Source organism: Deinococcus cellulosilyticus NBRC 106333 = KACC 11606 (genome assembly GCF_007990775.1).
GTDB lineage: Bacteria > Deinococcota > Deinococci > Deinococcales > Deinococcaceae > Deinococcus_C > Deinococcus_C cellulosilyticus.
The window spans coordinates 1-42,294 of record NZ_BJXB01000038.1 but is presented as its reverse complement, the minus strand read 5'-3'; the positions used below and the strand labels follow the sequence as shown (position 1 = coordinate 42,294).

Sequence of the window (42,294 nt, the reverse complement as noted above, 5' to 3'; positions counted from 1 at the left end):
TCGTTCAACAGAACTCAAAACCAACCCCGGACTTCGGTCCGGGTTTCGTTTTTTTATGCGCTGGAGCATCAAGGGGAACCTGAGTGCTCCAGCGTTTTGCTTTTGGTCGGTTTTGCTGGTGGATTGCAGTACATTGAAACCATGAACCAGGACCTGAAGCTTTTTTATCAGATGGTGAAAAACACCCGTGCAGGTGTTTTGGACTGGCTGGAATCCCTGCCCCAGAGCACTTTCCTTCAGGAGCATCCAGATTTCGCCTTTGGAAGCCTCAGGAACATCTACCTGCATATTGCAGACACCTACCTTGGCTGGGTGGCAGAGGCTGGACTGGGCCATGCAGGTCGAGTTCTGCAGGCTGACAGTGCCAGAGACCTGCGCCAGATTTTCAACTGGGTGGATGACGCTGTGCACCAGGCCCTGGAGACCTTCACTGCCCCAGACGAACCCAGAACAAGAACCCTGCTGGGACCCCTGAACCACACCCAGCGCTGGCTGATTTTGCACCCCATCACCCATGAGTTTCACCACAAGGGGCAGGCACTGGCTCTGGCCCGCATCCTGGGGCATCCCCATCCTGGCAGTCCAGACACCGACCTGGTGCCTCCGGTCTGAAAATCAGTTCTGGGCAGGGCTGTTTTTAAGCAAACGCAAAGCAGCCGTCAATTGCTCTGTCAGGACCCATGAACTGAGTCCTGCGGGATATTCCAGATACACAATTCCTGCAGCATCCAGGGTGTCCTGCTCCTGCGGGTTCAGATGCCGCTGCAGGTCAGTGAAGTCTTCCAATAAGCTGAGATCTCGAACGAATACAGAGTGGGGCATTGTGTTCACCGTAGGGTGAGCTTAAATCTGGGGGGGATGTCGGGGGGTTGTCAAAAAAGGTAGGGGTTTTCACGTAGTGTTACAGCTTTTACAGCTGTTTTTGTCAAAAATGATTGATTCGCAGTATTTTGACAATTTGGGGGGTAAAAGCTGTAACGTCGACAGTGAGAAAAGAACCGAGCATTCATGCTCGGTTCTTTGTTGGTCGCTTAACACCAGCCACAATGTCCAGTGGTTCCACCGCCGTCAAGTTTTGTGATGTCTTGAGAAGGTACAGATGCACCACAGCTGCAGAACACCAAAGCAAGGATTCCGATCCAGAGAGAGAATTTCTTCATGCCTTCAGCATAAGTTTCCCTTGCGAAGGAAAGCAGATTTTTACGTTACAAGTTTCTCAATGATGGGTTGGTAGATGACTGGTGGGATGCCCAATGACTCAAGAGCATGTCGATGTCGGTGTGCTTGTGGACGCTGATCAATGGGGATCTGACCGCCTGCAAGAAGCTCAAGCACATGCTTGGTCATAAATTCTTTTGGGTAGGTTTTGACTTTGGTTCCTGCCCGTCGGGCTCCACTGGAAGTGACCACCACAAAATCTGCAGTCATCTCCTGCAACTGGGCAGAGTCTCTGGCCAACAGATACATTGGGACTGGGGTAAAGCTGCGCATCCACCAAATCAGCCAGTTTCTTTGCCCGGAGGGCAAAGCTCTGAACTGTTGACCCATGGTTTGGAGTGCACATTGCACCTCTTCGCCTTTGGGCAAATGAGGAAGATTCGCATGAATTTGTACAAAGTTGGCAAAGTACACCATAGCCATCAGCCCTACACCGGTTTGGGGGTATTTGAATCCGCCTCTGAGCGTTTCCAATGCTTTTGCATCATGGTTCATGCTCATTGCAAGGGCGAGAACAGATTGTCGTAAAAACCCCAAAATCTCCTTGTTGTCTGTGCCAGCCAGATCTCTGATTCGTCTGAGCATCCCCTGTCTCTTTTGTTGATTTTCGATGACGTGGAACAGAGGAAGCTTGATGTTGAATTCGCGGGTTAAAGCCTGCAGTTCAGAGAGAAGAGGAATCAGCAATGGAGTTCCTGCAGAAGGGAGCGAAACCCTTTCATGAACCACATCAGGGTTTCTCAGGACTTTTAAAGTCTCCTTGGACCACCTGGGCAACCAGACCGGACTGATCCCTTCAAACCAACAAATCAAAGTGGCGTAGTGGGCTGCCCCAGAATGCACCGGGGTGTTTTCAGGCGTGGTTCTGATGACCTCGCCGAATACACTTGCAGCAAGAGAGAGGTTGCCTGCGTACAATTGTCGCCAGCCTGACTCATAGTTCACGATGTCCTTGAAACGTTTGCACTCTAGAATTTCTGCGATCTGGGCTGCCTTCACAAACAGACCTGCAGCTTCCTCGCGTTTCAAGGTGCTTGCTGCAATTCCGAGATTCAAATAAGCGCGGAATTTTGCTTCCAGCTCCACAAGTCTGGAAGTCAGTGGCCAATCTGGTTTGAAATTTTCCAGCACACAACGTAATGTTTCATCATCCCCAAGACTGATCAAATAGCTGTAATAGAAGGCTTTGCAAAGTGGACAGTGGCTGTGCTGGTACACCAGAGCTGTGGACTCTTCAAGCTTTCCTTGCATTCGCACAATAACGGACATTCGTGCATCTCGCACACTGCTTTGAGGCAATTTTTTCAGTGCCTCCAAAAGCTCCTCGGTTTTTCTGGTGTGTTGAACTTGTGTAAAAAACGTATCCCACTGGACAGGGCAGAAGATCAATTCTTGAAGTTCTTCGCTGTTGGGGATCATTCCCTTATGGTACAGCGTTTTCCTGAAATCAGGAACTCCTGTACACGCGGGAAATCCCTGATGCCTTCATGTTTCCCCATCTGTGAGCTGGGGTTTTTTGCCCTGAATACCCTGTGTAGTACACTGGAAAAGTTGACCTTTCGGGGTCCCAGAGGAGCAAGCAGAGTATGGCAAGAGCGCACATCATCACTTATGGCTGCCAGATGAATGAGTACGACACCCATCTGGTGGAATCCCAATTGGTGGCCCTGGGCATGGACATGGTGGATTCACCGGACCATGCCGATCTGGTGCTGCTGAACACCTGCGCAGTGCGTGGGAAACCCGTGGACAAGGTTCGGACGGTTCTGGGCCTCCTCAGAAAAGAGAAGCAGAAACGCAACCTGGTGGTCGGCATGATGGGCTGTCTGGCCCAGCTTGAGGAAGGCCAGCAGATTGCCCGCAAATTCGAGGTGGATGTCCTGATCGGCCCGGGGGCCATTCTGGACATCTCCAAGGCCCTGGAGAACAACCAGAGGTTCTGGAGCCTGCAATTCAAGGATGAACTGCATGATTTCATTCCTCCGGCTCCGGTGGATAAACTGCAGGCCCACCTGACCATCATGCGGGGATGTGACCACCACTGCACCTATTGCATCGTGCCCACCACCCGTGGTCCCCAGGTGTCCCGCCATCCAGATCTGATCATGAAGGAACTGGACATGCTGCTCGCTGCTGGCGTGCAGGAAGTGACCCTGCTGGGTCAGAACGTGAACAGTTACGGCATCGATCAGGGCAAGCGGGTTCCTGGGGTTCCCAGCTTTGCTGAACTTCTGCGTATGGTGGGTTCGAGTGGCATCAGGCGGGTGAAATTCACCACCTCCCACCCCATGAACTTTACCGAGGATGTCGCTCAAGCCATGGCCGAGACCCCTGCCGTGTGCAATTACGTGCATCTGCCTGTGCAAAGCGGCTCGAATCGGGTGCTGCGCCGCATGGCCCGTGAGTACACCATCGAGAAGTACCTGGAGCACATCGCTGCCGTGAAGAAGTGGATGCCCGATGTGGTGCTGGCCACCGACATCATTGTGGGTTTCTCTGGAGAGACCGAGGAGGACTTCCAGCAGACCATGGACCTTTTTGATGAGGTGGGTTACGACCAGGCGTACATGTTCGCCTACAGTGCCCGTCCCGGGACACCGAGTTACAAGCACTTCGATGACATGCCCCGTGAGGTCAAGATTGAGCGCCTGAAGCGCCTGATCGACAAGCAGAAAGAGTGGGCGCTGAAGAAGAACGCTGCTTTCGTGGGCCAGGATGTGGAGGTGCTCCTGAGGGGCGACGCCACCGATCCCAGCCTGCTTGAGGGTCACACCAGAGGCAACCACCCCACTTTTGTGCCCAAAGTGCCCGGATACGACAAACCCGGCATTTACACGGTGCGGATCAGTCACTCCACCCCGCACAGCATGTTCGGGAATTTTGTCGACGCCCAGGGCCAGGTCCTCCTTCCCGTGAAGGCCTCTGCTGCCAACGCATAAGGACAGATGAACATGAACGTGCGCTCCTTTGTGGGGCGCACGGTTTTTTTACCTGACGATCCTCACTAGAATAAGAAGGATTGGGGGTGCTGTTTTGCCGGACAAAGGACGCATCTTGGTGATTGAAGACGAAACGGTGCTGCGCATGATGCTGCAACGCCTGCTGGTGTCGCAGGGGTATGAGGTGCTGATTGCAGACCGCTTCCAGACCGCTGAGCAGCAGATCCGGGAGCAGCAGAAGGCCGATCTGGTGCTGATGGACCTCAACCTTCCCGGAGGCACAGGTTTCGACCTGATCCGCCTGATTCGCGATTCCTGGGGGGTCCCGGTGATCGTGCTCTCGGGCATGAAGCAGGAGAGCAGTGTGGTGCGTGCCCTGGAGGAGGGGGCTGTGGACTTCATGCAGAAGCCCTTCAGTCCGCAGGAACTGATCACCCGCCTGAAGCGGTACATGCCATGTGGCGACGTTTCGGCCTAGCTAGCCTGAGTTTGCTTGCCACCGCCATTGTGGTGGTGATTCTGGGGACGCTGGGTGGGCTTTCCTATGTGCTCCTGACCCCTGAACTGAGCAAACAACCCGATCTGATTTACCAGGTGCTGATCTATTGCGTGGGAGGGGGCTTCATTGCCATCCTTTTCACTGCGCTGTACGAGACCTTCTATTTCGCTTATACCGAGACCTTGCAGCGTCGCGTGCAGGCCGAGCAGGAGCAGTGGTCTGAAGTCTGGTTTGCGGTCCTCTTTGAGGATGCCCCTTTGCCTGCAAAAGTGAATGAAATGGGGGCGGACACCCTGATGCTGCTCAAAGAGTCCCTGAAAGGGGAGGCGTCTGAACGCATCCGGGAAATTTATGCTGCGTGTGGCCTGCTGGAGCGGGACATGCAGGCCATGCAGGGCTGGAACCTGCTGGAAAGGCGGGTGAGGGTGCTGGAACGCTGGGCCGTCCTTGCCGATGCCCGCACCCATCCTGTGCTGGTCGAGTACTGCCTGAACGCCAATCCTGAATTGCGCCGTCTGGCCCTGCTGTCTCTGGCCCGTTCCATGAGTTTCTCGGAGGTGGGTCCAGCGCACGTGGCGGTGACCTTCGAGCGGCTTCTCAACCTCGACAGGTTCGGTTCGGGCTGGATTGAGCAGGTGCTGGTGCTGCTGGGTCAGGGCTCGGTCAAACTCATTCAGGACATCCTGGTCCGGTTCCCGGACATCATGAAGCTGCGTGCCCTCAACGCCCTGGTTCGTCTGCGGCTGTGGGAGTGCCTGCCAGAGTGTTTGCCCCTCTTGCGCTCTGAGAACCCCGACATGCGGGCTTCGGTCCTGAGGGTGTTCTCGGGATTGCAGTATGTGCCAGAGGAGGCCATAGAGGATGTGCTGGCCCTTCTGAAAGACCCGGTGTGGTTTGTGCGCTCCCAGGCGGCTCTGGCCTGTGCAGGAATCAGTGGGGAAGAGGCTGTCTCCAGACTGTACGAGGCCCTGGCCGATGAAGCCTGGTGGGTGCGCCACAACAGTGCAGAAGTGCTTTCCCAGAAAGGCCCTGAAGGCGTAACCACCCTGCAGAAAGCTGCAGAGGTCCATCCAGACCGCTATGCCAGAGACACTGCCTCCCAGCAACTGTTTGCATTGCAATTGAGCCACTGATCTTTTTCTGTTCTGATTTCCCAGCTGCTTTTGATTTCCCATCCAGAAGGTGAAAAATGACCCTGCTGAACATCCTCGAAGTTTTGATTCTGGTGTATTTCGCTGTGCTCAACAGCATCTATGCGGTGAGCGTGCTGGTGGCCTCACGGGTGATGGTGCTGCAGGCCCGCAGGGGCGAGCGGGTGATTTTGAAGACCTATCTGGAACGGGAGTATTACAAGCCCATCAGTGTGCTGGTTCCCGGCTACAACGAAGAGCCGACCATTGCCGCCTCGGTGCACTCCTTTTTAAATCTGCAGTACCCGGAGTTTGAGGTCATTGTGATCAATGACGGGTCCAAAGACAAAACCATGGAGGTCCTGATCGAGGAGTTCCAGCTGGAGCCCACCATTGAATACCCTTCCAGGGTCCTGCCCACCCAGGAGGTGCGGGGCCTGTACCGCTCTCCGAAGCACCCCAACCTGCTGGTGATCGACAAGGCCAACGGGGGCAAAGCCGATGCCCTCAATGCCGGGATCATCTACGCCACCAAGCCCCTTTTCTGTGCCGTAGATGCGGACAGTCTGCTGGAAGCCGAGGCCCTCCTCAGGGTGGCCCGCCAGTTTCTGGAGGACGATTCTCTGGTGGCGGTGGGAGGCACCATCCGCGTGCTGAACGGAGCCGATTTTCAGGGGGACGTGGTGGAAACCCTGCATGCCCCGAGAACCTGGATGGAGCGCATCCAGGTGGTGGAATACACCCGTGCTTTTCTGGCAGGACGCTCCACCTTCAGTGAACTGGGGGTCCTGCTGATCATTTCAGGGGCGTTCGGACTGTTTTCCCGCAGGGCCGTGCTGGATGTGGGCGGGTACCGCACCGACACCGTGGGAGAGGACATGGAACTGGTGGTCCGCCTGCACCGCCAGATGCGCGAAAAGAAAATGCCCTACAGCGTGCGCTACATGATGGACCCCATCGCCTGGACGCAGGTCCCCAACGACTGGGGCACCCTGAAAAGGCAGCGCAACAGATGGCACCGGGGCCTGATGGAAACGCTGTGGCGTCACCGGGTGATGTTCTTCAACCCCAGGTACGGACGCATCGGCTTTTTCAGCATGCCTTTCTACCTGTTCTTTGAGGCCATGGCCCCCCTGATTGAGGTTTTTGGTTACGTGTTCATGCTGTACCTGACCGTCACCGGACAGCTCAACATGGTCTTTGCCATTGGTTTTCTGGTGATGGCCCTGCTGTACGGGGTGCTGGTCAGTGTGGCTTCACTGGGCATTGAGGGCTTCATGGTGAAGCGTTACGCCAGCCAGAAAGATCGGGCCAGAATCATGATGGCCACCCTGGTCGAGCAGGTGGGCTACCGGCAGATTCTGGCCTGGGAACGGGTGAAGGCTTTCGTGGACCTGTACCGCAAGAAGGGCCAGTGGGGCTCCATGACCCGTCAGAAGATCACGCGCTAAACCTCTCCCCCAGGGAGAGGAAAGCAAGTGGAACGAGAGAGGAGAGGGTCACCCCAGCTCTGCACACAGCCCAAGCAGGCGGGTGTCCTCTCCGTGGGGCATCATGATCTGCACCCCGACGCTCAGGCCGCGCAGGGGAAGCGGAACACTCACCACTGGAATGCCGAGCAGGCTCCAGGGGCTGGTGATGCGCAAGAAGGCCTGACGGAGGGGCACCTTTCCTTCGGGGAGGTCCAGGCTGTCCTCTCCGAGGAGAGGGGCAATGCAGGGCACGGTGGGAGCAATCAGCACGTCATAGCGGTGAAAGAGACCCTTCAGGTCCTGCCTGACCATGTTGCGTTCTTTCATGGCTGCGAGGTACTGCACTGCTGTGATGGCCCGACCCTGTTGCAACAACGCCAGTGTGCCTTCACTGAAGCCTTTTTCCTCACGCTCCAGTGCTGCACGGTGGGTGAAGGCGGCTTCTGCAAGAACGATGGTGCCGTAGGTGCTGGTCGGGACCTGAAAATCAAAGAGCTCCACCTGCGCTCCCAGCCGTTGCAGCTTGTGGGAGTAATTCTCGGTGGTCTCCCACACTTCTGGAGACACCCAGTCCCTGATGTTCCAGAGGCCCACCTTGATGCCCTTCCAGGACAGGTGCAGGGGGCGTTCTCCCAGAATGGCCTGATGCACCAGTTGCAGCATGTGAATGTTGCGAGCGAAGGTGCCCAGGTGGTCGCAGGTGGTGCTGAGGGGCAGGACCCCCTGGGTGCTGTAGAGGTTGTAGGTGGGTTTGAACCCATACACGCCACACAGGGCTGCAGGAATGCGGATGCTGCCTCCGGTGTCGGTTCCCAGGGCAAAATCACATTCGCGGGTGGCCACTGTGATGGCGGCCCCACTGCTGCTGCCACCAGAGATGCGGTTGGGGGAGAGGGGATTGAGGGCCTGTCCGGCCACGGGATTCATGCCCATGATGCCCAGTGCAATTTCATGCATGTGGGTTTTGCCAATCAACGTGGCTCCGGCCAGCAGGAGCTTCTGGGTGACCGGGTTGTCCGGGACATGGGGCAGGGGGGCCTGGGTGCTGGCCCTGAGCGGCCAGGGGGACACACCAATGAGGTCTTTGACGCTGAAAGTGAGCCCTTTGAGCAAACCGGTGCTGCTTTTCTGCAGGGGTTCTGCGGGGCGGTGGGCCCAGGCGTGCAAGTCCATGTCCATATGGTTCCAGCATAACAAATCCACCGTTGCCGGGCGGTGATTTTGCGGTTTCAGGGAATGGACTTCGTCTGGAAACTTCCCTGAAAGAGCGTGTGGTCCTGAATGGCAGAAAGGCCACTTCCGGAGTGCAGGCGGTAGTGGGCATCAAAACGGAAGGTGTGGGTCCGCTCAGGCTTGAAGGAGGCTGGAAGGGGAGCCCGGGTCTGAAGGGTCGTGGAACTTGAACTGCTGGCTGGGATGCTCAGGTCCTGCACCTGCACCTCATGGCTGACCTGTCCATCCACAATCCATTTGCCTGCAATGTCCTGCAAGGCGATGGGGAATGGATTGGGATTGATGACCTGCACCTGCACATCAAAAAGGAGCCCTTCACCTGTGTGCTGGACACTGGATTTCAGCACTTCCATCGCTGGGATGCGAACCAGACCTGGAGCAGCAGGACTGCAGCAGGTCAGGAAGAGCAAGACCCCGGCAAGAAGGCCTTTCGAGAGCATGAATGACATAAAAGCAGTTTAGCTGCAGAGGATGAGCGTTCAAGGGAGTCTGGGCCACCTTGATTCAGATTCTGTCTCCAAATGTAATAAAAAGGAAAATATTGACGTTCCTTTACAATTCCCAACAGAAATCTGTAGGGTTGCACCAGTAAAATAGAGGCATAGACTTTGCAGCCATGCTGCAGGGGCTCCATCCCCATTCATTTCAAGGGACCTTCTCTGGAAGGTCAGTCGCAAGACCGCTGTTGGCTTTGCAGAAGGCAACAGGGGGAAGATTTTTGCTGCCCCTTTAAGGAGACACATGCATACAGGCAGAACAATCCAGATGCATCAACAAGGCTACACCTTGCTGGAAATGCTGGTGGTGGTGGCCCTGGTGTCGATTGTGCTTGCCATTGGAGTGAGCAGTTATTCTGGCCTCACCCAGCGGGTCACGGCACAGAACCAGGCCGAGCAGTTCCGGGGTTTGATTCGGGACGGGGCAACGCTTGCCGCCAGCCGCAGCCTGAACCTGACCCTCAATGTGGCCAGTGGAACAGCAAGCCTGAAAAATGGCACCACCACCCTGCGCAGTGCGCGTGTGAACAGCATCTCCACTGGGCTGACCAGTGCGCAGACCATTGCTTTTGACAACACAGGGCGTGTGGTTCTGCCAGGTTCGACTTCATCCCTGACCGTCACGGTGAATGGCAGAAATCGGGTGTTGCAGGTGAGTGGTATCGGGCAGACGAGGTGGCAGCAATGAAACCGATGAAACCTGCGGCATTGAAACCTGCAACCCTTGGGTTCACGGTGGTGGAAGTCCTGTGTGCACTGATGCTGTTGATGGTCCTCATCACCGCGACCACCAACATGGCTCTGGGCAGTTACAAGAGTGACCAGGAAGTGCAGAAACGCAACCAGATCACCCAGATCATGATGGGGCTTGGAAGGCGTCTGGTGTCGGGAGACACCCAGGTGATTCCGGCCACTGGAACCACCAGCCGCAGTTTTTCATCTGCCCAGCTGGGAAGCCTCGGATTCGCAAACACCACGGATGTGACCGCCACGGTGACCTCCCAGAGCACCATCAATTACAGTGGCAGTGCCTTTTCGCAGTATCAGCTTCAGGTGTGCTGGAAGACCACCTGTGTGAAGAGCAGTGTGGCTGCTCCAGGGGGCATCTGATGCAGCAGCGCAGGTCCGGTTTCACCCTGCTGGAGATCCTGATTGCCCTTGGGATTGTGGGGGTCCTCTTGACCCTGCTGATGAAGTTCACGGTCAGTGTGAACGGCACCTCACAGGACCTGCAAGACCGCATCACGGTCACCGACGCGACCCGCAGGCTGTCTGAACTGGTGACCCAGGAATTGCGTTCCACAGCTTTTGGTGTGGTGGCCAGTCAGCCTTATGCCCCTGCAAGCAACCAGATCAGTGTGCTGCGTCCTGTACCAGGGTCTGGAAATGCTGTGGTGGGGATTGGTGTGGTTCCAGCCACAGGTTTTGAGACCTCCACCAGCATCACCACCTTCACAGGCAACCTGGCCTCTGTTCCTGCTGGAACTTACATGGTGTTGCTCAGTGGCCCCGCAGCACGTCTGCTCAGGACCACAGCGGCCACCACAGCAGGAACCACCCAGGTGTTCAGCCATGGCAGTTGCCAGAACGTGCTGGGAGCCACCTCGGCCACAGTCAGCCTGGTGACCCCCATTGGGTACCGGTACGATGCCGCAGGCAGGGTGCTGTACGAGAAGCGCGGCAGCAGTGCAGAAACCATCATGGCCTGGAACGTTTCGCAGTTTTCCCTCGCTTACACTTATGTGAACACCTCCACCTCTGCTGAGACCACCTCCAGCACCTTCAGTGGGATCACCACTGGCTCGGGTTCATTCCAGTCGGTTCTGCGCAGAATCACCCTGACGGTGGGCATGGAAGAAGACGGCAAATCGCAGGTTCTGACCAACACCATCAACCTCACCTCACCCATTGGTCTGAACATCACCAATTACACGGAGTGCACAACATGAATTCATCCCGCTTTTTGAAGCAGCAGGGATTTGCCCTGCTGTCCGTGATTCTGCTCATGGTGCTGGTGCTGAGCTTCATCAGTTTGCTGGCCACCCGTTCCGTGCAGCAGATCCAGGCTTCTGGAGATTCTGTGGGGCTGACTGCCGCCACCCTGGCTTCCTACAGTGGGCAGAATGTGGTGACCGCTGCACTGCAGGGTCCCATCCGGGGTGACCTCACCCAGACGGTCATGCAGACCAGTCGCGCCACCAGCCGCTGGTCTTATGGATCAGGGACAGGTGTGGTTCCCGATCCTGCATCGGTGGACAGTGATCTTGCCGTGGTGGAGGGTGTCCTGCAGCAATCAGCAGACAGAATGTTCTGCAACAGTCCGGTGAACCTGAGCGATCAGGGTTCAGCCACAGTGCGGGTGTATTTCACCGGCACGGCTTGTGGAACCGCTCTCCCTGCAGGAACCAGCCTGCCCCCCAGCCGCTACGTGGATGGTGCACCGCGCAGTGGGGCAGGGACAGTGGCCAGCCAGACTTATGGGGTGCCCTATCTGGTGGTGGTCACGGGGACAAAAGGCAAGTCACAGCGCATGACCACCTTGCTGGGCGAATACCAGTTCCAGCTGGGGCGCAGTTCCTTTGCACGCTATGGCCTTTTCACCAACATTCACACCAGCAAGGCGGGCAGCAATGTGGTGTTCACCAGCAACATTCTGTATGACGGGCCAGTGCACACCAACGGAAAATTCAACTTTTCCACCGGGACCCCTTACTTTGGTTCTTATGTGACCTCTGTGGGATGCAATGATGTCACCTGCACCAGCAAGACCCCGAGTGTGCTGGTGGCTTCTGGAACCAGCACCATCACCCAGTCGGCTTCCACAGCGACCACGGCGTTCGCAGGAGGGGCCAACAGCCCGAACTGTGTTCAGCGTTCAGTGTGCCCTGAACTGGTGAAAGGCATCGATTTCAACGCCTCTTACATTCCGATGCCCACCAACAGCCAGAACCAGCAGGCTGCAGCCCAGGCTGCGGGTCTGGTGTTCACCGAGAGCATGACCCTGAGAATGTGGGCTGCAGATGCCAATGGCAATGTTCCAGCAGCAGGCACGCCAGCCACGGCCCAGTACATTCAGGCCTGCCGCACGGCCAACACGGCCAGTTGCCAGACCTGGCGGATCACCATGGTCAACGGTCAGATGGTCAGACAGCTGAATGTCAGCACCACCGCAACCTGGTCCACCACCAGCACAGCATGGGCGGCCCCTTCAGCCTTCAATGGTGTGATCTATGCTCCTGGGTTCAGCCGGGTGGGTGGGCTGGACCGCACAGGAACTGGTCCTGCCACTGCTCCTGCGGCCCTGGCCTCTTTCGCTCAGATCACTGTGGCTGCAGAAGGCAACATTCGCATCACCCGTGATCTGAAGTACGAGAACACCCCCTGCCCTGGTGCCCTCTCCCGCTCGGGTACTGGACAGATTCAGACGGCCAACTGCAGCAACATGGATGCACAGAACATTCTGGGCATTTACAGCCAGAGTGGTGATGTGACGGTGGGGTCCAACAGCAACTGTCTGTCCAGTCCAACCACCTGCACCACCACCCAGCGGCTGGATCATGCACCTTCTGACCTGACCGTGCAGGGCGTGCTCATGAGCAGCACAGGTGAGTTTGCTGTGGAAAGCTACGGGAGTGGAACAGACCGGGGTGCGATCAACCTGCTGGGTGGCCTGATCGAGAACTATTACGGTCCGGTGGGCACCACAGGAGGCACAGGTTACAAGCGGGCTTTCACCTACGACCAGCGTTTGCTGCAGGGCATGTCTCCACCCTTTTTCCCGACCACACCCAACGATGAGGTGACCGCCGTGTTCACCCGGGGGTATGGGATCAAAGAGCAGTAAAGTCACAGCAAAAGCACAAAGCGAAAGAGGGAAGTTTTCTTCCCTCTTTTTTCATGGCGGGTGGGATGTTTTTCTGAATGGGAAGGTGAAACTGGAGGCCATCCCCTGTTTTTTTCACCAAAAGCCGCTAAGCTCGGATTGTGTCTTTTGAACATCCCTGCTACAATGCAAGTAAGTACTTGCACTCATTTGGAGGCTTCATGCGCAAAATCCTGACCACCACCCTGCTTCTGGCCTCAACGGCAGCAGCCACCGATCTGGAAATCGGAGTGGGCCTCACCTGTGATTGTCCACACTTCCGTGCCGAAATCACCCGGTTCCAGATTGCAGACAGCACCACCCTGCTGGCCGGAGCCAGCGACCAGGCCGCCTGGCTGGGAGCAGAAACCGCTTTCGACCTTGGGGTGGCAGGCAATGTCACTGCAGCCCTGAAGGCCAGTTACACCTGGCAGCAGAAGTACCGGGTCGAGGGCAGACTCAGTGGTGTGCTGGGCAGCAAGGCCACCGTCAACGTGAATGCCCATTATGGAACCGCCTCCCTGAGCCACTTTGACCAGTTCCAGGCTTTCAGCCTGCACCCGGAGACCGACCGGGCAGGTTTTGGTGTGGAACTGGATGGCAAGTACCGTCTGGACCGCCAGTGGACCCTCACCGCAGAGGGCAGTGCAGGCATCGAAAACCACGCCCAGCTGGGAGCCTCCTTCCGTGAAGGCCAGAACGAGTACCGCATGGGAGGCCTCTGGCAAAAGACCCGCACCGGGCATGTCTTTGGAGCCACCGGAGGGGTGACCCTGCGAGATGGCAACAGCATCTTCACCCTGGATGCCCTGGCTGGCATGCGAGGGCAGTCTTTCGTGTGGGGCGGTAAAGCGACCATGTCTGCGTTTGAGGTGGAAGACTTCTTCAACAGCGATGTGAAGATCTTTGCCGCCTACGAACCCTACCGGGACGCCACTTTTGCCTTCCGTTATGGCCTGGAGACCGTCACCCCTCTGGACCATGGTCAGCTGAATTTCGGCCTGTACTTCACCGAGCAGCATTACGCCCTTCAGGCCTCCTACAAATTCACCCTGGACCCTGAGCCCGCAGAGGAGGAAACAGCTGAAGAATAGCTGAATGCGTGAATGATCGTTTACGTCCCTAAAAGACTTCTCACCTCTCAGGAAAGCAGACTAAGACCATGAAGAAAGTGCTTTTTACCGTTCTCTTGATGGGCTCCGCCGCACTGGCCCAGACGGCCGATGACATCATCGCAAAAGTGCAGGCCAACCAGAAAACCGTCAAGGACGTGACCATCCGGGTGGTGGGCAAAGCCGAACTGGATGCAGGTGCACAGAGCATCGACCTGGACATTCAGTCCATCCCCGCCTCCAACCTCACCCGCATCAGCTTCAATGCCCCCGATGCCCTGGCAGACAATGTGGTGGTGCTCGACAAAAACACCGTCTACAACTACCTTTTCCTCACCAATCAGGTGACGGTGCAGAGTGCCAAGAAAGCCCGACTGGAAGGGTTCAGCTTCGACTTCACCAAGTTCGCAGACTTCTCCACCGAGCTTGGTAAGGACAAATTCAGCCTGAAACTGATCAGCACCGACAATGCCAGAGACGGCAAAGTCTACGTGATTGAAGCCACTCCGAAAGAGCAGGACCTGGGCTTCACCAAAACCCGCGTGACCATCACCGAAAACGGCTGGCGTCCTTTAAGAATGCAGGCCCTGGACAGCAAAGGCAAACTGCTGGCAGACCTGAACTTCACCACCTGGAAAACCAACACCGGACTGAAGGCCAGCACGCTGAAAAGCCTGCCCAAAGACGCGCAGGTGATCAAGAAATAGCGGTCAGCCATCAGCCGTCAGCTTTAAGAAAAAGCAGGAGTCTGAACACTCCTGCCTTTTGTTTGGATTCAGCCATGCAGGGAAGCACTCTTTCCATAAAAAGCTTTTGCTAAAGCGGTCATTTGCTGACCGCTGATGGCTCTACTCCATCCAGCTTTTCCAGGTGACTTCATCGTGCCCGATGGTGACCTTCTGCCCGAAACGCACCAGCGGAAGAACCAGCAGGTCCGGGTTCTCCTGGATGAGTTCCAGCCACCTCTCCTCAGAGAGCTTCATGAATTCCAGGCCCTTCTTCTGGTAGGTCTTGCTGTTTCTGTCAATGAGGCCAGGCAGACCCCCTGCCTTCTGGGTGAAACGGGACAGTTCCCCTTTTGCAATGGGCCGCACATCGAGGTCCACATAATGGATTTTCACCTTGCGTTCCTTGAAGAAACGCTCGGCTTTGCGGGTGTCCTGGGATTTTTTGACGCCAAAGATCTGAACTTCCACATGCGTATTTTAGAGCACTTCACTGAGCAACAAGAGGTTGGCAGTTGAAATGGGTGGTTTTGGAATGGGAAGCGTCATTTGACGCCCCCATTCCACGGATCAACGCGGCACCTCAGGTGGCCCCGATGACAATCACAGGGAAACCATCCCCCTCCATGTCCTTCAGGCCCTGCTTGGAGAAGTAGGAGGCTTGCTGCTCCAGCACCTCGTACACCCGATGCTGGTCACTGAAGCGCAAAAACTCTTCACTGAGGCGCAGCACCACCCCCTTTGAGGGGTTCACGCTGGGATCACGCAGGGTGATGTCGATGCTGTTGTCTTCGGAAACCGATCCTGTGGCCTTGTAGGGAAAGCCTGAGCGCGTGAGGTGCTCCTGGGTGTGTGCCTGAAAATCGCTGACCATCTGTGAAGTGAATTCCATGCTTCATGCTAGGGAAATGGTCCCATCAAGTCTGTTGACTTTGAAACACAAACAGAGCCAGCAACCAGAACCACAAAAAGGCACCCCCACTGTTGCAGGTCAGCAGGGGTGGTCAGGAGAGGTACAGAAGCCTCAGGGAGGTGCAGGGTTCAGGGTGAGACTCTAAGAGGTTCAATTCCAGGACGTCAGGCGGGTTTCCTGACGGGTGTTGTGGGGGCGGGTGTAACGGTCGATCAAAAGCACGATGCCGAGGAACAGGCTTCCGCAGACCAGTCCAATTCCGAGTGAAAGTACGAACAGCATGTGTGCCTCCTTTGCATCTTGAGCAGCCCTTCATTGAGCTGTCTTAAGGTTACTCATGAACCCTGAAAGTGCACTGAAGGTGCCTGAACCTTTTCTGAGCGTCGCTGAAAAGCTTCTGATTTGTACAGGGGTTGAGGCTGAAACATGAAGCTTCACATTTTGTACTGAGTTTAATCAAATGACCTGAAGAGATTGTTCGGTAAATGAATGCGTCCAAGACGCGAAAATCAGAACATTCGTGCTTCTGGACGTGAGGGTGTTGACATCTCTCGAAATTCTGCGTATACTCTTTGTCGCTGCGCAAGAAACGGCACAGCGCGAAAAGGGTTGTTAGCTCAGTCGGTAGAGCAAGTGACTTTTAATCACTGGGTCGTAGGTTCGAGCCCTACACAACCCACCACAGAAACCCCCGGAGCAATCTGGGGGTTCTTCCTTTGGCTTGAGTCAGATTTTCCAATCACCAAAAAACCAGGGATGATCTCTCACCCCCGGCCTGAGTTTCGCTGTCCTCAGTTGTCTGGAATGACTCTGGGCCTGGTGGGAATCTCGATCAGTTCAATGTCGTGAGACTGCTGTCTGATGCCTCCAACACCGGGCAGGGTGTAAGTGTCTGCTGCGGCGAGGTTCACAGAGTACCCCAGGTCCTTCAGGGAGGCGATGGTCATGCGACTCATGGGCATGGAGCCCGCTTCTGCCCATCCGGTCATCAGTTCGGTGTCGAAGATGCTTTCACGCCAGTGGCCGCACTTGGTTCCGGCACCTCCGGTGTCTTCCACGGGAACGCTGCCTGCTCCACCCAGAGCGTTGTACTGGGCAATGGCATTGGCCTTGTTGAAGACAATGCTGGTGGAGGTCTGGCAGTCTGCCGCGTTGTAGGTCAGGAAGCCCAGGTAGTCCCACAGGGTCCCAATGCCCAGCACATGTCCCATTTCGTGCAGAATCACGTTGTACAGGATGCCGCTGGTTTCCATGTTGGACAGGTCTGCACTGTCAAATTGCATGATGCCCGAAAGAGGGAGGCTGTTGCTGTTGCGGATGAATTCAGGTCCAGCCTGCCCCAGGATTCCCCCCACACCGTCAATGGCGACGGCACTGGCCTTGATGACGAGATCGTCGTAAATGGTGCCCCCGTCATTGATGTTGGAAAGCCCGTGGGTGATCACCTGTTCCCAGCGGCTTGCGGCCTGCTCAAAGATGGCTTTCTGGCTGGTGGTGAGCAAGGTGTCTGCAGAGAAGTCCAGATCGATGTCGAAGGGATCGCTGGGCTCTTCGCTGATTGCGGTCACCAGGGAGAAACCGAAGGGGTCCTGTGCCGGGTTCTCGGCCACATCGAAGCTGATGGAGAAGGTGACGTTTTTGGTGGTTCCAGAGGGGAAACTTCCAGGGATGGTCCAGCCCTGGGTCAGCACGTTCAGGTTGAGGCCGGAGGGGGCGTCCAGCAGCATCTTGCTGGTGTCCAGGGCATCACTGTAGGTGGGTCCGGTGGGGTCAAGGTCCGCTTCGTTGTTGGCAATGTCGTAGGTGTAGAGGGGGCCTGTCGTGAGCAGGGGGCTTTGCTGGAGGCATCTGAGCCGTCGTAGTACTTCACCTTGGAGAAGGCGGTGCTGCCCACAGTGGGGGTCAGGCCGTTGTTGGTGCTGTCTGCGTCTTTGTCGTCGAGGTTCACGGTCACAAATCCCAGGTTGTTGAGGGTGCGTCCGGTGTTGTTGGTGACCTGGAAGACCGCAGCGAGATACCTCTTGCCTGTGGCTGCAATGGTGAAGGAACTGGTTCCGAGGGATTTGAAGCTCAGGCCACTGGCGATGGGAACGGGTCCCTGTTTGCTGATGCCAGGAGCAGTGTTCAGCACCCGGGCTGTGCTGACGGGTTTGCTCGCGGTGGCCCCTTCAATGCGCACTTCCACCAGGTTGGTGATGGGAGGAACCGGTTTGGTGGTTTCCGTTCTGGGCTGGGGCAACTGGCTGGTCCCGCAGGAGGCGAGCAGCAGGGTTGTGCCGATCATCAGATACTTTTTCATTTCAATCACCTTTGTTTGATTTCAGGGCTCAAATGGGAAACTGCCAACCTGTGTGGTGACATTCTGCCATTGCCCCTGGTTTTTCAGCAGGGGTTTCTGGTAGCTGGCGGAAGAGGTGGGACTTTCGATGGTTTCGTGTTCTACAGTCCCCGGGGGGTTGTCCTGATGGTTGTGCTCCATGCGCACTCCTTAAGAGGTGATTCTGTCACCGGTGCTACATCATAAATGTTAACAACTTGTTAACTTCTCTCATCTGCGTCAGGTTTGTGAAGGGCATTTTGAGCGTTTCTGCTTTCCTGTCACAGTGTGCCTGAAAACCGTGTGATACGCTGAATTTATTCTTTATGGACCTGCCTTCTGACCCTGCCTCGCACATCCCTGCCCTCCTGAGAGAGGCCCAGGAGTGGGCCTATCAGGAACCCCAGCGTGCTTTGCAGCAAGCCCAGAAAGCCTTCCAGCTCCTGTCGGTGCAGGTGCCGCTGGAGTTGCAGTTGCGTGTCCGGGAGGTGCTGATCAACTCCCTGGCCATTGTGGGGGACCAGCAGGAGGGCCTGAGGCACGCTTCGGAATTGCTGGCCCTCGCCGCCGAGGCAGGAGACCTGCCCTTGCAGGCCACCGCCAACCAGCAGATTGCCACCATGCTGGCGACCTCTGGACAGTATGAGCAGAGCCTCCCGTACTTCCAGGCTGCCCGCACCCTCAGCGAGGGCACCAGTCCGGGGCAGTACGCCACTGCGACCCTCAACCTGGCAGACACCCTGGAGAAACTGGGCCGTCTGCAGGATGCCCGCCAGGTCTATCAGGGGGTGCTTTCCCTCTCCACCGTGGATGAGGAGGTGGAGGTGGTGCAGGCTTATGCCAGCCTCAGCCTGGTGGGCCTGAAAGTGCTTGAATTTGAGCTGGGCCAGCTGGAGGTCAGGGGTTTGCAGGAGGAGCCTGCTGTTCTGGTCGGAGTGGTGGAGGCGGCCCGAAAGGCCCGTGACCGTTTTCTGGAGCTCTATGCCCATGCCCTGCTGACCCGCCTGCAGGTGCATCTGGGACACCTGTCAGAAGCAGAGCGTGCTTTTGAAGAGGCCTGGAAGATTGCAGAAGACCTGAACCAGCCCAGAGCGTGGGCCTGTGCCTGTGAAGCGCGGGCTTACCTCTACTGCCTGCAAGATGACCACCCGGAGGCCATGGGGTCCTTTGAGGAGGCTGCCGCCCATCTGGAATCTGTGGCAAGCAGTGGGGAGTTGCTGCAGTTGCTGAATTCCTATGTGCGGTACCTGCGGTTCTGGAAAAAGTTCGAGAAGGCTTTCGAGGTGCTCTGGAAACTGCACATCCTGGACCGTGCCGTACGCACAGACGGGGTGATCCTGCAGGCGCAACTCGTCACCCTGCAAATGCAAATTGAACTGGCCCGCAAGGAAAACGAGCTGCATGTGTTGCACGTGCAGGAACTGCAACACCTTCAGCAGCAGCTGCAGGAGCAGAACCAGCTTCTGGAGCGCCTCTCCCGCATGGATGAACTCACCGGGGTGTACAACCGCCGCCATGCCGTGCACCTGCTCCGTGAACTCGGGGCAGGTCCGGGGTGTGTGCTGCTGCTTTTCGATGTGGACCACTTCAAGCGGGTCAACGACAGTTACGGGCACAGCATGGGGGACACGGTGCTCAGGGGCATCACCAGTGTGGTTCAGGCTTTTCTGGGAGATCAGGACGTGTTTGGCCGTCTGGGAGGGGAGGAGTTCGTGGTGGCCCTGGCAGGCCGCACGGTGGCAGAAGGGGAGAGGGTGGCGCTGCAGATTTGTGAGGCAGTGGCTGCCTCTGTCTGGCATGGAATTCCAGGTCATCAGGTGACGCTTTCCATCGGGGTGGCCCCGTTTGTTTCTGGCACGCTGGAAGCTGCCCTGCACCTTGCAGATGAGGCCCTCTATGCTGCCAAGGCCAGAGGCCGCAATTGCGTTGTGGTCGTGCACACCGCCTAGGCTTCCGGGCTGAGTGGGGTTTAAGCCATCAGACGGATCTGGGATGGATCTGGCTTCTTTAAGCTTGCACCATGAAGATCTCTGCCCTCACCCCAGACCTGTTTCCTGCAGCTGCACGCATGCTCTCTTTGCAGCACCAGAAGCCTGAAGACCTGCTGCTCTCTGCCCTGAGAGGTTTTGACCGTCCAGGGATGTCTGGCGTGGTGGCGCACGAGGGAGACCAGTTGCTGGGTTTTCTGCTGGGTCAGGCCAGCATGCACCCGTTTTATGGACGCAGTGTGCGGGTGCCTTTGCTGGGTCAGGCCGTTTCCTCAGAGCACCCTGACCTGCTGGCAAACCTGTATGCGGCCCTGGGAGAACAGTGGCTTTTGAAGGGGAACTTCCTGCATCAGGTGATGGTTCCAGTTGCACACACCCAGACCCAGCAGGCGTGGTTCAGGCTGGGATTTGGTGTGGAACAGGTGCATGGGGAACTTGACCTCACCGACCTGCAAGGGAAGCTTTCTCCCCAGGTCAGACGGGCAACCCTGGCCGATCTGGACCAGCTTGCCGATCTGGTGGCGGTGATTGGACGGCATTACGTGCATGCTCCGGTGTTCGAGCCCTTCTACCCTGAGCAGCCTGCAGACCTGCTGGAGGGGTATGCCGAGGTCTTGCAGGAGACGGACTGGACGCTCTGGCTTTATGAAGAGGAAAGGCAGGTGCTGGCCTTCCAGCTGCATGCTCCTCTGAAAGCAACCTGGGAGGTGCCTGAGCACACAGCAGAACTCAAGACTGCCGCCACCCTGCCTGCTGCGAGGGGCAGAGGATTGCAAAAAACACTTCTGAGGCATGCCCTGCTGGACCTCAAAGTCCATGGGGTCCAGCAGCTCAGGGCAGACTGGAGGGGCACCAACCTGCAATCTGCACGGGCATGGAGGGGGCTGGGGTTTCAGGAGACGGTCTTCCGGCTGTCCCGCAGGCTCCCGGCAGACCTGGGTTGGGCCAGAGGAGCAGCTGAATAGCAGCTGATCCTGGCTCCCATCGGCAGAGAACTTGGTATAAGCTGGATTCATGAACTTCAAGCAGTGGTGGCTCCCTGTGGTTCTGGTCGTTGCTGTGTCCACTCCGGGTGCAGCAAAGGACCTGCCCACGGTGCGCCTCCAGAAACTGCCTGTTGAAGCCCGAACCACTTACCAGCTGATCCTGAAGGGCGGCCCCTTTCCCTACGCGAAAGACGGCTCGGTGTTTCAGAACCGGGAAAAGCTGCTTCCCATCAAACCGAGGAACCACTATCGGGAGTACACCGTCCCGACGCCAGGTGTGAACACCCGGGGGGCCAGACGCATCATCTGTGGTCCTGTGATGGACTGCTTCTACACCAGCGACCATTACCGTTCATTCCGGAGGATTGTGAAATGACTGACCTCAGCCTGAATACCCTGGAAGATTGCGGCATCCTGCCCCTCGACACCGACGAGGCAACCCTGCGTGCAGAAGCCCTTTCGCATGGTTACACCTTCATGTGCGTGGACCTCAGCGTGGTGGCCAACCGCCAGGACCTTCTGGAGGCCTTCGCAGAGGACCTGAATTTCCCCGAGTACTTTGGTCAGAACTGGGACGCCCTTTCAGACTGCCTGATGGATTTCTCCTGGCAGGAAGCCGAGGGGTACGTTCTGGTCCTCGAAGGTACCCGCCAGCTGTCTGTGGCTCTGGAAGATGAATACGACACCCTGATGGAAATTCTGGAAGAGACGGTGAAGTTCTGGCAGGAGCAGGATGTGCCCTTCTGGGTCTTCATGACCTGAGCCAGAGGATTCCGCGGTACATCTGAGGCAGATGCTTTGCGTCTGCCCTGGTCCAATGGATCTTGATTGGAAACATCAGTTTTGTAAAGTGATTGTTTGAATTGAAGTTGCAATTTCGATACAAATGCCTGATTTTCTTTGAAAGTTCGGCAAACAATCAAATAAATCTCAGGTTGTTCTTTAAGGATTTTGTAAGATCTACAGTTTACGTAAAACTGCTTTCAAAGTGCTTCAACCTCAATTGGAAAATCAGGATTTGATTTGTGTACACACCTGACTGGAACATCTGGTTTCTGATGCAAGTGATTTTTCGCTTTCAATTCTCTGAAAGACAAAGTGCGAAAGTTTCAGAAAAGTTTTCAGGACTGCGCCACCCCATGAGAAGCGTAAGAAGATTTTTCCTACCCTGAGGCACAGGAGGGAAAAATGGCCACTTTGACTGAAATGTTCTCCCAGAGCGTTCAGGTGATTCGCGTCCCCACCGAAACCAACTTCAACCGCTTCGAAGACGAAGGCAATTTTGCCAGTGCGATGGTCTTCATGGGTGGGGCCATGCTGGCCTTCACGGCGGCAGGATTTTACTTTTCTGGAAGCACAGGAGCCGTCCAGCACCTGCTCATTGCGCTGGTGTACTATTTCGGGTTCTGGGGCCTTGCATTCCTGCTGGGCCGCCCAATGGGCGGAGAAGCCACCTGGCACGAACTCGCCTACACCCACGCCCTCTTCATGGCCCCGATGCTGCTGGGCTTCACCATCTCCAGTGTCGCCTTCTTCTCCTTCGGTTACCTCCAGGTGGCCAGCATGTACTTGACCTTCGTGTTTCTGGGGATCTCTCTGTACTATTCGGTGCGCTGCATTCAGGGCACCATGAATTTCTACGATCCCGTCAAAGTGCTGGCCCTGATCGCTGGTCTGCTGATCACCAGCGTTGTGGTGTACCAGTTGTACGTCTGACCCTCACCAGGAAGTTTGGCCCTCTCCCGACTGGGAGAGGGCTTTTTGCTGCAAAGGCCCACAAAAAATCCTCTCCCGGCCGGGAGAGGATTTTGAAGCGAGGTGAGGGGTGTGAGGTTTAATCGACGAGTACGGCACCCTGAGATCCACTGGTGACCAGTTTGGCGTAACGCTTCAGCCACTTGCCAGGGATCTCCTTGATGACGGGTTTCCAGTCCTTCTTGCGGGCTTCGAGCTCTTCGGCACTCACCAGCACGTCCAGCGTTCCAGCATCCATGTCCACTTTGATGCGGTCCCCATCCCGCACAAAGGCAATGGGGCCACCTGCTGCAGCTTCAGGAGAGATGTGCCCGATGGACCCCCCACGGGTGGCCCCGGAGAAGCGACCATCGGTGAGGAGCAGCACGGTCTCACCGAGTCCCATGCCCTGGATGTTGGCGGTGGGGGAGAGCATTTCCTGCATGCCGGGACCCCCTTTGGGGCCTTCGTAGCGGATGACCACCACATGACCACTCTTGACCTTGCCGCCCAGGATGCCTTCGTTGGCGTCTTCCATGCTGTCATAGCAGATGGCTTCTCCTTCGAACTGGCGCATGCTGGGCACCACCCCGGCGTATTTCACCACACCACCCTCAGGTGCAAGGTTTCCGAACAGCATGCGCAGGCCCCCGGTCTTGCTGTAGGCGTTCTCCAGCGGACGCACCACTTCACCATCGGGCTCGGCAGCGTCTTTGACGTTCTCTTCGAGGGTGTTTCCGGTGACGGTGATGCAGTCTCTGTGCAGCATGTCGTGCTTGAAGAGCTCTTTCAGGATGACAGAGACACCGCCCACTTCATCCAGATCCTGGATGTGGTAATTGCTGCTCGGAGCAATTTTGCACAGGTTTGCGACCCGGTTGGAAACCTCGTTCAGGCGAGAGAGGGGGTACTCCACACCCACTTCGTGGGCAATGGCAATGGTGTGCAGAATGGTGTTGGTGCTGCCGCCCATGGCCATGTCGAGGGCAAAGGCGTTGTCCAGGGATTTCTGGGTCACGATGTCGGTGGGTTTGATGTTGCGCTCCAGCAAAACCATCACCTGACGGGCGGCCTGCTCTGCGAGGGCCTGGCGGCGACCGTTGGGGTCCACAGCAGGAATGGTTCCGTTGCCGGGCAACGCCATCCCGAGGGCTTCACACAGGCAGTTCATGCTGTTCGCGGTGAACATCCCAGAGCAGCTTCCGCAGGTGGGGCAGGCTTCCTGCTCGTACTCGGTGAGCTCTTCACCGGTCATCTTGCCCGCTTTGTAGGACCCCACAGCCTCGAACACACTGGCGAGGTCAATGCGCTTGCCAGACTTGGTCAGGCCGCGCATCATGGGACCACCAGAGATGAAAATGGTGGGGATGTCGCAACGCATGGCCCCCATCAGCATGCCAGGCACGATCTTGTCGCAGTTGGGAATGCAGATCATGGCATCGAACTGGTGGGCCTGCACCACGGTTTCCACGGCGTCCGCGATCAGTTCACGGGAGGGCAGAGAGTACTTCATGCCACTGTGACCCATGGCGATGCCGTCATCCACACCGATGGTGTTGAACTCGAAGGGGATGCCGCCTGCTGCACGGACAGCTTCCTTGACGACCCGTCCGAACTCCTGCAGGTGGACGTGACCGGGGATGATGTCGATGTAACTGTTGCAGATGGCGATGAAGGGCTTGTCGAAATCGCTGTCCCGCTTGATGACGCCCGTGGCGCGCAGGAGGCTGCGGTGGGGGGCACGCTCGAATCCCGATTTGATGGTGTTGCTACGCATAACCAGACCTCTCCTTGTAAGTGTCTATTTTACGTTTTGTGGTTTTCTGAATTGTGCTTTTGACCTAGAGCGGTTCAGAAGGCAGAAGGCATTTGTGACCACCCAATGTAAGGGCAAGCGGGCAGAGGGACCAAGATGCGGTCCCTCGTTTTGCAAAAGACGGCGTGCCTCGCCCTTTTTGGACGGAATCCTGAACTCAAAACACCCTGCTGTAATGCTCCACTGTGGGAAAGGGATCATAAAAATGGTGCAGCAGCTTTCGCCATTCCTGATATTCAGGGCTGCCTCGAAAACCCACGGTGTGGTCTTCAAGGGTTTCCCACCTGACCAGCAGAATGTACTGGTTTTCTTTCTCCAGGCATTTTTGCAACTCATGCCCCAGATAACCTTTCATGCTGGAAATGATCTTCTGGGCTTGCTGGAATGCTGCTTCAAAAGGCTGGGTCTGTCCTGGCAACACGTTCAGCACTGCAACTTCAAGGATCAAAGTCTCTCCTTTTCCAAAAAGAGCGCGGAAATTCCGCGCTCTGCTGATGGCTGAAAGCTGACCGCTGAAGGCTTTTACAGGCTCTCGGCGGCGTCGGTGGCGACCTTGGTTTTGCCCATGCCTGCCACGATCTGGTTGATCACGCGAATCCAGGCCCGGGCGGAGGCTTCCACCACGTCGGTGGCAACGCCCTGTCCGGTGATGTGCATGTTCTGGTAACGGGCAGTGATGGAGACCTCGCCCAGCGCTTCAGAACCGCGTGTAACGGCCTGAATGCGGTAAGTGTCCAGTTCAGGGGTGATGCCGGTGATCTGGCTGATGGCGGTGAAGGCAGCGGCCACAGGTCCATCTCCGTGGGCGGTGGCTTCCACGCTGCCTTCGGGTGTGGCAAGGCGAATGAAGGCCACAGGGGTGATGTTCAGGCCCGAGGTGATCTGGAATCCTTCGAGGGTGAAGGTCTGGGGCACGTCGGTGCGGGACTCCACGAGGGCACGCAGGTCATCGGCGTAAATCTGGCCTTTGCGGTCTGCAAGGTCCTTGAAGCGGGCAAACAGCGCGTTGATCTTCTCGTCGCTGAATTCGTACCCGAGGTCGGAGAGGGCTTTTCTGAAGGCGGCGCGTCCAGAGTGCTTGCCCATCACCATCACGGCGGCTTCGCGGCCCACGAGTTCGGCGTTCATGATCTCATAGGTGTCCTTGTGCTTCAGCACACCGTCCTGGTGAATGCCAGATTCGTGGGCGAAGGCATTGTCCCCGACAATGGCCTTGTTGGGCTGCACGGGCATGCCAGTCAGGCGGGACACAAGACGGGAGGCGCGGTACAGTTCGCGGGTGTTGATGCGGGTTTCGGCGTGGTACCAGTCCTTGCGGGTGTGGATCGCCATCACCACTTCTTCGAGGGAGGTGTTTCCGGCCCGTTCCCCGATGCCGTTGATGGTGCATTCGATCTGGGTGGCTCCGTTTTCCACGGCGGCGAGGCTCAGGGCGGTGGCCATCCCGAGGTCATCGTGGCAGTGGGTGGAGATGGCGACATTGCGCCCCGCGACCACATCGTCATGAATGGTGCGGATGATGCGTCCGTACTCGTTGGGGGCACCGTAACCCACAGTGTCAGGGATGTTGATGGTGGTGGCCCCGGCCTCAATGGCAGCAGCGTAAAGCTGAAACACGAATTCGGGATCGGCACGCATCACGTCCTGGGCACTGAATTCCACATCGTCGGTGAACTGCAGGGCGAACTGGATCATTTCCCTGCTGAGGTCCAGGATCTGCTCGGGGGTTTTCTTGAGCATCTTCTCAAGGTGGATTTTGGAGGCAGAGGTGAAGACGTGAATTCTGCGCTTCTCGGCGGGCTCCAGGGCCATGGCTGCGCGTTCAATGTCGGCTTTGTTCAGGCGGGCCAGCGAGCAGATCACAGGTCCGTGCACTTCCTGGGCGATGCGCTGGATGCACTCGAAGTCCCCGGGGGAGGAGATGGCAAATCCAGCTTCGATGATGTCCACACCCAGACGGGCCAGCTGGTGGGCAATTTCAAGTTTCTGCGCGTGGTTGAGGGCCACGCCGGGAGATTGTTCGCCGTCACGGAGGGTGGTGTCAAAAATCTTGATGTGTCTCATCGCTGTTCTCCTTAAGAGGTGTGGGAAACGAAAACCCCCGAGGGCCTGTGCACGGCTGCCTCGGGGGTCGGGGTTTTAGGGGTACAGGGAAACCTGCGCTACACTCCCGCCGAGTCAGCGATCAAAGGTAGTAGGCTTCCGAAGTTCTGCATTAAAGCCATGGTAACTGCCTGATGTCATCGGGTCAAGCTCTGTGGCAGGAATGTCTGGAGGTTTGTATATATCGGGTTTCTGCACCCAGCGTGGGTTCTTATTTCAGGGCATATTCCTGAAGGGTGCCGTCATCAAACGAGACCGCAAAGGAGGTGTCACTCAGCTTGAAGACATTCGTGATCATCTTGCTGAAGGTTTTGTCTTTGTAGATCGGGGTCACCTGGTCCTTCTGGGGATCGAACATCACCACTTCTGTGGACTTCCACTGAATGGTATGACCGGGCATTTTGAGGGAAGCGTTGGGTCCAGAGGACTTCAGACGCTGGTCCAGTTTTCTGGTGTTGTCTGTGACATGGTACAGGTCATCGAACACCAGATAGCGGTTGGGGTCCAGGATGGTGATGTCACGAACAAATTCCACCCTCAGGTCAATGTCCAGATTTTTGAGTCCCTGGTCAATGTTGCCATGCAGAATCTTGCCATCGTTGGCATAGGTGCCCCACAAAGCCACCTGCGAGGTTGAGGAATCAAAATCAATCACGTCAAAACCATCTGGGCTGAGCACTGAAAAGGCTTTTTTGTCCTCCCGGAACATCAAGAGCTCCCCTCCTCCCGAGAGGGTGACAAATCCTGGTTTCTGGGTGGTTTCAAAAATGATGTTTTTGCTGATAAAACCCATGTTGACCAGCAAGCCTTTGGACTCAAAAGAGGCCACCTTTGCCCATGAGTTTCGATCAAAGACTTCAAGGTGCCTGATGCCTCTCACAACAAGGTACTTTGAGGTGAAATCCAGAGAGAGGTTCATGGCATCTGCAGGCACCACAGGAGCTTTCTGCACCATTTTGTTGCCGAAAGTGAAAATTCCCTTCTGGTTGCCTTGCTGTCCAATGATCCAGTATTGCTTTCCGTTGAAGGTTGCATAAGTGGTTTTGAGTCCGGTCTTCAGGGTTTGTGTCAACTGATATTTCTCAGCATGAGCATGCAGGGTCATGGAAAAAGCCAGTGTGCTGAGGACAAGTAGATTGATTTTCTTAAATGAGACCATTGGGAAATAGTAAGCAATCATCGAATAAAGATCAACTGACATTTGTACATGGGTCTTTTGAGGAGGAACTTTTTTGAGGTGAAATGGTTGATTGATAAAACTTTTTGCAATGTTTCAGATCAGGGTCTAGGCAAAACCTGAAGATTATATTATGTTTTATGCATAAGGAGGAGCCATGCCTGCTGAAGATTTTCCCCGCATTTACGATCGCCTGAAAAAGATCCTGCAGAAGTACGAGGGGGTCCTGACCGAGCACCAGAGCCCCACTTTTACCCTGGACAAAGAGAGTTATGGTTTGCGTGATCCGCACAACGATGGGTCCGCAGGGTTTTTTGGTGCCACAGTGATTCAGAGCAAATATGTCAGTTTTTACCTGATGCCCGTTTATCTGGAGCCAGGCCTTTTGAAAGACATCAGCCCTGAACTGAAAAAACGCATGCAGGGGAAGAGTTGTTTCAACTTCAAGACCTACGATGAGGGGCTTTTGGATGAACTTGACCGCCTCACTGAGGTCGGTTTTGCCTATTACGAGGCGTTTCATCTGGTGCAACCTGAGCCCCAGACCTGACCCTGCAATGGCCCATCAGGGAAAACCCATGTCAAGTTTTCTTGACAAAAAGTTGAGGATGCTTTACTCTTGATGTCAAGGAAGCTTGACTTGCTACAGTCAAAGCTGTCCTGCCTGTTGTCCCTGAAAACCCATCTGACAGCACCTTCAGCAGATCCTGCTGCAGCTGGTTGTTTTCATCTCATGGAGGAAAGCATGAACACATCAAAACAGTCCAGAAAAAGCACTTCATTCCAAAAACGCCATTTTGGGGTTGCCGTTGCCCTCACGGTTGCCATTGCTGCAGCAAGCAGCCAGAGCAAAGCTGCAGGTTTCACTGAAGCGCCCTGTGCTTTCGGGGTGGAACTTCCTGCAGCCACAGACCACACCCTCAGCTGCGGTTATGTGGATGTCCCTGCAAAACACAGGGGTCCAGCAGGCAAAACCTACCAGTTGCATGTGGCCTGGTACAAATCCACCTCTGCAAACCGCAAAGCAGATCCCATCATCACCCTGAACGGAGGCCCTGGGCAGAAAACCTCCAGCTATGCCCCTCTGGCAAATTATCTGGTGGCTGCCATCGCGCCAGAACGGGACCTGATTTTCTTTGATCAGCGGGGTGTGGGGGCATCGAAACCCAGCCTGGACTGCCCACAGATCCTGAAAAAACTGCAGGAGATCCCCCTGGAAAGGGTGAAAGACCAGACCCAGGTGATGGCCACCGAACTGAACAACTGCTTCACAGATCTGGAGAAAGAAGGCATTGACCTTGGCACGTTCAACACTGTGGAAAGTGCAGATGATGTGGCCGTGCTGGCAAAAGCGGTGTCTGCAGAGAAAGTGAATCTGTATGGTGCCTCTTATGGCTCCAGACTGGCCCAGGAAGTGATGCGCCGCCATCCTGAACTGCTCAGGTCGGTGGTGCTTGATGCCGTGGTCACCACCGATGCCAATTACATCCAGAACCGCGAAGGCACTGTGGATGCGGCCCTCAGGAAGAGCCTGAACCGCTGCCTGCAGGATGAGGCCTGCAATGCAGCCTTCCCCAACCTGACCGAGCGTCTGGAGAAGCTGGCAGACCGTCTGGACCAGAATCCCATCAAGCTGCCGGTGCCCGATCTCCAGACCGGTGAGGCCCAGGAAGTCACAGTGAATGCCGCCATGCTGGGCGGTGGCCTGATGCTGGGCCTGTACGCCACCCAGCTTGTTCCTGTGCTGCCTGCGATCATTGATGACATTGACAGAGGCAACACCCAGATGCTCACTTTGATGCTGCAGAGCCTGCAGAGTGCAACAGGCATGAGCAGCATCGGGATGCAGGCCGCTTTCGGGTGCAATGATCTCATTCCCTATGCCAGACCCGAAGACCTGCAACCTGCAGAGAAACCCCTGAAAGTGGTGAGTGCTTCTTTCGGAGATGTGCTGACCGCCTATGCGAAAGCCTGTGAAGGCCACAAGTGGAGCCCCCTTTCTGCAGAGACCCGTGAAGTGGTGAAGAGCGACATCCCAACTTTGATGTTCTCCGGTGAGCTCGATCCCGTGACCCCTCCCCAGTATGCCCAGAAGGTGCTTCCAGGCCTCAGCCGTGCCCAGTTTGTTTCCTTCCCCACCGGAGCCCACGGGGAAATCACCATGATGCCCGGAGCCTGTGCAGATGGTCTGGTCCGTGCCTTCCTGGATGATCCTGCCAGCAAACTGGACGCAGCGTGTGCGGCTGTTCCACATCCCTTCCAGCTGAAACTGCAATAAACCACTGCCCATCAGGAGGCCAGGACATCTGGCCTCTTCTTTTTGTTCTGTGCTGTCTGCTCCCCAGAGAGTAACGTCCCTTGCAGTCCAGGGACGTTTGTCGCGTGGATTCTCACTGTGGAGTCCTTTAGAATTTGACTATAAGTGAACAAAAGTGACCATTCGGTCACTTTTCAGCTGAGGAGCCCCATGTCAAACAACCTGAAAAACAGCCGCTTCTTGAAGGCACTCCGCCGGGAAGCCACGGACGCCACGCCCGTCTGGTTCATGCGCCAGGCAGGCCGCTACATGCCCGAATACCGTGAATTGCGCGCCAAAACCACCATGCTTGGGGCCATCCAGGACCCGGACATCGCCACCGAGATCACCCTGCAGCCCATCAATGCCTTCAACCTGGATGCTGCGATTCTTTTCAATGACATCCTGCCGCCCCTGATCGGCATGGGTCTCAGCCTGGATTTCCAGGGCGGTGTGGGACCCGTGATTCACAACCCCATCACCTCGGTCAAAGATGTGGACCGTCTGGCCACCCCTCCCACCAGAGAAACCCTGGGTTACACCTTCAAGGCCATCGAGCAGATCAGTGCAGAACTGACCCCCAGAGGCATTCCCCTGATTGGTTTCGTGGGCAGTCCCTTCACCCTGGCGAGCTACGCCATTGAAGGGGGCGGCAGCAAGAACTACGAGCGCACCAAGGGCCTGATGTACTCAGAACCTGCCGCCTGGAAGCGCCTGATGACCAAGTTCGAGGTGATTCTGTCGGATTACCTGCAGGAACAGGCGAAAGCAGGGGCAAGCGCCCTGCAGATCTTTGACTCCTGGGCAGGTGCCCTGAGCCCCTCCGACTACCTGCGCTTTGTGTACCCCTACACCAAAAACGTGATCCAGAACGCCAAGAAATCGGGCGTGCCCGTGATCTACTTTGCCACCGGAACCTCCACCATGCTGACCCAGATTGCCAGCATGGGCAGCGACGTGGTGGGCGTGGACTGGCGCATTTCCCTCGGAGACGCCTGGGCGCAACTGCAACCCGATCAGGCCATTCAGGGGAACCTCGATCCCCTGCTCCTGAAAGCCCCCTGGCGTGAACTGTCCTTCCAGGCCGAGCGTGTGCTGCAGGAGGCCGCAGGCCGCCCCGGTCACGTTTTCAACCTGGGGCACGGAATTCTGCCCGGAACCCCGGTGGACAACGTTGCAAGGCTCGCTGACTTTGTGCACGAGAAAACCCAGACGGGGGCCCTGGTATGACCACAGAAACCATTGGTGTGCTTTTCATGGCTTACGGTGGTCCTGAGTCCCTCGAAGACCTGCCGGGATACCTGAGCGACATCCGTCATGGCCGCACCACCAACAGCGAAGTGCTTGAAGAAATCACCCACAACTATGCCTCCATCGGTGGGAAAAGTCCTCTGCTGGGCATCACAAAAGAGCAGGCTGCAAAAGCCACCGAGCTCCTCAACAAAAACGGAGTGAAATACAAAGCTTACCTGGGGATGCGCCACTGGGCACCGTGGATCGAGGAAACCGTGCGGGACATGCTGGATGAAGGCATCAAAAAAGCCGTTGCCATCGTGCTGGCCCCCCATTACAGCAGCCTTTCTGTGGCCAAGTACCACCAGAAGGTCAAGGCCGGGCTGGACATGTTTCACGGGCACATCGACTTCGAGTTCATCGACAGCTACCACAACCATCCCAAATACATTCAGGCGATGGTCAATCGGGTGAAACAGGGCATTGCCCAGTTCCCCGAGGGAGAAGACGTGCATGTGGTCCTCAGTGCCCACAGCCTCCCAGAGCGCATCATCAAGATGGGTGACCCGTATCAGGACCAGCTTTTTGAAAGTGCCCGTCTGATTGCAGAGGGGGCAGGCCTGAAAGAAGACCAGTGGAGCTGGTCCTACCAGTCTGCAGGCCGCAGCCCTGAACCCTGGCTCGGACCACAACTTGAAGACCATGTGGTGGCCCTGCACGAAAAAGGGGTCAAGAACGTGGTCAGCGTGGTGATTGGCTTTGTCAGTGACCACGTGGAAATCCTGTACGACATCGACATCAAGGCACAGGCGGCTGCAAAAGAGATGGGCATGACCCTGGTGCGTCCCCCGAGCCTCAACACCGATCCCCTCTACATGGAAACCCTTGCGGAACTGATTGAGGAAAAGGCAAAAGGGCTGCTGGGATGAAACCCGTGGTGATTGTGGGCGGAGGGATTGCAGGTCTCTCCGCCGCCTGGGAGCTTTTTCAAAAGGGCATTCCTTTTGTGCTGCTGGAAGAATCAGGTCGTCTTGGAGGCAAGATCACCACGGCCCGCTTTCGGGGTTTTCTGATTGAGGGGGCCGCAGATGCCTTCATCACCCAGAAGCCTCATGCAGAACAGCTTGCCCGCGAACTCGGGATGGAAGACGACCTGATCACCACCCTGCCAGAGAACAAAAAAACGTATTTGCTCAGGGAAGGGAAACTCAACCGCATTCCCCCGAGCTTCAAGCTGATTGCCCCCCTCGACGATGAAGAGTTTCTGGCCTCCAACCTGCTCTCCGAAGAAGGCAAGAAGCGCCTGCTGGAGGAGCAATTCATTCCTCCCAGACAGGGTGGGGGAGACGAGAGTCTGGCCTCCTTCATCACCCGCAGGTTTGGGCCTGAAGCGACCACCACCATTGCAGAACCCATGCTGGGCGGAATCTACGTTTCCAACCCCGAGAAACTCAGCATGCAGGCAGCGTTTCCGCAATACCTGAAAATGGAGCAGGAGTACGGCAGCGTGATCAGGGGTGTGCGGGAAAACAACCGCAAAAACCCCCAGACAAAGCCCATCTTCTACTCCCTGAAAAACGGCATGGGCAGCCTGATCGAGCGCCTCTACACCGAACTCCACGAGCACATCCGCCTGGGTGGAAACGTGGTGAAGGTGGACCGGGAGCATCGGGTCTACCTGGAAGAGGGTGAGGTCATTGAGGCCAGTCAGGTGATCCTTGCGACCCCCGCAGCCACCAGCAAAGCCTTCTTGCAAGAGAACTTCCCTGAAACGGCAGAATTGATGAATGAACTGGAAACCAACAGTTCCGCTGTGGCTGTGTTTGGTTTCAACCGGGACCAGATCGAATTTGATGTGTCCACATATGGGTTCATCGTCTCTGGGACAGAGCCGACTCCACTGCTGGCAGGCACCATCCACTCCAGCAAATTTGAAGGCCGTGCGCCAGAAAAACAGGTGCTCATCCGGGCTTACCTGGGAGGCCACCGCAACCCACACATCCCAGAGATGCACAGCCCTGAAATCGCAGAGATGGGCCTGAATGCCCTGCGTCCCATTCTGGGCATCCAGGGAAACCCGCTGTTCTGGCGGGTTTACAACTGGCTGGAGAACAACCCGATGTACAAAGTTGGACACATCGAGCGGGTGAAAAACATCCAGAACAGCCTGCCAGACACCATCAGACTGATTGGCAGCAGCTATGGAGGGGTCGGGATTCCTGACTGCATCCGCTATGCCCGGGAGATGGTTCGTCATATGGTGCCCTGAGCTTTCAGGTGCCAGGCCCTCCTCTTGCAGGGGAGGGCTTTTGCATGGAATGCTTCCTCTGGACCCGTTGCAAGAAGCGTCAGAACTTTCACGCCTGAGACTGCCCGGCTTCTGGCGAAAAATGAATGGGACGGATTTGCCAGCGAGTGGCAACCCTGGGAATTCCCGTATCAGAAAGTGTTTTTTTACCTGTCTCTGTTGTTCGCAAAATGAAAAAGACATGAAGTTTCTTCAGCTCCATTCCAGTTTTGCTGGTTAGACTTGCATCAGAAGCACATGTCCTTTCCGAGCCCCATTCCATCTTGCAGAGAAGGCCAGAATGTTTGACCCCACCATGATTGACAGCTTGCCGGAATTTTCATTTGACACCCTGTTTCAGCACCACCCTTTGGGCATGTGGCTGGTCGATGCCGTGTCCCTGAAGATCCTGGCGGCCAATCAGGCCGCAATCCGGGCTTATGGATACACCGAGGGCCAGTGGAAGACCCTGACCCTGCTGGACCTCTGCGTGATTGAAGAAAGTGTTTTGAGGGAAGCTTTTTCCAGACAGCCCTGCTTCGCTGGAGGCAGGGAATATGTCTTTGTGCGCCAGGACCAGTCCGCCCTGATTGTGGACCTCTCCTGGCAGGTGTTCCAGAACCACAGAATCCTGCTGACCGCCCGGGAGGTGACCCGCGAAGGATCACAGTTCCTGACCCCTCTGGAACGCATGGCGGAACTCTCCCGGATGATCCGTGCCGAGCATGGTCTGGAAGCCGCGCAGACCCTCAGCCAGGAGTTGCAGCAGCGCATGGCTGAGGCGTTGCAGGCCGCAGAGGTGGGCGTCTGGGAATGGGACCTGATTTCCAGTCAGGTCCTGTGGGACGAGCAGACCGCCTTCCTGATGGGCACCACCCTGGAAGACTTCAATGGACGCATTGAGGGGTTCAACAGGCTGGTTCATCCCGAGGACGTGGAAGGAGTGGGTGAGGCCCTGGCCCACTCCAGAGACAACCAGCAGCCTTTCGAGAAATCCTTCCGGGTGAGGACCCAGGAGGGGCAGGAACGCTGGCTGATGTCCCGGGGCCGTTACGACTACACCCCCGAAGGCATGGCCTACCGAATCACCGGAGTCATTCTGGACATCACCGCCCGCATTCAGGCCGAGACTGCGCTGCGGGACAGCGAAAAACGCCTGCGGGAGCTCAGTGAGGCCCAGAAGCGCTTCATTGCCGATGCCGCCCACGAACTGCGCACCCCTCTGACGGCCATTCAGGGGAACATCGACATTTTCATGCGCTACCCCAACATTCCAGACGATGAGAAACTGGACATTCTGGGTGACGTGCAGCGCGAATCCAACCGCCTGGGACGACTGGTCAATGACATGCTGCAACTCGCCAGAGGGGACAGCGGAGCCACCCTGCGGGAAGAGGAAGTGCAACTCGATCAGGTGATTGTGGATGTGTGGCGTGACCTCAGCCGGGTGGTGCCATTCCACCACATGCTGCTCGGAGAAGTGGAACCCCTGCAGATCATGGGGGACCAGGACCGCCTGAAACAACTCCTCTTGATCCTGCTGGAAAACGCCCTCAAGTACACCCCGGAGGGAGGAACGGTCTCGGTTTCCCTGAGCAGACAGGAAAAGTGCGCCGAGATGCGCGTGATGGACACGGGATACGGCATCTCCGAAGAGGACCTACCCCGTGTCTTCGAGCGTTTTTTCCGTGCGGACCGTTCCAGAACCCGTGGAGAAGACCCTGGAGGAACCGGACTGGGTCTCCCGATTGCCAAATGGATTGTGGAAAGCCACAAAGGCAAAATCTGGCTGGAAAGTGAACTCGGCAAAGGGACCACGGCGGTGGTTCAGCTTCCGGTGTATGAGGGTTAAACCTCTTCCAGCCGATCAAAGCCCGAATACACATTGAAACTGCCTTCCCTGAGAAACCCAATCAATGTGACGTTGAAGGCTTCTGCCAGCTCGACGGCAAGACTGCTGGGGGCGGAAAGGCCGCACAGCACAGGGATTCCAGCGGTGATGGTTTTCTGCACCAGTTCGAAACTCAACCTGCTGCTGGTCAGCAGCAGGTGATCGTGGGCTGGAAGCCGACCTGCCAGAAAGGGTTTGCCCAGCAGTTTGTCCAGGGCGTTGTGCCTGCCCACATCTTCCATGAGGTCCAGCAGCTTTCCCTGCGGATCAAAAAGGGCACTGGCATGGATGCCTCCAGTGAGCCTGAAAGTGGTCTGGGCCTGTCGCATCTGGGGCAGCAGAGCCAGAATCTGCTCAGGGGTGAACTGCACCTCAGAGAGCACGGGTCCTGTGCGCAGCCCCAGGTTTTCAAAACTGTTCCGTCCGCACACACCACAGGCACTGCTGGTGAAAAAGTGCCGCTCCAGACCCGAGAAATCTGGAAGAGGGGTGCTGAGGGTGACCCGCAGGGTGTTCTCGGTGGGAATTGCGCCTGATGGGGTGAAATGCTCGATCCTGAGGATCTGCTCTGGCCCTGAAAGGAGGCCTTCACTGAACAGAAATCCTGCTGCAAGTTCCACATCCTGCCCTGGTGTGCGCATGGTGATGGCCACCGTGCGCACCTGATCTTCGAAACACAGCTGGATTTCCAGGGGTTCTTCCACCGTCAGCAGATCGGTTTTGCTGACCTGCTGACCGGTGTAGGACCGAACCTGAACTTCACGCACGCTTTTCGAGGAAGGCAAAGGACTCCTTGTAGGCAGGAATGCGGGCTTTTGGCGAATGCTTGCTGGGATCAAGCAGCACATTGCCTTCGGGCCAGTGCACCTGCAGGCTTCCCCGCTTCAGGTCGCAGGGGAAAACGGTGCCCAGCATTTCGCCATGCGTGTTGTGCACCCGCACCGGGTCGCCTTTTTTCAGGCCAAGCTGTTCGGCGTCCAGATGGCTGATGAAGATGGCCTCTCTGGGGGCCTTGTTCACCGGGTCGATGTGCTCGTGCACCATGCTGTTGAACTGCTTCCCCCTGCGGGTCACCAGCGAGAACGCCCCTTCAGGGAGGTTGCGTTCTGGGAGCCCAATGGCCTTGAAGTGGGCCTTGCCATCCGGGGTGGGGCAGCTTCCCCCTCTGCACAGCATGCTTCCGCCGTACTGGAAGGCGTCCCCTCTGGACCTGAGGTTTTCGATGCCGCTGTACATGGGGATCACCCGGGCAATTTCTTCCCGGAGGGCTCCCATGTGGGTGTAGGTCAGCTGTTCTGCAAGTTCAGGCCGCACCTGTTTTGCGACATCCAGAAACACCCGGCCTTCCCAGCGGGCCTCCTCGATGCGGGGCCCTTCGATTTCCGGACTGAAAATCACCCGGCGTTCGGTGGACGTCTCGGTGACCCCTCCGGGGATCTCATAGCGGGTGGTGGCTGGAAGAATCAGCACCTCATCTCCCTCCACCAGCATCTGGGAGGTCAGGAAGATGTCCTGATGGATGCGCAGTGGCACCTTGCTGAGAAGTGCCCTCACCCCTTCAGGATCGGGAAGCACCTCCAGAAAGTTGCCTCCGATGCTCCACAGCACATCCATGCCCTGCTCCAGCATCTCGGGGGCATTGAGGCCAGAAGATACAGGCACCTCAAAGTGCCATTTCTCACTGAGGGAAGCCAGGTTTTCGGAGGTTGCCGGGATGCCGCCAGGCAAAACATTGGCATAAGCTCCCATCTCTGCACCTCCCTGCACGCCGGAGTGACCCCGGATGGGCATCAGGCCGCTGCCCTCCTGTCCCAGGAAGCCTCTGGAGAGGGCCAGATTGACCACTGCATGCACGGTGTCTTCACCCCGGGTGTTCTGGGTGACGCCCATGCTCCACACCAGAATGCCACGCTGCGCCTTGAAGAGCGAAAGGGCAAATTCCAGCATGTCGGTGCGGGTCAGGCCACTGCTTTTCTCGAAGTCCTCCCAGGGGGTGGACAGGACCCGTTGTTTCACCTCTTCAAACCCGGTGGTGTGGTCCTGAATGAAAGCATTGTCCAGCCAGTTGTGCTCGATGATGTGCCTCAAAGTGCCACTCAGGAAGGCGATGTCTCCTCCAGGGAGCACCTGGTAGAAGGTGTCGGTCACGCGGGTTCCGAAGAGGGCACTCTCTGGATCGCTCGGAATCCAGTATTTGTCCATCGCGGGCTCGCGGTAGGGGTTCACCATGATGATCTTCGTGCCGGCTTTCTTGGCGTAGTACAGGTACTTCATCATCACGGGCTGGTTCACTGCAGGGTTGGAGCCCACAAAAACAATCACATCCGTCCCGATCATGTCCTTGTAGCTGCAGGTGGTTGCCCCCACCCCGATGGCTTCCTTCAGGGCCACCGTGCTGGGCGAATGACAGATGCGTGCTGCATTGTCGATGTTGTTGCTGCCCATCGCCCGCACGGCCTTCTGCACCACATAGTAGGTCTCGTTGGGAATGCCGCGACTGGTGACGTACACGCCCAGTTTCTCTGGTTCTGTTGAGCGAATCCGCACACTGATGTGCTCCAGAGCGTCTTCCCAGCTGATTCTGGAAAAATGGTTGTCCCCCTTGCGCCTGAGCAAGGGAAATGGAATGCGCCCAAGTTCCCGCAGGTCCGCAGAGCTCTTCTGACTGAGTTTCGAGATGTCCTGCAGCACCTCGGGATTCAGGGCAGGCATGGTGTTCAGCCTCAGGAGCCTCAGGCGGATGTTGCACAGGTGAATGCCCTTGATGGTCCAGTCCCGCATCCCGGTGGTTCCCAGGGCGCACCCGTCACACACCCCCTCATTGAGGATCTTGTAGGCGTAATTCAGCTGGTCCCGGTTCTCGGAAAATGCACGGAACACCTCATAAAAATTGTTGGGCTTCACGTGCCCGATGCCAAAAGGGGAGAGGGAGACCCAGTGCCTCGGGTCCCATCCACGGTGTACGGGTTTGAGCGGCATAATGGGAGTATTTTACAGCGATCAGCGGTCAGCCATCAGCCGTCAGCACATCCCGGATGAAACAGCAAGCGGGGATTGAAATTCAGGCCCGTAAACTGTGAACTGTAAACTGTGAACACCAAACGGGCTTCACCTGTTTTGCTGAGCATCGACTGGGACCATTACGCCGGAATGGTTGAGCATGTGTTTGACAGCCCTTTCTGGGGTACCCCTGATCTGGAGTACCACCGTGCAGAGCGGTGGTGGGATCTGGCCCGCAAGCGTGGAGGAGGGCTGGAGGTGTTGCAGCAGGATTTTCCGCTGTATGGTGATCCGCTTGAGCTGCTGCAGTACTCCGGGAAACCTGTCTTTGCGGCCCTCAGCCATGACAGTGCCTGGGAATGGCTTGCCAGGTTTGAGGCGGGCAGGGTGGTCAATGTGGATTCGCATCATGATCTCTTCTCCCTGAGTGGGGACCCGGAGCAGGTGCGTCCTGGAAACTGGGCAGGCCTGGGCATCAGGAGGGGGAAAATTCTGGATTACACCTGCATTTATCCAGCGTGGCACGAGGATGTGCGGGTGACGGAGGGGTTTGATCTGGAGCGCACCTGGCAGGAAGTGGAGCCCCATTTTTCAGCAGAGGAGCGGGAGCGCATCCATCTGGAACGGGGTGGCCCACTTCCCGATCCACAGCAGGTCCAGGCCGTACTGCTGGTGCAGTCTCCGGCCTGGACGAATCCACTGTTCGATGGGGTGTTTTTTGAATTGCTGGAGAAGCTGCAGGGAACTTGCCTGACCGAACCCCTCAGGAGGGTGTGATCAGGGAAGGCTCTGCAGGTGTTCGAGGGCTTTCTCAAGGGCCTCTTCGCTTTTCACTTCGATGTCGGGCGTCACGCCCACCCCTTCCCAGTGGCCTTCGGTGTAAGGGCTGATGGGGTGCCCGGTGGGGATGAATGCGCCCACTTCATCATTAAGGGAGATGATGTTGACGGTGTGGGCTGCTCCGGCGGTGGTTTCTCCGATCAGGGTGGCGCGTTTCAGGGCTTTGAGGTTGTAGGCGAATTCCTCTGCAGCAGATCCGGTGTGTTTGCTGATCAGGACCACCACGGGTTTCTCGGTGTCCCGGTGGGGGAGGTAGGGCAGGGTCCAGCTCTGGCGCTTGAAGTCGCTGCCCCTTTCGGTGAAGGATTGCAGGTGGGTGCGGGCAGCAAGCAGGTGGCTGCACAGGTAGGCCACGGTTTCTCCACTACCCCCACCGTTTTTGCGCAGGTCAATGATCAGCCCTTTTGCGGGCCTTGCCAGGGTCATCACGGCGTCAAGCATGGGGACGGCACTTTCGGGCTCAAAGAAGCCCCGCAGATCCACATAAGCGACATTTCCAGCCAGGTACTCGAATTTCTGTACCCCCTGATGCACGGCCTGCCCGCGTGTTTCTTCCACCGTCCGGGGGAACACGTTCAGGTGCAGGTCCGGGACCAGTGCCCTCAACCTGCGGGTCAGCCCTTTGCACCACGCAGCAGTGTCCTGATCTTCAGGGGTTTCCTCCTCGCGCCACATCTGGAGGGTGTCGTGCAGCAGGAGGCCGGTTTCGGGGTACACGTAGGTGTCTCTGAATGCATCGGCCAGTCTGGAGAGGAGGTCCTGCCGGGTGGTTTTGTGCAGGGTGTTGCGGGTGAGGGTTTCCATGAACCCAGTCTGGAGGTTATGCTACTTCAAATGGAATCTGTGGTTTTGAACAAGTCACGCAGGGAGGTCCGTGATCCCGAGGCAGCAGCGTTCCTCACGCAGCCCGGATCGGCAAGGTACATCGAGCCTTTTCTGGGCCAGGAATGCTCCCTGAAAGACGCTGCCGAAACCCTGCAGATCAGCATGAGTGGCCTGTTTTACTGGCTGGAGCGCATGCTGGCCCTGGGTCTGGTGGAAATCACACGCATTGAGCAGCGTCGGGGACGCCCCATCAAGCATTACCGGGCCACTGCAGAGGAATTTTTTGTGCCTTTCCGGATGACCCGCGCAGGCACCTACGAGGAGATGCTGCGGGAACAGGAACGTCCACAGCATGACCGCTTGCTGCAGGGGATTGCCAGGGTTCGGGAAACCCAGGAGCAGCAGTGGGGCATCCTGCTGTCCAGAGAGGACACCGGGGCCATCCGCTACCACTTCACCACCCTGCACAGACAGGATGATGACCTCTTCATGTCAGATGCCAGTCGCCCGGCTCTGTTCAGTGGCTGGATCACCGCCCACATGTCCCATGCCCAGGCCAGGCTTTTTCAGCAGCGCATGATGGACATCCTGCAGGAGGTCTCGGTGCTTGGTGAAAGTGGGGAGGGAGAGGCTTACGTGCTGCATGTGGGGATTGCACCCCACCCGGACTGATTCACTCCTGACCGAGGTAGGAGAGCAGGGCAAAAGCCAGGCTGCCCATCAGGCCTGCATGGTCGCCCAGACGGGTGTAATCCACAATGAGCTTGCGGGTGGCGAGGGGCATGGCCCGTCCGTAAACGCTCTGGCGAATTCCGGCCAGCATCAAAGGACCAATATGGGCAAGCTCTCCACCGATCAGGATGTGAGAAGGACACAGCACGTTGGTCAATCCAGCGAGCACCTGCCCGATTTTCAGACCTGCGGCCTGGATGATGGCATTTGCTGCGCTGTCCCCCTCACTCGCGGCCTGTGAAACGTCGGTCACGGTGACGTGGTCCCGTTCCCTCAAGACCTGGGCGAAAAATTCGCTCTGTCCGCGCTGTCCTGCTTCGGTGGCAGAGCGCAGAATGGCCCGGGCTCCGGCCATCACCTCCAGGCATCCGGTCTGTCCGCAGTTGCAGCGTGGTCCTTCGGGATCAAGGGGAATGTGCCCGATTTCGCCTGCCCCACCAAAAGCACCCCGGTAGATGTTCCCGGCAATCACGATGCCTGCCCCGATTCCGGTGGAGAGTTTCAGCACCATGAAGCTGTCGAATTTTTCTCCCTCATTGTTGCGGCGGGCGTTCCACAGTTCTCCGAGGGCCATCAGGTTGGTGTCGTTGTCCACGTAAACCGGCACCGGGACGGCCAGACGGTGCACGAAGTACTCCTGGATGGAAAAGCCTTCCCAGTTGGGCATCACGGGTGGACTGACCAGCAGCCCGGTGCCCCTTTCGATGGGACTTGGGACCCCCATGGCGAGGCTCATCAGGCGTTCGGGTTTGATGTCGTGCTGCTTCAGGAGGTCATCGATCAGGCGGGCCACAGTCGCCATCACCACTCCGGCGCCAGCCCGGGTCTCGATGGGATGCGTGTGAATGCCGATCACATTGAGGGCCGTGTCGGTCAGGGCAATCTTGACTTCACTGACCCCCAGATCAATGCCAATCAGGTACCCCAGTCCGGCATTCAGGGAGTAGAGGTTGGCCTTGCGGCCCCCACTGGACTCCTGCTGCCCGATGTCCACAATCCAGCCCCCGGAGGCGAGGTCTTCAAGGACCTGCCCCACTTTGCTTCTGGAAAGGTGGGTGTGCCAGGCAAGTTGCTGCTTGCTCAGCGGACCATACCAGAGCACGGTCTGTAAAACTTTTTGTTCTTCGTCCGAGAGCTTCATACTGTTTCTGCGATTCCACTCCAGGGTATACACCAATCTTCCCTCCCGATACACCAAACTTTTGCTGATTCTGTCAAAAGTATAGCATGTTTAGCCGCAAAATCTGCAAAAGTTAATCCTGAAATTGCGATTCTTTTGGTTTGATTTCCCAAGTAATGATTCATAAAGTGGGATTAGCCCAAAACACAATTTGCCTGACTGCGAAAGTGGTCTGTTTTGCTGGCTTGGATGGAAAGGAAAGGGGAAAAAATGTCGAAAAAAGGTATCGTCTGGATGCTCAGTGCCGCTCTTGCCGCAGGGTTGAGCACTGCTCAGGCTCAAGGTGTGA

The 42,294-nt window shown here is 56.9% G+C and carries 42 protein-coding genes and 1 tRNA gene; 25 read left to right on the top strand and 18 right to left on the bottom strand.

What is annotated here, in order from left to right:
* Positions 1 to 612: DinB family protein (locus DC3_RS25760; RefSeq protein WP_246130816.1), on the top strand; the 612-nt coding region annotated here is incomplete at its 5' end.
* Positions 613 to 615: 3 nt separating this feature from the next.
* Here DC3_RS25760 and DC3_RS25755 read toward each other — a convergent pair.
* Both DC3_RS25755 and DC3_RS25750 read right to left on the bottom strand, forming a co-directional pair.
* A complete protein-coding gene (locus tag DC3_RS25755) occupies positions 616 to 822 on the bottom strand; it encodes a hypothetical protein (protein ID WP_146890477.1) in 207 nt (68 codons plus the stop codon).
* 378 nt (positions 823 to 1,200) lie between these two features.
* Entirely contained in the window at positions 1,201 to 2,637 is a 1,437-nt protein-coding gene (locus DC3_RS25750; protein WP_146890474.1) for a hypothetical protein, read from the bottom strand.
* A gap of 167 nt (positions 2,638 to 2,804) precedes the next feature.
* Here DC3_RS25750 and miaB point away from each other — a divergent pair, with 167 nt between their 5' ends.
* From miaB to DC3_RS25730, 4 genes are all read left to right on the top strand, one after another.
* A complete protein-coding gene (miaB, locus tag DC3_RS25745; RefSeq protein WP_146890470.1) occupies positions 2,805 to 4,157 on the top strand; it encodes a tRNA (N6-isopentenyl adenosine(37)-C2)-methylthiotransferase MiaB in 1,353 nt (450 codons plus the stop codon).
* Positions 4,158 to 4,275: 118 nt separating this feature from the next.
* The gene (locus DC3_RS25740) at positions 4,276 to 4,635 is read left to right on the top strand and encodes a response regulator transcription factor (protein ID WP_146890467.1); all 360 of its coding nucleotides are present in this window, start codon (positions 4,276 to 4,278) and stop codon (positions 4,633 to 4,635) included.
* Positions 4,614 to 5,789, top strand: a complete 1,176-nt coding sequence (locus tag DC3_RS25735) for a HEAT repeat domain-containing protein (protein ID WP_146890463.1) — start codon at positions 4,614 to 4,616, stop codon at positions 5,787 to 5,789. Before DC3_RS25740 ends, DC3_RS25735 begins: the two co-directional genes overlap by 22 nt.
* 56 nt (positions 5,790 to 5,845) lie before the next feature.
* Positions 5,846 to 7,237, top strand: a complete 1,392-nt coding sequence (locus DC3_RS25730) for a glycosyltransferase family 2 protein (RefSeq protein WP_146890460.1) — start codon at positions 5,846 to 5,848, stop codon at positions 7,235 to 7,237.
* A 48-nt stretch (positions 7,238 to 7,285) separates the two neighbouring features.
* On the opposite strand, the gene DC3_RS25725 is transcribed toward DC3_RS25730, so the two are convergent.
* Together DC3_RS25725 and DC3_RS25720 are read right to left on the bottom strand one after the other, a co-directional pair.
* Entirely contained in the window at positions 7,286 to 8,437 is a 1,152-nt protein-coding gene (locus tag DC3_RS25725; protein ID WP_146890457.1) for an amidase, read from the bottom strand.
* A 50-nt stretch (positions 8,438 to 8,487) separates the two neighbouring features.
* Positions 8,488 to 8,940, bottom strand: a complete 453-nt coding sequence (locus DC3_RS25720; protein WP_146890454.1) for an LEA/WHy family protein — start codon at positions 8,938 to 8,940, stop codon at positions 8,488 to 8,490.
* Between the two features lie 292 nt (positions 8,941 to 9,232).
* Here DC3_RS25720 and DC3_RS25715 point away from each other — a divergent pair, with 292 nt between their 5' ends.
* From DC3_RS25715 to DC3_RS25690, 6 genes are all read left to right on the top strand, one after another.
* Positions 9,233 to 9,676 carry a pilus assembly FimT family protein gene (locus DC3_RS25715; RefSeq protein WP_146890451.1) on the top strand — a complete coding sequence of 148 codons (444 nt, stop codon included), beginning with the start codon at positions 9,233 to 9,235 and terminating at the stop codon, positions 9,674 to 9,676.
* Positions 9,673 to 10,098, top strand: coding sequence for a type II secretion system protein (locus DC3_RS25710; RefSeq protein ID WP_146890448.1), 426 nt, complete (start codon positions 9,673 to 9,675; stop codon positions 10,096 to 10,098). Before DC3_RS25715 ends, DC3_RS25710 begins: the two co-directional genes overlap by 4 nt.
* A complete protein-coding gene (locus DC3_RS25705) occupies positions 10,098 to 10,937 on the top strand; it encodes a type II secretion system protein (RefSeq protein ID WP_146890445.1) in 840 nt (279 codons plus the stop codon). The genes DC3_RS25710 and DC3_RS25705 overlap by 1 nt, the downstream gene beginning before the upstream one ends.
* Positions 10,934 to 12,832 carry a DUF4900 domain-containing protein gene (locus tag DC3_RS25700; RefSeq protein WP_146890442.1) on the top strand — a complete coding sequence of 633 codons (1,899 nt, stop codon included), beginning with the start codon at positions 10,934 to 10,936 and terminating at the stop codon, positions 12,830 to 12,832. The genes DC3_RS25705 and DC3_RS25700 overlap by 4 nt, the downstream gene beginning before the upstream one ends.
* Before the next feature lie 200 nt (positions 12,833 to 13,032).
* Complete coding sequence (locus tag DC3_RS25695; protein WP_146890439.1) at positions 13,033 to 13,944, top strand: hypothetical protein; 912 nt, start codon at positions 13,033 to 13,035, stop codon at positions 13,942 to 13,944.
* Between the two features lie 68 nt (positions 13,945 to 14,012).
* Complete coding sequence (locus tag DC3_RS25690) at positions 14,013 to 14,669, top strand: outer membrane lipoprotein carrier protein LolA (protein WP_146890436.1); 657 nt, start codon at positions 14,013 to 14,015, stop codon at positions 14,667 to 14,669.
* A 141-nt stretch (positions 14,670 to 14,810) separates the two neighbouring features.
* Here the strand turns inward: DC3_RS25690 and DC3_RS25685 are convergent, their stop codons facing one another.
* The 3 genes from DC3_RS25685 to DC3_RS30055 form a co-directional block, all read right to left on the bottom strand.
* On the bottom strand, positions 14,811 to 15,158 hold the full coding sequence (locus DC3_RS25685) for an arsenate reductase family protein (protein ID WP_246130815.1): 348 nt from the start codon (positions 15,156 to 15,158) through the stop codon (positions 14,811 to 14,813).
* 112 nt (positions 15,159 to 15,270) lie between these two features.
* Positions 15,271 to 15,579: a hypothetical protein gene (locus DC3_RS25680; protein ID WP_146890433.1), complete on the bottom strand. Its 309-nt coding sequence runs from the start codon at positions 15,577 to 15,579 to the stop codon at positions 15,271 to 15,273.
* Positions 15,580 to 15,750: 171 nt separating this feature from the next.
* Positions 15,751 to 15,882 (bottom strand): hypothetical protein, encoded by a 132-nt coding sequence (locus DC3_RS30055; protein ID WP_281292601.1) that lies wholly within the window; start codon positions 15,880 to 15,882, stop codon positions 15,751 to 15,753.
* A gap of 324 nt (positions 15,883 to 16,206) precedes the next feature.
* On the opposite strand from DC3_RS30055, the gene DC3_RS25675 reads away from it, so the two are divergent.
* Positions 16,207 to 16,282, top strand: a tRNA-Lys gene (locus tag DC3_RS25675).
* Positions 16,283 to 16,391: 109 nt separating this feature from the next.
* Here the strand turns inward: DC3_RS25675 and DC3_RS25670 are convergent.
* The 3 genes from DC3_RS25670 to DC3_RS29390 are packed head-to-tail and all read right to left on the bottom strand — an operon-like array spanning position 16,392 to position 18,079.
* Positions 16,392 to 17,327 (bottom strand): leishmanolysin-related zinc metalloendopeptidase, encoded by a 936-nt coding sequence (locus tag DC3_RS25670; protein ID WP_146890430.1) that lies wholly within the window; start codon positions 17,325 to 17,327, stop codon positions 16,392 to 16,394.
* Positions 17,294 to 17,899 carry a hypothetical protein gene (locus DC3_RS25665; protein ID WP_146890426.1) on the bottom strand — a complete coding sequence of 202 codons (606 nt, stop codon included), beginning with the start codon at positions 17,897 to 17,899 and terminating at the stop codon, positions 17,294 to 17,296. The genes DC3_RS25670 and DC3_RS25665 overlap by 34 nt, the downstream gene beginning before the upstream one ends.
* A 21-nt stretch (positions 17,900 to 17,920) precedes the next feature.
* The gene (locus DC3_RS29390) at positions 17,921 to 18,079 is read right to left on the bottom strand and encodes a hypothetical protein (RefSeq protein WP_186816270.1); all 159 of its coding nucleotides are present in this window, start codon (positions 18,077 to 18,079) and stop codon (positions 17,921 to 17,923) included.
* Between the two features lie 164 nt (positions 18,080 to 18,243).
* On the opposite strand from DC3_RS29390, the gene DC3_RS25660 reads away from it, so the two are divergent.
* From DC3_RS25660 to DC3_RS25640, 5 genes are all read left to right on the top strand, one after another.
* Positions 18,244 to 19,866 (top strand): tetratricopeptide repeat-containing diguanylate cyclase, encoded by a 1,623-nt coding sequence (locus DC3_RS25660; protein WP_146890423.1) that lies wholly within the window; start codon positions 18,244 to 18,246, stop codon positions 19,864 to 19,866.
* A 71-nt stretch (positions 19,867 to 19,937) separates the two neighbouring features.
* Entirely contained in the window at positions 19,938 to 20,870 is a 933-nt protein-coding gene (locus tag DC3_RS25655) for a GNAT family N-acetyltransferase (RefSeq protein ID WP_146890420.1), read from the top strand.
* Between the two features lie 49 nt (positions 20,871 to 20,919).
* On the top strand, positions 20,920 to 21,267 hold the full coding sequence (locus DC3_RS25650; RefSeq protein WP_146890417.1) for a guanyl-specific ribonuclease: 348 nt from the start codon (positions 20,920 to 20,922) through the stop codon (positions 21,265 to 21,267).
* Positions 21,264 to 21,653 (top strand): barstar family protein, encoded by a 390-nt coding sequence (locus DC3_RS25645; protein WP_146890415.1) that lies wholly within the window; start codon positions 21,264 to 21,266, stop codon positions 21,651 to 21,653. The genes DC3_RS25650 and DC3_RS25645 overlap by 4 nt, the downstream gene beginning before the upstream one ends.
* Positions 21,654 to 22,079: 426 nt before the next feature.
* Positions 22,080 to 22,607 carry a hypothetical protein gene (locus DC3_RS25640; protein ID WP_146890412.1) on the top strand — a complete coding sequence of 176 codons (528 nt, stop codon included), beginning with the start codon at positions 22,080 to 22,082 and terminating at the stop codon, positions 22,605 to 22,607.
* Between the two features lie 118 nt (positions 22,608 to 22,725).
* On the opposite strand, the gene ilvD is transcribed toward DC3_RS25640, so the two are convergent.
* The 4 genes from ilvD to DC3_RS25620 all read right to left on the bottom strand — a co-directional run bounded on the left by ilvD (position 22,726) and on the right by DC3_RS25620 (position 27,649).
* On the bottom strand, positions 22,726 to 24,402 hold the full coding sequence (ilvD, locus tag DC3_RS25635) for a dihydroxy-acid dehydratase (RefSeq protein WP_146890410.1): 1,677 nt from the start codon (positions 24,400 to 24,402) through the stop codon (positions 22,726 to 22,728).
* Positions 24,403 to 24,598: 196 nt separating this feature from the next.
* Positions 24,599 to 24,889: an antibiotic biosynthesis monooxygenase family protein gene (locus DC3_RS25630; RefSeq protein WP_146890407.1), complete on the bottom strand. Its 291-nt coding sequence runs from the start codon at positions 24,887 to 24,889 to the stop codon at positions 24,599 to 24,601.
* 74 nt (positions 24,890 to 24,963) lie between these two features.
* Positions 24,964 to 26,505 carry a 2-isopropylmalate synthase gene (locus DC3_RS25625; RefSeq protein ID WP_146890405.1) on the bottom strand — a complete coding sequence of 514 codons (1,542 nt, stop codon included), beginning with the start codon at positions 26,503 to 26,505 and terminating at the stop codon, positions 24,964 to 24,966.
* A 250-nt stretch (positions 26,506 to 26,755) separates the two neighbouring features.
* Positions 26,756 to 27,649 (bottom strand): hypothetical protein, encoded by an 894-nt coding sequence (locus DC3_RS25620; RefSeq protein ID WP_146890402.1) that lies wholly within the window; start codon positions 27,647 to 27,649, stop codon positions 26,756 to 26,758.
* 229 nt (positions 27,650 to 27,878) lie between these two features.
* On the opposite strand from DC3_RS25620, the gene DC3_RS25615 reads away from it, so the two are divergent.
* The 6 genes from DC3_RS25615 to DC3_RS25590 all read left to right on the top strand — a co-directional run bounded on the left by DC3_RS25615 (position 27,879) and on the right by DC3_RS25590 (position 35,389).
* The gene (locus DC3_RS25615) at positions 27,879 to 28,271 is read left to right on the top strand and encodes a hypothetical protein (RefSeq protein WP_146890400.1); all 393 of its coding nucleotides are present in this window, start codon (positions 27,879 to 27,881) and stop codon (positions 28,269 to 28,271) included.
* A gap of 195 nt (positions 28,272 to 28,466) precedes the next feature.
* Positions 28,467 to 29,999, top strand: a complete 1,533-nt coding sequence (locus tag DC3_RS25610) for an alpha/beta hydrolase (RefSeq protein WP_186816269.1) — start codon at positions 28,467 to 28,469, stop codon at positions 29,997 to 29,999.
* Positions 30,000 to 30,188: 189 nt separating this feature from the next.
* Positions 30,189 to 31,247 (top strand): uroporphyrinogen decarboxylase, encoded by a 1,059-nt coding sequence (gene hemE, locus DC3_RS25605; protein ID WP_146890394.1) that lies wholly within the window; start codon positions 30,189 to 30,191, stop codon positions 31,245 to 31,247.
* Positions 31,244 to 32,179: a ferrochelatase gene (hemH, locus tag DC3_RS25600; RefSeq protein WP_146890391.1), complete on the top strand. Its 936-nt coding sequence runs from the start codon at positions 31,244 to 31,246 to the stop codon at positions 32,177 to 32,179. The genes hemE and hemH overlap by 4 nt, the downstream gene beginning before the upstream one ends.
* Positions 32,176 to 33,519: a protoporphyrinogen oxidase gene (gene hemG, locus DC3_RS25595; RefSeq protein ID WP_146890387.1), complete on the top strand. Its 1,344-nt coding sequence runs from the start codon at positions 32,176 to 32,178 to the stop codon at positions 33,517 to 33,519. The genes hemH and hemG overlap by 4 nt, the downstream gene beginning before the upstream one ends.
* A gap of 319 nt (positions 33,520 to 33,838) precedes the next feature.
* Positions 33,839 to 35,389: a PAS domain-containing sensor histidine kinase gene (locus DC3_RS25590; protein WP_146890385.1), complete on the top strand. Its 1,551-nt coding sequence runs from the start codon at positions 33,839 to 33,841 to the stop codon at positions 35,387 to 35,389.
* Here the strand turns inward: DC3_RS25590 and fdhD are convergent.
* Positions 35,386 to 36,213, bottom strand: coding sequence for a formate dehydrogenase accessory sulfurtransferase FdhD (gene fdhD / locus DC3_RS25585; RefSeq protein ID WP_222594834.1), 828 nt, complete (start codon positions 36,211 to 36,213; stop codon positions 35,386 to 35,388). The genes DC3_RS25590 and fdhD overlap by 4 nt on opposite strands.
* Positions 36,188 to 38,407, bottom strand: coding sequence for an FdhF/YdeP family oxidoreductase (locus DC3_RS25580; protein ID WP_146890380.1), 2,220 nt, complete (start codon positions 38,405 to 38,407; stop codon positions 36,188 to 36,190). The genes fdhD and DC3_RS25580 overlap by 26 nt, the downstream gene beginning before the upstream one ends.
* 111 nt (positions 38,408 to 38,518) lie before the next feature.
* Between DC3_RS25580 and DC3_RS25575 the strand changes: the two genes are divergently transcribed.
* Positions 38,519 to 39,205 (top strand): arginase, encoded by a 687-nt coding sequence (locus DC3_RS25575; RefSeq protein ID WP_246130814.1) that lies wholly within the window; start codon positions 38,519 to 38,521, stop codon positions 39,203 to 39,205.
* Here the strand turns inward: DC3_RS25575 and DC3_RS25570 are convergent, their stop codons facing one another.
* Positions 39,206 to 40,072, bottom strand: a complete 867-nt coding sequence (locus DC3_RS25570) for a S41 family peptidase (RefSeq protein WP_146890377.1) — start codon at positions 40,070 to 40,072, stop codon at positions 39,206 to 39,208.
* A gap of 30 nt (positions 40,073 to 40,102) precedes the next feature.
* Between DC3_RS25570 and DC3_RS25565 the strand changes: the two genes are divergently transcribed.
* Positions 40,103 to 40,765, top strand: a complete 663-nt coding sequence (locus DC3_RS25565; RefSeq protein ID WP_146890374.1) for a hypothetical protein — start codon at positions 40,103 to 40,105, stop codon at positions 40,763 to 40,765.
* 1 nt (position 40,766) lies between these two features.
* On the opposite strand, the gene DC3_RS25560 is transcribed toward DC3_RS25565, so the two are convergent.
* On the bottom strand, positions 40,767 to 41,966 hold the full coding sequence (locus DC3_RS25560; RefSeq protein ID WP_146890372.1) for an ROK family protein: 1,200 nt from the start codon (positions 41,964 to 41,966) through the stop codon (positions 40,767 to 40,769).
* Positions 41,967 to 42,294: the final 328 nt, after the last annotated feature.

What these genes read in the sequence shown, in the direction of transcription:
- DC3_RS25665 (WP_146890426.1), bottom strand. Translation starts at nt 17,899, where the DNA reads ATGAAAAAGTATCTGATGATCGGCACAACCCTGCTGCTCGCCTCCTGC.
- DC3_RS25610 (WP_186816269.1), top strand. Translation starts at nt 28,467, where the DNA reads ATGAACACATCAAAACAGTCCAGAAAAAGCACTTCATTCCAAAAACGC.
- hemG (WP_146890387.1), top strand. Translation starts at nt 32,176, where the DNA reads ATGAAACCCGTGGTGATTGTGGGCGGAGGGATTGCAGGTCTCTCCGCC.
- DC3_RS25580 (WP_146890380.1), bottom strand. Translation starts at nt 38,407, where the DNA reads ATGCCGCTCAAACCCGTACACCGTGGATGGGACCCGAGGCACTGGGTC.
- DC3_RS25650 (WP_146890417.1), top strand. Translation starts at nt 20,920, where the DNA reads ATGAACTTCAAGCAGTGGTGGCTCCCTGTGGTTCTGGTCGTTGCTGTG.
- hemE (WP_146890394.1), top strand. Translation starts at nt 30,189, where the DNA reads ATGTCAAACAACCTGAAAAACAGCCGCTTCTTGAAGGCACTCCGCCGG.
- DC3_RS25725 (WP_146890457.1), bottom strand. Translation starts at nt 8,437, where the DNA reads ATGGACATGGACTTGCACGCCTGGGCCCACCGCCCCGCAGAACCCCTG.
- DC3_RS25750 (WP_146890474.1), bottom strand. Translation starts at nt 2,637, where the DNA reads ATGATCCCCAACAGCGAAGAACTTCAAGAATTGATCTTCTGCCCTGTC.
- DC3_RS30055 (WP_281292601.1), bottom strand. Translation starts at nt 15,882, where the DNA reads ATGCTGTTCGTACTTTCACTCGGAATTGGACTGGTCTGCGGAAGCCTG.
- DC3_RS25625 (WP_146890405.1), bottom strand. Translation starts at nt 26,505, where the DNA reads ATGAGACACATCAAGATTTTTGACACCACCCTCCGTGACGGCGAACAA.
- DC3_RS25755 (WP_146890477.1), bottom strand. Translation starts at nt 822, where the DNA reads ATGCCCCACTCTGTATTCGTTCGAGATCTCAGCTTATTGGAAGACTTC.
- DC3_RS25715 (WP_146890451.1), top strand. Translation starts at nt 9,233, where the DNA reads ATGCATACAGGCAGAACAATCCAGATGCATCAACAAGGCTACACCTTG.
- DC3_RS25660 (WP_146890423.1), top strand. Translation starts at nt 18,244, where the DNA reads ATGGACCTGCCTTCTGACCCTGCCTCGCACATCCCTGCCCTCCTGAGA.
- DC3_RS25705 (WP_146890445.1), top strand. Translation starts at nt 10,098, where the DNA reads ATGCAGCAGCGCAGGTCCGGTTTCACCCTGCTGGAGATCCTGATTGCC.
- DC3_RS25710 (WP_146890448.1), top strand. Translation starts at nt 9,673, where the DNA reads ATGAAACCGATGAAACCTGCGGCATTGAAACCTGCAACCCTTGGGTTC.
- DC3_RS25700 (WP_146890442.1), top strand. Translation starts at nt 10,934, where the DNA reads ATGAATTCATCCCGCTTTTTGAAGCAGCAGGGATTTGCCCTGCTGTCC.
- DC3_RS25735 (WP_146890463.1), top strand. Translation starts at nt 4,614, where the DNA reads ATGTGGCGACGTTTCGGCCTAGCTAGCCTGAGTTTGCTTGCCACCGCC.
- DC3_RS25560 (WP_146890372.1), bottom strand. Translation starts at nt 41,966, where the DNA reads ATGAAGCTCTCGGACGAAGAACAAAAAGTTTTACAGACCGTGCTCTGG.
- DC3_RS29390 (WP_186816270.1), bottom strand. Translation starts at nt 18,079, where the DNA reads ATGGAGCACAACCATCAGGACAACCCCCCGGGGACTGTAGAACACGAA.
- DC3_RS25695 (WP_146890439.1), top strand. Translation starts at nt 13,033, where the DNA reads ATGCGCAAAATCCTGACCACCACCCTGCTTCTGGCCTCAACGGCAGCA.
- DC3_RS25570 (WP_146890377.1), bottom strand. Translation starts at nt 40,072, where the DNA reads ATGGAAACCCTCACCCGCAACACCCTGCACAAAACCACCCGGCAGGAC.
- miaB (WP_146890470.1), top strand. Translation starts at nt 2,805, where the DNA reads ATGGCAAGAGCGCACATCATCACTTATGGCTGCCAGATGAATGAGTAC.
- DC3_RS25620 (WP_146890402.1), bottom strand. Translation starts at nt 27,649, where the DNA reads ATGACCCTGCATGCTCATGCTGAGAAATATCAGTTGACACAAACCCTG.
- DC3_RS25690 (WP_146890436.1), top strand. Translation starts at nt 14,013, where the DNA reads ATGAAGAAAGTGCTTTTTACCGTTCTCTTGATGGGCTCCGCCGCACTG.
- DC3_RS25640 (WP_146890412.1), top strand. Translation starts at nt 22,080, where the DNA reads ATGGCCACTTTGACTGAAATGTTCTCCCAGAGCGTTCAGGTGATTCGC.
- DC3_RS25680 (WP_146890433.1), bottom strand. Translation starts at nt 15,579, where the DNA reads ATGGAATTCACTTCACAGATGGTCAGCGATTTTCAGGCACACACCCAG.
- DC3_RS25730 (WP_146890460.1), top strand. Translation starts at nt 5,846, where the DNA reads ATGACCCTGCTGAACATCCTCGAAGTTTTGATTCTGGTGTATTTCGCT.
- DC3_RS25645 (WP_146890415.1), top strand. Translation starts at nt 21,264, where the DNA reads ATGACTGACCTCAGCCTGAATACCCTGGAAGATTGCGGCATCCTGCCC.
- ilvD (WP_146890410.1), bottom strand. Translation starts at nt 24,402, where the DNA reads ATGCGTAGCAACACCATCAAATCGGGATTCGAGCGTGCCCCCCACCGC.
- DC3_RS25565 (WP_146890374.1), top strand. Translation starts at nt 40,103, where the DNA reads ATGGAATCTGTGGTTTTGAACAAGTCACGCAGGGAGGTCCGTGATCCC.
- DC3_RS25655 (WP_146890420.1), top strand. Translation starts at nt 19,938, where the DNA reads ATGAAGATCTCTGCCCTCACCCCAGACCTGTTTCCTGCAGCTGCACGC.
- DC3_RS25615 (WP_146890400.1), top strand. Translation starts at nt 27,879, where the DNA reads ATGCCTGCTGAAGATTTTCCCCGCATTTACGATCGCCTGAAAAAGATC.
- hemH (WP_146890391.1), top strand. Translation starts at nt 31,244, where the DNA reads ATGACCACAGAAACCATTGGTGTGCTTTTCATGGCTTACGGTGGTCCT.
- DC3_RS25590 (WP_146890385.1), top strand. Translation starts at nt 33,839, where the DNA reads ATGTTTGACCCCACCATGATTGACAGCTTGCCGGAATTTTCATTTGAC.
- DC3_RS25720 (WP_146890454.1), bottom strand. Translation starts at nt 8,940, where the DNA reads ATGTCATTCATGCTCTCGAAAGGCCTTCTTGCCGGGGTCTTGCTCTTC.
- DC3_RS25670 (WP_146890430.1), bottom strand. Translation starts at nt 17,327, where the DNA reads ATGCTGCTGGACGCCCCCTCCGGCCTCAACCTGAACGTGCTGACCCAG.